The 54630-nt window shown below is 68.4% G+C and carries 61 protein-coding genes (2 of these 61 cut by a window edge); 38 read left to right on the forward strand and 23 right to left on the reverse strand.

The window, feature by feature from the left end; all coding sequences use genetic code 11:
* A protein-coding gene (gene upp / locus DWG18_RS07255; protein ID WP_115646583.1) for a uracil phosphoribosyltransferase crosses the window boundary here: on the reverse strand, positions 1–168 show its start. Its footprint begins 465 nt before the window's first position; the window shows 168 of its 633 coding nt (coding positions 1–168); its start codon is at positions 166–168; the stop codon falls past the left edge of the window.
* Positions 169–205: 37 nt separating this feature from the next.
* On the opposite strand from upp, the gene DWG18_RS07260 reads away from it, so the two are divergent.
* Positions 206–952 (forward strand): phospholipase, encoded by a 747-nt coding sequence (locus DWG18_RS07260; protein WP_115646584.1) that lies wholly within the window; start codon positions 206–208, stop codon positions 950–952.
* Positions 953–1216: 264 nt separating this feature from the next.
* Positions 1217–1780 (forward strand): peroxiredoxin, encoded by a 564-nt coding sequence (locus tag DWG18_RS07265; RefSeq protein WP_115646585.1) that lies wholly within the window; start codon positions 1217–1219, stop codon positions 1778–1780.
* Positions 1781–1783: 3 nt separating this feature from the next.
* Here the strand turns inward: DWG18_RS07265 and DWG18_RS07270 are convergent, their stop codons facing one another.
* Complete coding sequence (locus tag DWG18_RS07270) at positions 1784–2368, reverse strand: glutathione S-transferase family protein (protein WP_115646586.1); 585 nt, start codon at positions 2366–2368, stop codon at positions 1784–1786.
* Between the two features lie 25 nt (positions 2369–2393).
* Complete coding sequence (locus DWG18_RS15400) at positions 2394–3038, reverse strand: hypothetical protein (RefSeq protein WP_205289414.1); 645 nt, start codon at positions 3036–3038, stop codon at positions 2394–2396.
* 365 nt (positions 3039–3403) lie between these two features.
* Here DWG18_RS15400 and DWG18_RS07280 point away from each other — a divergent pair, with 365 nt between their 5' ends.
* Positions 3404–3718 carry a KGG domain-containing protein gene (locus DWG18_RS07280; protein ID WP_205289415.1) on the forward strand — a complete coding sequence of 105 codons (315 nt, stop codon included), beginning with the start codon at positions 3404–3406 and terminating at the stop codon, positions 3716–3718.
* An 88-nt stretch (positions 3719–3806) separates the two neighbouring features.
* Here DWG18_RS07280 and DWG18_RS07285 read toward each other — a convergent pair whose 3' ends face one another.
* Positions 3807–4232 (reverse strand): organic hydroperoxide resistance protein, encoded by a 426-nt coding sequence (locus DWG18_RS07285; protein ID WP_115646588.1) that lies wholly within the window; start codon positions 4230–4232, stop codon positions 3807–3809.
* Positions 4233–4494: 262 nt separating this feature from the next.
* Here DWG18_RS07285 and DWG18_RS07290 point away from each other — a divergent pair, with 262 nt between their 5' ends.
* Both DWG18_RS07290 and DWG18_RS07295 read left to right on the forward strand, forming a co-directional pair.
* A complete protein-coding gene (locus tag DWG18_RS07290; RefSeq protein ID WP_115646589.1) occupies positions 4495–5619 on the forward strand; it encodes an alkene reductase in 1125 nt (374 codons plus the stop codon).
* Positions 5620–5704: 85 nt separating this feature from the next.
* Positions 5705–6508: a class I SAM-dependent methyltransferase gene (locus DWG18_RS07295; protein ID WP_115646590.1), complete on the forward strand. Its 804-nt coding sequence runs from the start codon at positions 5705–5707 to the stop codon at positions 6506–6508.
* A 9-nt stretch (positions 6509–6517) separates the two neighbouring features.
* On the opposite strand, the gene DWG18_RS07300 is transcribed toward DWG18_RS07295, so the two are convergent.
* Entirely contained in the window at positions 6518–7021 is a 504-nt protein-coding gene (locus DWG18_RS07300; protein ID WP_115646591.1) for a GFA family protein, read from the reverse strand.
* A gap of 170 nt (positions 7022–7191) precedes the next feature.
* Here DWG18_RS07300 and DWG18_RS07305 point away from each other — a divergent pair, with 170 nt between their 5' ends.
* The 3 genes from DWG18_RS07305 (at position 7192) to DWG18_RS07315 (ending at position 9437) form a co-directional block, all read left to right on the forward strand.
* Positions 7192–7536, forward strand: a complete 345-nt coding sequence (locus DWG18_RS07305) for a hypothetical protein (RefSeq protein ID WP_115646592.1) — start codon at positions 7192–7194, stop codon at positions 7534–7536.
* 175 nt (positions 7537–7711) lie between these two features.
* Positions 7712–8236 (forward strand): RcnB family protein, encoded by a 525-nt coding sequence (locus tag DWG18_RS07310; protein ID WP_115646593.1) that lies wholly within the window; start codon positions 7712–7714, stop codon positions 8234–8236.
* 148 nt (positions 8237–8384) lie between these two features.
* Positions 8385–9437, forward strand: a complete 1053-nt coding sequence (locus tag DWG18_RS07315; protein WP_115646594.1) for an NAD(P)-dependent alcohol dehydrogenase — start codon at positions 8385–8387, stop codon at positions 9435–9437.
* A gap of 45 nt (positions 9438–9482) precedes the next feature.
* Here DWG18_RS07315 and DWG18_RS07320 read toward each other — a convergent pair whose 3' ends face one another.
* Positions 9483–10127, reverse strand: a complete 645-nt coding sequence (locus DWG18_RS07320) for a hypothetical protein (RefSeq protein ID WP_162823749.1) — start codon at positions 10125–10127, stop codon at positions 9483–9485.
* Between the two features lie 48 nt (positions 10128–10175).
* Positions 10176–10694 carry a type 1 glutamine amidotransferase domain-containing protein gene (locus tag DWG18_RS07325; protein WP_115648088.1) on the reverse strand — a complete coding sequence of 173 codons (519 nt, stop codon included), beginning with the start codon at positions 10692–10694 and terminating at the stop codon, positions 10176–10178.
* A 184-nt stretch (positions 10695–10878) separates the two neighbouring features.
* On the opposite strand from DWG18_RS07325, the gene DWG18_RS07330 reads away from it, so the two are divergent.
* The gene (locus DWG18_RS07330; protein WP_205289416.1) at positions 10879–13164 is read left to right on the forward strand and encodes an MASE4 domain-containing protein; all 2286 of its coding nucleotides are present in this window, start codon (positions 10879–10881) and stop codon (positions 13162–13164) included.
* A 230-nt stretch (positions 13165–13394) separates the two neighbouring features.
* On the forward strand, positions 13395–14183 hold the full coding sequence (locus tag DWG18_RS07335) for an OmpA family protein (RefSeq protein WP_162823750.1): 789 nt from the start codon (positions 13395–13397) through the stop codon (positions 14181–14183).
* Between the two features lie 72 nt (positions 14184–14255).
* Here DWG18_RS07335 and DWG18_RS07340 read toward each other — a convergent pair whose 3' ends face one another.
* Entirely contained in the window at positions 14256–15173 is a 918-nt protein-coding gene (locus DWG18_RS07340; RefSeq protein ID WP_115646598.1) for a M14 family metallocarboxypeptidase, read from the reverse strand.
* Between the two features lie 94 nt (positions 15174–15267).
* Between DWG18_RS07340 and DWG18_RS07345 the strand changes: the two genes are divergently transcribed.
* The 6 genes from DWG18_RS07345 (at position 15268) to DWG18_RS07370 (ending at position 20014) form a co-directional block, all read left to right on the forward strand.
* Positions 15268–16197 (forward strand): transporter, encoded by a 930-nt coding sequence (locus DWG18_RS07345; protein WP_205289417.1) that lies wholly within the window; start codon positions 15268–15270, stop codon positions 16195–16197.
* Positions 16198–16244: 47 nt separating this feature from the next.
* The gene (locus tag DWG18_RS07350; protein WP_115646599.1) at positions 16245–17045 is read left to right on the forward strand and encodes a hypothetical protein; all 801 of its coding nucleotides are present in this window, start codon (positions 16245–16247) and stop codon (positions 17043–17045) included.
* A 501-nt stretch (positions 17046–17546) separates the two neighbouring features.
* Positions 17547–17891, forward strand: a complete 345-nt coding sequence (locus DWG18_RS07355; RefSeq protein WP_162823751.1) for a DUF2185 domain-containing protein — start codon at positions 17547–17549, stop codon at positions 17889–17891.
* Between the two features lie 58 nt (positions 17892–17949).
* Entirely contained in the window at positions 17950–18792 is an 843-nt protein-coding gene (locus DWG18_RS07360) for an MnmC family methyltransferase (protein WP_115646601.1), read from the forward strand.
* 87 nt (positions 18793–18879) lie between these two features.
* Positions 18880–19365 carry a sigma-70 family RNA polymerase sigma factor gene (locus DWG18_RS07365; RefSeq protein WP_240318617.1) on the forward strand — a complete coding sequence of 162 codons (486 nt, stop codon included), beginning with the start codon at positions 18880–18882 and terminating at the stop codon, positions 19363–19365.
* Positions 19366–19375: 10 nt separating this feature from the next.
* Positions 19376–20014: a hypothetical protein gene (locus tag DWG18_RS07370; RefSeq protein ID WP_115646603.1), complete on the forward strand. Its 639-nt coding sequence runs from the start codon at positions 19376–19378 to the stop codon at positions 20012–20014.
* Positions 20015–20029: 15 nt separating this feature from the next.
* Here DWG18_RS07370 and DWG18_RS07375 read toward each other — a convergent pair whose 3' ends face one another.
* Positions 20030–20941: a VOC family protein gene (locus DWG18_RS07375; RefSeq protein ID WP_115646604.1), complete on the reverse strand. Its 912-nt coding sequence runs from the start codon at positions 20939–20941 to the stop codon at positions 20030–20032.
* Positions 20942–21088: 147 nt separating this feature from the next.
* Between DWG18_RS07375 and DWG18_RS07380 the strand changes: the two genes are divergently transcribed.
* The 5 genes from DWG18_RS07380 to DWG18_RS07400 all read left to right on the forward strand — a co-directional run bounded on the left by DWG18_RS07380 (position 21089) and on the right by DWG18_RS07400 (position 25525).
* Positions 21089–22192 carry an NAD(P)/FAD-dependent oxidoreductase gene (locus DWG18_RS07380; RefSeq protein WP_115646605.1) on the forward strand — a complete coding sequence of 368 codons (1104 nt, stop codon included), beginning with the start codon at positions 21089–21091 and terminating at the stop codon, positions 22190–22192.
* A 196-nt stretch (positions 22193–22388) separates the two neighbouring features.
* Entirely contained in the window at positions 22389–23195 is an 807-nt protein-coding gene (locus DWG18_RS07385) for a sensor domain-containing diguanylate cyclase (protein ID WP_255417421.1), read from the forward strand.
* A 145-nt stretch (positions 23196–23340) separates the two neighbouring features.
* Positions 23341–23775 (forward strand): DUF2231 domain-containing protein, encoded by a 435-nt coding sequence (locus DWG18_RS07390; RefSeq protein WP_115646606.1) that lies wholly within the window; start codon positions 23341–23343, stop codon positions 23773–23775.
* Positions 23772–25079, forward strand: a complete 1308-nt coding sequence (locus DWG18_RS07395) for a sorbosone dehydrogenase family protein (protein ID WP_240318619.1) — start codon at positions 23772–23774, stop codon at positions 25077–25079. The genes DWG18_RS07390 and DWG18_RS07395 overlap by 4 nt, the downstream gene beginning before the upstream one ends.
* A gap of 98 nt (positions 25080–25177) precedes the next feature.
* Complete coding sequence (locus DWG18_RS07400; RefSeq protein ID WP_115646608.1) at positions 25178–25525, forward strand: hypothetical protein; 348 nt, start codon at positions 25178–25180, stop codon at positions 25523–25525.
* Between the two features lie 48 nt (positions 25526–25573).
* On the opposite strand, the gene DWG18_RS07405 is transcribed toward DWG18_RS07400, so the two are convergent.
* The 7 genes from DWG18_RS07405 to DWG18_RS07435 all read right to left on the reverse strand — a co-directional run bounded on the left by DWG18_RS07405 (position 25574) and on the right by DWG18_RS07435 (position 29835).
* Positions 25574–26056: a DUF1801 domain-containing protein gene (locus DWG18_RS07405; protein ID WP_115646609.1), complete on the reverse strand. Its 483-nt coding sequence runs from the start codon at positions 26054–26056 to the stop codon at positions 25574–25576.
* 18 nt (positions 26057–26074) lie between these two features.
* Entirely contained in the window at positions 26075–26491 is a 417-nt protein-coding gene (locus DWG18_RS07410; RefSeq protein WP_115646610.1) for a VOC family protein, read from the reverse strand.
* The gene (locus tag DWG18_RS07415) at positions 26488–26916 is read right to left on the reverse strand and encodes a helix-turn-helix transcriptional regulator (protein ID WP_205289434.1); all 429 of its coding nucleotides are present in this window, start codon (positions 26914–26916) and stop codon (positions 26488–26490) included. Before DWG18_RS07415 ends, DWG18_RS07410 begins: the two co-directional genes overlap by 4 nt.
* Before the next feature lie 104 nt (positions 26917–27020).
* The gene (locus DWG18_RS07420; protein ID WP_115646612.1) at positions 27021–27395 is read right to left on the reverse strand and encodes a GFA family protein; all 375 of its coding nucleotides are present in this window, start codon (positions 27393–27395) and stop codon (positions 27021–27023) included.
* Positions 27392–28177, reverse strand: a complete 786-nt coding sequence (locus DWG18_RS07425; RefSeq protein ID WP_115648090.1) for a PhzF family phenazine biosynthesis protein — start codon at positions 28175–28177, stop codon at positions 27392–27394. Before DWG18_RS07425 ends, DWG18_RS07420 begins: the two co-directional genes overlap by 4 nt.
* 391 nt (positions 28178–28568) lie before the next feature.
* Positions 28569–29225 (reverse strand): glutathione S-transferase family protein, encoded by a 657-nt coding sequence (locus DWG18_RS07430; protein ID WP_115646613.1) that lies wholly within the window; start codon positions 29223–29225, stop codon positions 28569–28571.
* A gap of 52 nt (positions 29226–29277) precedes the next feature.
* Positions 29278–29835, reverse strand: coding sequence for a DUF3228 family protein (locus tag DWG18_RS07435; RefSeq protein ID WP_115646614.1), 558 nt, complete (start codon positions 29833–29835; stop codon positions 29278–29280).
* Positions 29836–29995: 160 nt separating this feature from the next.
* Between DWG18_RS07435 and DWG18_RS07440 the strand changes: the two genes are divergently transcribed.
* The 5 genes from DWG18_RS07440 (at position 29996) to DWG18_RS15405 (ending at position 32847) form a co-directional block, all read left to right on the forward strand.
* Positions 29996–30493, forward strand: coding sequence for a lipocalin family protein (locus tag DWG18_RS07440; RefSeq protein ID WP_115646615.1), 498 nt, complete (start codon positions 29996–29998; stop codon positions 30491–30493).
* Positions 30494–30604: 111 nt separating this feature from the next.
* On the forward strand, positions 30605–31609 hold the full coding sequence (locus DWG18_RS07445; protein WP_115646616.1) for a DUF2272 domain-containing protein: 1005 nt from the start codon (positions 30605–30607) through the stop codon (positions 31607–31609).
* Positions 31610–32085: 476 nt separating this feature from the next.
* Positions 32086–32463, forward strand: coding sequence for a YkgJ family cysteine cluster protein (locus tag DWG18_RS07450; protein ID WP_115646617.1), 378 nt, complete (start codon positions 32086–32088; stop codon positions 32461–32463).
* Positions 32460–32693: a hypothetical protein gene (locus DWG18_RS07455; RefSeq protein ID WP_115646618.1), complete on the forward strand. Its 234-nt coding sequence runs from the start codon at positions 32460–32462 to the stop codon at positions 32691–32693. Before DWG18_RS07450 ends, DWG18_RS07455 begins: the two co-directional genes overlap by 4 nt.
* 10 nt (positions 32694–32703) lie before the next feature.
* Positions 32704–32847 carry a hypothetical protein gene (locus tag DWG18_RS15405; RefSeq protein ID WP_205289418.1) on the forward strand — a complete coding sequence of 48 codons (144 nt, stop codon included), beginning with the start codon at positions 32704–32706 and terminating at the stop codon, positions 32845–32847.
* A gap of 9 nt (positions 32848–32856) precedes the next feature.
* On the opposite strand, the gene DWG18_RS07460 is transcribed toward DWG18_RS15405, so the two are convergent.
* Entirely contained in the window at positions 32857–33573 is a 717-nt protein-coding gene (locus DWG18_RS07460; protein ID WP_115646619.1) for a DUF4386 domain-containing protein, read from the reverse strand.
* A gap of 98 nt (positions 33574–33671) precedes the next feature.
* Positions 33672–35084: a PLP-dependent aminotransferase family protein gene (locus DWG18_RS07465; RefSeq protein WP_115646620.1), complete on the reverse strand. Its 1413-nt coding sequence runs from the start codon at positions 35082–35084 to the stop codon at positions 33672–33674.
* A gap of 133 nt (positions 35085–35217) precedes the next feature.
* Here DWG18_RS07465 and DWG18_RS07470 point away from each other — a divergent pair, with 133 nt between their 5' ends.
* Complete coding sequence (locus DWG18_RS07470) at positions 35218–35583, forward strand: hypothetical protein (protein WP_115646621.1); 366 nt, start codon at positions 35218–35220, stop codon at positions 35581–35583.
* A complete protein-coding gene (locus tag DWG18_RS07475) occupies positions 35580–35786 on the forward strand; it encodes a twin transmembrane helix small protein (protein ID WP_115646622.1) in 207 nt (68 codons plus the stop codon). Before DWG18_RS07470 ends, DWG18_RS07475 begins: the two co-directional genes overlap by 4 nt.
* A gap of 9 nt (positions 35787–35795) precedes the next feature.
* On the opposite strand, the gene DWG18_RS07480 is transcribed toward DWG18_RS07475, so the two are convergent.
* The 4 genes from DWG18_RS07480 to DWG18_RS07495 all read right to left on the reverse strand — a co-directional run bounded on the left by DWG18_RS07480 (position 35796) and on the right by DWG18_RS07495 (position 40267).
* Complete coding sequence (locus tag DWG18_RS07480; protein WP_162823752.1) at positions 35796–36572, reverse strand: DUF2189 domain-containing protein; 777 nt, start codon at positions 36570–36572, stop codon at positions 35796–35798.
* A gap of 111 nt (positions 36573–36683) precedes the next feature.
* The gene (locus DWG18_RS07485) at positions 36684–37163 is read right to left on the reverse strand and encodes a carboxymuconolactone decarboxylase family protein (protein WP_115646624.1); all 480 of its coding nucleotides are present in this window, start codon (positions 37161–37163) and stop codon (positions 36684–36686) included.
* Positions 37164–37206: 43 nt separating this feature from the next.
* Positions 37207–38103 (reverse strand): RNA polymerase sigma factor SigJ, encoded by an 897-nt coding sequence (gene sigJ / locus DWG18_RS07490; RefSeq protein ID WP_115646625.1) that lies wholly within the window; start codon positions 38101–38103, stop codon positions 37207–37209.
* 118 nt (positions 38104–38221) lie between these two features.
* Positions 38222–40267: a M13 family metallopeptidase gene (locus tag DWG18_RS07495; RefSeq protein WP_115646626.1), complete on the reverse strand. Its 2046-nt coding sequence runs from the start codon at positions 40265–40267 to the stop codon at positions 38222–38224.
* 243 nt (positions 40268–40510) lie between these two features.
* On the opposite strand from DWG18_RS07495, the gene DWG18_RS07500 reads away from it, so the two are divergent.
* The gene (locus DWG18_RS07500; protein ID WP_115646627.1) at positions 40511–41005 is read left to right on the forward strand and encodes a hypothetical protein; all 495 of its coding nucleotides are present in this window, start codon (positions 40511–40513) and stop codon (positions 41003–41005) included.
* A 26-nt stretch (positions 41006–41031) separates the two neighbouring features.
* On the opposite strand, the gene DWG18_RS07505 is transcribed toward DWG18_RS07500, so the two are convergent.
* Positions 41032–41391, reverse strand: coding sequence for a helix-turn-helix transcriptional regulator (locus tag DWG18_RS07505; protein ID WP_115646628.1), 360 nt, complete (start codon positions 41389–41391; stop codon positions 41032–41034).
* A 298-nt stretch (positions 41392–41689) separates the two neighbouring features.
* On the opposite strand from DWG18_RS07505, the gene DWG18_RS07510 reads away from it, so the two are divergent.
* From DWG18_RS07510 to DWG18_RS07550, 9 genes are all read left to right on the forward strand, one after another.
* Entirely contained in the window at positions 41690–42655 is a 966-nt protein-coding gene (locus DWG18_RS07510; protein ID WP_115648091.1) for a BTAD domain-containing putative transcriptional regulator, read from the forward strand.
* Positions 42656–42991: 336 nt separating this feature from the next.
* Positions 42992–43339 carry a hypothetical protein gene (locus tag DWG18_RS07515; protein ID WP_115646629.1) on the forward strand — a complete coding sequence of 116 codons (348 nt, stop codon included), beginning with the start codon at positions 42992–42994 and terminating at the stop codon, positions 43337–43339.
* The gene (locus DWG18_RS07520; protein WP_115646630.1) at positions 43336–48624 is read left to right on the forward strand and encodes an N-acetylmuramoyl-L-alanine amidase; all 5289 of its coding nucleotides are present in this window, start codon (positions 43336–43338) and stop codon (positions 48622–48624) included. The genes DWG18_RS07515 and DWG18_RS07520 overlap by 4 nt, the downstream gene beginning before the upstream one ends.
* Positions 48625–48633: 9 nt before the next feature.
* On the forward strand, positions 48634–49635 hold the full coding sequence (locus DWG18_RS07525; RefSeq protein ID WP_205289319.1) for a hypothetical protein: 1002 nt from the start codon (positions 48634–48636) through the stop codon (positions 49633–49635).
* Positions 49635–49904 (forward strand): hypothetical protein, encoded by a 270-nt coding sequence (locus tag DWG18_RS07530; RefSeq protein WP_115646632.1) that lies wholly within the window; start codon positions 49635–49637, stop codon positions 49902–49904. The genes DWG18_RS07525 and DWG18_RS07530 overlap by 1 nt, the downstream gene beginning before the upstream one ends.
* On the forward strand, positions 49901–50668 hold the full coding sequence (locus tag DWG18_RS07535; RefSeq protein WP_115646633.1) for a hypothetical protein: 768 nt from the start codon (positions 49901–49903) through the stop codon (positions 50666–50668). Before DWG18_RS07530 ends, DWG18_RS07535 begins: the two co-directional genes overlap by 4 nt.
* Complete coding sequence (locus tag DWG18_RS07540; protein ID WP_115646634.1) at positions 50665–52092, forward strand: S8 family serine peptidase; 1428 nt, start codon at positions 50665–50667, stop codon at positions 52090–52092. The genes DWG18_RS07535 and DWG18_RS07540 overlap by 4 nt, the downstream gene beginning before the upstream one ends.
* A 296-nt stretch (positions 52093–52388) precedes the next feature.
* Positions 52389–54149: a hypothetical protein gene (locus DWG18_RS07545; RefSeq protein WP_115646635.1), complete on the forward strand. Its 1761-nt coding sequence runs from the start codon at positions 52389–52391 to the stop codon at positions 54147–54149.
* Between the two features lie 32 nt (positions 54150–54181).
* Positions 54182–54630, forward strand: the 5' portion of a protein-coding gene (locus DWG18_RS07550; protein WP_115646636.1) for a hypothetical protein. The gene runs 613 nt beyond the window's last position; 449 of the gene's 1062 nt are visible here — the first part of the coding sequence; its start codon is at positions 54182–54184; its stop codon lies off the right edge, out of view.

The following is a 54630-nucleotide window of genomic DNA, read 5'->3' on the forward strand; positions in this document are numbered from 1 at the left end:
GCCGTCCTCCGTGACTGTTTCGGTCGGCAAGTCGGCGGTTGCTTCGTAGGTCAGCAGCGTGGCCACTTCCGACGCGAGGTCGCGGAATTCCTTGGTGCTCAGGTCCGTGCGTCGCATCAGGCCGAGCTTGTGCTGCACGAGCGGATGGCGGACTTCGATGACCTTCATGGCGGTTCCGTGGCCGGGCGACGCGACAGTGTGACCGATGCGCGAACGCCCGCGCGACCGCGGCGTTCACCGCACCTGCGGCAGGCTGGCCGCGATGCCGAACTCCGCACGCACTCCCGGCGACCTGATCGACGCTGCCGACTACGCGTTCTCGCATGCAGTGCTGGAGCCGCAACCCAAGGCACCCGGCGCCTTGCTCGTGCTGCTGCACGGCGTGGACGGCGACGAGCAGCAGCTCGTCGCGCTGGGCCAACGCATGTCGCGCGACGTGCAGGTCGTACTGCCCCGCGGGCCGCGCAGCATCAGCGGCGATCGAATCGGCTGGTACCGCGTCGGCCTCAGCGACGATGGCCTGCAGGTCGTGGAAGAGGAAGAACTCGACGCGCGTACGAAACTCGTCGACTTCATCGATCAACTGCAGTCGCGTTACGGCGTGACGCCGCGGCGCACGTGGATCGGCGGTTTCAGCCAGGGCGGCATCCTCGCTGCAAGCACTGCACTGTTCGCGCCCGATCGCATCGCCGGCTTCTTCATGATGGCCGGACATCTGCTGGCGGACGCGATGCCTTCCGATGCGGATGCGATGCGCGCACTCGACGCGCTGATCGTGCACGGTCGTGATGACGACACGCTGTCGGTGGACGATGCGCGCGACGCGCGTTCGCGTCTCGACGCGATGGGTGTCTCGACAACACTCGCAGTCTTCGATGCCGGACACACACTCGAACCGTCCATGATCGACGCGGCAGTCACCTGGCTCGAGGCGCAATTGCGCAGGCAATAAAAAGCCCCGGACCCGAGAGAAGTCCGGGGCTCAAGCCCTCATTGGAGAGACGCGACCTCGACCCAGTCGGTACGCGCTGCGGCCCATCCCGGGACGCACGATGAATACATCAGCGGCATCGTTTCGCCTTCGTGATGCCCGCGTATCGAATGCGTGGCGGTGCATGAAAGCCGATGAACGGACGTTACCGACAGGCGAGCGGCGGCGCGATGTCGCGCGCCCACGGCTGGCGTATAACGGTCGCCTCCGACATCGGGACACGCCATGAACGCCCTGCACCGCGCCACCCTCGCTGCCGTCGCCACCCTCATGTTCGCCGCGCCTGCCCTGGCCGCCCTCAAGGCCGGCGACAAGGCGCCCGACTTCAAGGCGCAGGCCTACCTGGCCGGGAAGCCCTTCACGTTCGAACTCGCGACGGCGCTGAAGAAGGGACCGGTCGTCGTCTACTTCTTCCCGGCCGCGCACACGCCGGGCTGCAACCTCGAAGCGCACCTGTTCTCCGAAGCCAGCGACAAGTTCAAAGCCGAAGGCGCGACGGTGATCGGCCTCAGTGCCGGCAACACCGAGCAGCTGTCGGACTTCTCGAAGGAGACCGAACACTGCGGCGGCAAGTTCGCGGTGGGGGCCGACCCGGGCGCGAAGATCGCGAAGACCTACGACGCGGTGCTGGAGAAGAAGCCGGAGTGGTCTAACCGCACGTCGTATGTGGTCGCGCCGAACGGGACGATCGCCGCGGTGTATTCGGATCTCAATCCGAACCAGCACGTGCAGGCCATGCTCGACGGCGTCAAGGCGGCGAAGGCCGGCAAGTCGGGCGCGACGAAGTAACGATTACGCCGGTCGCGACGCGCTCACCCACGCCAATGTGGTGAGCGCGTCGGCACGCGCGGCCAGTCGCGGACGATCGAGTGCCGCCAGGCCGTACAGCGCGAGGTGATCCCACAGCGCGACGAGGTGCAGGCCGAGATAGTTCGGTTCTTCCCCAAAAAGCGCGGCGCGCTGCTCCAGCCAGTCGAGCCCCGCGTCGATCGCGGATCGCATCTTGTCGAAGCGCGGATGCGCGATGTCGAGACCGGTGCGTGCGGCGAGCACCAGTTCGACTTCCGCCGCCATCATTCCATTCATCACCGCACGCGCATTGAGCACGTCCGGATCCTGCGTCAGCACGCCGAAACGGTCGGACGGGTCACGCGTGCGCACCAGCCACGCCGCGATGTGATCGGAGTCGAGCACGACGCGGTCGCCGTCGATCAGCGTCGGCACCTTCATCAGCGGATTCGGACCGAACAACGCCGGATCGGCGTCGGCGACGTTGCCGGCGTCCACGAGTTCGAGGGCGATGCCGAGGCCGTCCGCGAGCAGGCGGACCTTGCGGGAGAAGTGCGAGCGCGGAGTCATGACGAGGCGCGGCGTCATGCGATGCGCCTCGTTAGGACGGATGTCAGCCGACGACGGCGAGGTCCGACCACAGCCCCTGCAGATAGCGCGGCGGCACGCGGTAGAACACGCCCGGCTCGACGCTCATGCGCAGGCGCACGCTCCACTGCGCGGGGTCGATGCTCGCCAGCCCCACCCAAGTGAGTTCGGGCTCCTGCACCAGCCCACCCGCGTGCAGGCGCAGCAGGTAGTCGCCGTGTCCGGTGGCGTAGACATCGGCGAGCACCGGTGTGGAACGACGGCGCGTCGGCGCCGGTGCGACCCGCTCGATGACCGGCATCGGCTGCAGGAAGCGCAGCGCTTCTTCCGCACTAGCCGGCTTGGCCAGGCGCGGGCGGTCGCGGAACTCGCTCGGCAGCGTCCACGTTTCGTATGCCGTCCAGAACACGAACGGGATGCGACGCGCCTCGAGCGCGGCCGCGACCGGGAATACCGTCTCGCCACCGAGGTTGATGTCGAGGATGGCGCCGTCGATCTCGTTCTGATCATCAACCAGCGCGATCGCGCGGGCGACGCTACCGACCGGACCCAGCACGCTGGCGCCCAGCGCCTCGAGGTCGCGACGCATTTCGTCGGCGACGAAATACTCGTCCTCGACGACCAGCAGTCGTCCGGGGGCGCGGGAGCGTTGGAGAGTCGCGAGCGTCATTGTTCCAATCTAACCATACGGCACCGCGCTGTCGACCAGCAGCGTCCCATTTCCGTGCCGAACGTACGTCCACATCCATGACCCGTTCAAGTTGGAGCGGTGCAGCCCGATCGGCACGCGCTCCGACATGGCGAACCACGGCGCGTCCGGTCCTTCATACGCGCAATACGCCGTACACCCGCGTTTCGCCTCGTCCTAATGCGGCTGACGGGATTATTCACAGTGTTCCCCGGGCTGCGCCGCACAGATACGTGGTGGAAGGCGGACCCGAGCGGGGTCATCGCGCATCCCGGGGAACATCCCCAACCGACCGACACGTCGCGCCTGCGGGCTCGGCGGCGATCACCCTCAGCCCGGAGACTGCAATGACCTTAGATATCAACCCCGATCGACCGCGCGGTGGCTTCGGACGCATGAGTCCGGAGCGTCAGCGCGAAATCGCGTCGATGGGCGGACGCGCCGCGCATCGCAGCGGCAATGCCCACGAGTTCGACTCCAACGAAGCCCGCAATGCCGGACGCAAAGGCGGCGAAGCCGTCAGCCGCAACCGCGACCACATGGCCAGCATCGGTCGCAAAGGCGGCGAAGTCGTCAGCGGCGATCGCGATCACATGGCTGCGATCGGCCGTCGCGGCGGCGAAGCCAGTCGTCGCGTCGTGCGCGCTGCCGAACTGAACTGAAGCGAAGGCCGGCGCTCGACGCCACCGAACGGCAGATCGGCGTCGCGCACCGGCCCGAGGAGTGACCCATCGCGCCTCGTCGCGGAGTTCAGACGACCTGCAGGTCGACGTCGATGTTGTTGCGCGTGGCGTTGGAGTACGGGCACACCGCGTGCGCCTTCTGCACCAGCTCCTCGACCTGCTCACGCGGCAGCCCCGGCACGTGGACGCGCAGCGTCGCATTGATGCCGAAGCCGCCCGGAATCGGACCGATGCCGACGCTGCCATCGACGCGCGCATCGGCCGGCAGCGCGACTTTCTCCTGGCCCGCCACGAACTTCAGCGCCCCCAGGAAACAGGCGGAATAACCCGCCGCGAACAGCTGCTCCGGATTGGTGCCCGCACCCCCCGCGCCGCCGAGTTCGCGCGGCGTCGCCAGGCTCACGTCGAGCGCGTTGTCGGAGGAAACGGCGCGGCCGTCTCGACCGCCGGTGGCGCTGGCGTGCGCGGTGTACAGAACCTTGTCGAGCGACATATCGATATCCGTGCGTGTCGACGCAACGCGCGCCGATTCGGCTGCGAAGCCTGAGGCCGCGTACGCACGCTGTCACGGCATTTATTCGGATCACTGCGATAGAACGCGTCTATGCGCATCGTTTAGACCGCACCGCGGCAAGGCTTTCCGCATGCCACGCGGCATCCGCACCACGGATGCAACAAAGCGTGCCTGCGACGACGGCTGTCGCGCCGCCCCGGCACCCCCAGAGTTCGCTCCCCGACATCTCGCAGGCCCCCGCATGTCCTCCTCCGCTGCTTCCCCTGCCCCCGTCGCGACGCAGGCGCCGTCGCTGTTCGATCCCGTGCGCATCGGCGCGATCGACATGGCCAACCGCATCGTGATGGCGCCGCTGACGCGCAGCCGCGCGGAAGCGGGCCTGGTGCCCTCGCCGCTTGCGGTCGACTACTACGGTCAGCGCGCGAGCGCCGGCCTGATCATCACCGAGGCGACGCAGGTGAGCTGGCTCGCGCAGGGTTACATCAGCACGCCGGGCCTCTTCACCACTGAGCAGATCGAAGGCTGGAAGAAGGTGACGGACGAAGTGCATCGCCGCGGCGGCCGCATCGTCGTGCAGCTGTGGCACGTCGGCCGCATCTCCCATACCAGCCTGCTGCCACCGGGCGAAGTGCCGGTGGCGCCGAGCGCGATCCGCGCCGACACCAAGACGTTCACGCCGGAAGGTTTCGTCGACGTGTCCGAGCCGCGCGCACTCGGCATCGAGGAGATCCCGGGCATCGTCGAGGATTTCCGCAAAGCCGCTCGCAATGCCATCGACGCCGGCTTCGACGGCGTGGAAGTGCACGCGGCGAACGGTTACCTGATCGACCAGTTCCTACGCGACAAGACCAACCATCGCAGCGACGCGTACGGCGGCAGCATCGAGAATCGCACGCGCTTCCTGCACGAGGTGGTGCAGGCCGTCGTGCAGGAGATCGGCGCCGATCGCACCGGCGTGCGCATCGCGCCGGTCACGCCGTCGAACGACATCGCCGACTCCAATCCGCAGCCGCTGTTCGAGCGCGCGGTGGAGCGACTGGATGCGTTGAACATCGCCTACGTACACGTCGTCGAGGGCGCGACCGGGGGGCCGCGCGATGTGCAGCCGTTCGACTACGAGGCCCTGCGCTCCCGCTTCCGCGGCGCATGGATCGTCAACAACGGCTACGACCTCGAGATGGCACAGGCCGCGGTACGCGAAGGTCGCGCCGATGCGGTCGCGTTCGGACGTCTCTTCATCTCCAACCCCGATCTCGTGCGTCGCCTGCGCGAAGGCGCGCCGCTCGTGGAGCCCGATCGCGACACGTTCTACAGCGGCGGCGCGAAGGGTTACGTCGACTATCCGGCGCTCGCCGATACCGACTGACCGTCGATCGGAACGCCCGCATACCGCCGCGCTCCATCCGGGTGCGCGGCGTATCGTCGCGTCGACCCGGGCACGGAGCGACGCGATGAGGGGACAGGACGCGAACTTCGCGACCGGCATCGCCGACGTCTACGCGCGCCTGCTCGTGCCGATGCTGTTCGAGCCCTACGCGGCGGACCTGGCGACACGCATCGCCGCATTCAAGCCGCACGACGTGCTCGAAACGGCGGCGGGCACCGGTGCACTCACGCGCGAAATCGCGTCGCACCTGCCGGACGCGCACCTCGTCGCCACCGACCTCAACGCGCCGATGCTGGAAATGGCGCGGGCATATCTCCCTCCGAGCGTGAAGCGGCGTGTCGCGGATGCACAGTCCCTGCCCTTCGACGACGCGAGCTTCGACGTCGTCGCCTGCCAGTTCGGCGCGATGTTCTTTCCCGATCACGTGCTGGCCTATTCGGAGGCGCGGCGCGTGCTGCGTCCCAGCGGCAGGTTCGTGTTCAACGTCTGGGATTCACTGGCGGCCAATCCCGTCACCGCGGCGATCTCGGACGTCCTGATGCAGCGCTTTCCCGACGACCCGCCAGACTTCATGGCCCGTGTTCCCCACGGCTACCACGACGCGGATCGCGTCCGGCATGACCTCGCCGACGCCGGGTTCCATGACGTGCGCATCATGCATGTCGATGCGATCGCACCGATGGCGAGCGCGCACGATGCGGCGATCGCGTTCTGCAGCGGCACGCCCATGCGCCACGAAATCGACGAGCGCGATCCCGGCGGCATCGACGATGCGATCGTCGCGGTGACGTCGGCGCTTGAAGCGCGCTTCGGGCAAGGTCGCATCGATGCACCGATGCGCGCGCTGGTGATCGAAGCACGCGTCTGACGGGCTCGCTCAGTCGTTCTTTGCATCGCCGTGGTAGAGGCCGTGGCGACGGTGCCAGTCCTCCAGCGATTCCTCCGGGTATTCGTCGAAGTGCACGTCGTACTTGCCCGACGGCACATGCACCCAGTTCGCCTTCGAGCCCAGCATCATGTGTACGCGTTCCGGCGGAATGGGCAGCGGCGTGTCGATCGCCGATGCGTGCGGATGCACCAGGTCCGGCCACTCCGGATCGAACAACCACAGTGCACTGCCGCAGCCGGTGCAGAAGTGGCGCTGGCCGCTGCTGATACGGCAGTCGCCGTTCTTCCCATGGATGCGGGCGCGATAGACACCGAGGTGTTCGCGCCCTTCCACCTCGAGCGTGTCCGACCGCGCGCCGAGGTTGATCGCGCCGCCACTGCCGCCCGCAGTCTTGCGGCAGATCGAGCAGTAGCAGATCTGGTAGGGCACGGGCGACGGCGCGTCGCACGCGAACCGCACCTGGCCGCAATGGCAGGAACCTTCGATGCGCATGCCCGTCTCCCGATCGAAAGCCGCATGCTGCAGACGCGGCGTTCAACGGTGCGTGGACGATCGCCGCCACGGCGATCGTGTCGCCTTCGCCTGCTGCTAATGCCGCCGGCGCTAGCGTGGCGTCGGCGCCGGGATTCGCCCGACGGCCTGACGCATCCCGGAGGCTCCCCGTGCATCCGAACCGCCTGCTCCTGCCCGTACTGGTCGCCGCACTCACTGCGTGCGCGACCGCCCAGACCACGTCCGACCTGACGCCCACGTCCAACCCGATGACCGGCGCGAACGCGCGACCGAATCCCAGCCCGCTCGCCGTCGGCGCGTACAGCGCCATCGGTACGTCGGACGATGTGCGCGGGCGATCCGGTGCCGGCGGATCGTCGGTGCTCACCGGACGTGCCAACCTCGCCGGCGACGATGCTGGCACCCCGGCGAAGTCCGATACGTCGACGAGCGCGACGTCCGATGAAGACGATTCCACGTCGAACGGATCGAAGAAGAAGCCGACACCGCCGTAACCGTCGGCGCTCCGGTCGATCACCGAACGCGATGCACGGGCGTGGCATTCGTAAGCGCGCGTCATCGTCGGCGCCCACCGCCGCCTGAACCGGCTTTGCCGCACCCCGTCCTGTTCAGTCTCGATACGGTCGCTTGCGACAAAGCTGGATTCGCGACCCCGCACCGAGAGACACGATGAACACGATCAACGCTTTGGCCGCTTCGCTCGTTTTCGCGACCGCTTCCGCTTTCGCCCTTCCCGCTGCCGCCCGCGACGACCACCGCGACAACGACCGCCACGAATGGTCGCGTGATCGTGACGAACGCGGTGATCGCGACCGTCGCGACCACGACCGCGACGACGACCGTGACCACGACCGCCGCGACGATGATCGTCGCTACGGCGATGCCCGTCGCGACGACCGCTATGCGCCGCGCTATGTCGCACCGCGTTACATGCCGCCCCGCTACACCGCGCCACGCGCCTATCGCCCGGGTTATGTCTATGTCGCACCACGCGGTTACGCGGTGCAGCGCTGGCGCGTCGGCACGCGCATGCCGCCGCCGTTCTACGTGAGCCAGTACTACGTCGATCCGTACGCGTATCAGCTGCGCATCCCGCCGCGCGGCTATCACTGGGTGCGCGTCGACCGCGATGCGTACCTGGTGTCGATGGGCTCGGGCCTCGTGGCCGACGTGCTCTACGGCCTGTTCCGCTGATCCACCGCTCGATCCGAAGGGCCGGCCTGCCGGCCCTTCGTCGTCTCCGGCATCGGCATGGAATGCAGCGGCGCGGTGGCGTCGCCGCGGTGTAACGCCGGCCGGCGTAGGCTCGCGGCCTTCGCCCATCCTCGCCAGGAGCGTGTCCATGTCCGTGAAAGCCTTCGGCGCCCATGCCGCCGACCAGCCGCTCGTCGCCCTCGACATCCAGCGCCGCACGCCCGGGCCGCGTGATGTGCAGATCGAGATCGCCTACTGCGGCGTCTGCCATTCCGACCTGCACACGGTGAAGTCCGAATGGGCGGGCACGCGGTATCCGTGCGTGCCGGGGCACGAGATCGTCGGCACGGTCACGGCCGTGGGCAGCGACGTCAACGGCTTCGCGGTCGGCGACACCGTCGGCGTCGGCTGCATGGTCGACAGCTGCCGCCACTGCGCGGCGTGCGCGGAAGGCCTGGAGCAGTACTGCGAGAACGGCTTCGTCGGCACCTACAACGGACGCACCAACGATCCGCCGGGCCACACGCTGGGCGGCTATTCGCAGCGCATCATCGTCGACCAGCATTTCGTCCTGCGCATCAACCACCCGAAGGAGCAGCTCGCCGCCGTGGCGCCACTGCTGTGTGCGGGCATCACCACCTACTCGCCGCTCCGCCACTGGAACGTGGGCCCGGGCAAGAAGGTCGGCATCGTCGGCATCGGCGGGCTCGGGCACATGGGCATCAAGATCGCGCATGCGATGGGCGCGCACGTCGTCGCGTTCACCACGTCGGAAAGCAAGCGCAAGGACGCCCATGCGCTCGGTGCGGACGACGTCGTCGTCTCGCGCGATGCCGGCGCGATGGCCGCGCACGCCGGCAGCTTCGACTTCATCCTCGACACCGTGGCCGCCAGCCACAACCTCGATGCGTTCACCAGCCTGCTCAAGCGCGACGGCACGTTGTGTCTGGTCGGCGTGCCGGAAGATCCGCATCCCAGCCCGAACATCGGTGTGCTGATCTTCGGCCGACGCTCGCTCGCGGGCTCGCTCATCGGCGGCATTCCGGAGACGCAGGAGATGCTCGACTTCTGCGCGAAGCACGGCATCGTCGCGGACATCGAAATGATCCGCGCGCAGGAAATCAACGAGGCTTACGACCGCATGCTGCGCAGCGACGTGAAGTACCGCTTCGTCATCGACATCGCGTCGCTGGCGGCCTGAGGTGACGCGGTCGGCGGCTTCCACGTCCGCCGACCGCCCACGGCGTCACGCGCTCTCGGTCGGCCGCCGGCGATCGTGCCGCGCGCGACCCGACAGTTCGCGACGCAGCTCGTCGAGCCCCAGCGCGCCGCCCGACAGCTTGATCAACGCATAGCCTTCGAACGCCGAATCCATGACGTCGCTGCCGAGCGCGGCGACGGTGTCGTCGAGGCGCGCGGCCAGCTGCTGCACGCGCTCCAGCACAGGGCGTAGCCTTTCGACTGCACGCAGATCGGCCTGCGCGGCGGCGACGTCGAAGCCGGTCGGCACGATTTTGGGGTTGTGCTCCAGCACGCGCAGTGTCTGCCGCGCGAACGCCTCGGACTTGGCTTCCATCGGGGTGAGCAGCCGTCGCTCGGCGGGATCGAGCGTGACCAGCGCCGGCAACGCGGCTTCGAGCCGATCGAGCGCGGACCGCACGCTGTGCAGGTGATCGTCGCTCAGTTCCATCGCGATCGGGTTATGCGACACGTCCATCTCCTTATGCGTCCCTGTGTCCCTGCGCGGATCCGGCCCGCGCCGCCGAGCACCGTCGATCCGGACGGCGCTCCCGGAGTGTGGCAGAGACGGATGCGTGCGAGCCGTCCGGTTACCGGTCGATCGACGATTTTCCGGTCCATGGCGAGCGTCCCGCACGATGCGGGTGCGCATGTTTTCCGATGACAGCGCCCGACAGGCGCGCCGCCGCGGGTGCAGCCGCTAGTGCAGCCGCGCTTCGATCGCCTTTACGAACGCCGGGATGTCGTCAGGCTTGCGGCTGGTGATGAGCTGGCCGTCGACCACGACCTCGGCGTCCTTCCAGTGCGCGCCCGCGTTCACGAGGTCGGTGCGTACGGACGGCCACGAGGTCACGTCGCGATCCTTCGCGATGCCGGTTTCGACCAGCAGCCACGGCGCATGGCAGATCGCCGCGAGCGGCTTGCCGGCGCGGTCGAACGCGCGCACGAAGTCGAGCGCGGCGGCGTCCTGGCGCAGGACGTCGGGATTCATCTGCCCGCCGGGCAGCACCAGCGCGTCGTAGTCGTCCGGCGACGCCTTCGACAGTTCGACGTCGACCGGCACGGATTCGCCCCAGTCCGTGTGGCGCCACCCGCGGATCTCGCCGGCCTTCGGCGAAATCACGTCGACGTCGTGTCCGGCCGCCTTCAACCGCGCACGCGGCTCCATCAGCTCGGACTGCTCGAAACCATCGGTGGCGAGAATGGCGATGCGGGACATGTCGAGCTCCGTGTTGGGACAGCCCACCCTAGGCCGCACGGAATGAAGTACCGATCAGCAAGCGGCACTGGCTCGCGGCCATGCGCGCGCCATCCGTGACCCGTATCCAGCGACGTCGCGCGGCGGCTGCGCTAACGTCGCCCGGCGGCGACCGTCCGATCGCCGCTGCAGGACATCGATGCCGTTGCAGACTCCCCGCTCCATCCACGACGAACCCGGCGCGTTTCCGCTGCTCGGCACCCTGCGCGCCACGCGCAACGATATCCGGCGCGCGAGCCTGCTCGTCGGCGTCCTGGTCGTCGCCTTCTTCGCGACCGCGCCGTTCGCCGAGCGCCAGTGGCCGGTCGTTCCCGCGTTCATTCCCGTGTACGACGTCGCCATCGCGTTCCTGTCGCTGTTCACGGCGGTGCTGCTGCACGCGCACTATCGCGGCGAGCGGTCCGCCGCGTACCTCTGGCTGAGCTGCGGTTACGGGTTCTCGGCAATGGCGGCGCTCGTGCACGGGCTGAGCGTGGCCGACGCGTTCTCCCCCGGACGACTGTTCGGCGGACCACAGACCAGCGCCTGGCTCTGGATGAGCTGGCACGGCCTGTTCCCCCTGTTCGTGCTCGGCTTCTTCTGGGCGGTCACGCGACGGGGAATCCGATCGGCATGGCCCGCGGTGACCGCGACGCGCGCGTACGTCGCAGTGGCCGCGCTTGTGGTGGCGCTGGTCGTGACGTCGACGTACGCCGAGGACTCGCTGCCCGAACTCGTGAACGGCATGCACTTCGGGACCATGCGGCTACGAGTCTTGATCGTGGCGTGGTTCCTGCACGTGGTCGCGATCGCCTGCATGATCCGGCGTGCACGGGAACGGCGACTGATCGACCTCTGGATCACCGTCGCGCTCGTCGCCGATGCGATCGACCTCGCGCTGGGTGGCCTGCTCGTTACCGGGCGCTATCAGCTCGGCTTCTACGTCGGCCGCATGTACGGCCTGGTCACCGCGATGTCGGTGCTCGCCCTCCTGTTGCTGCAGATGTTCGAGCTGCAGCGTCGTTTCGTGCAGGCCCGCCTCGACCTGCGCATGCACGAGCGTCGCTATACCGACCTGTTCGGCAGCATGTCCGAGGCGTTCTACGTCGTGGAAGCGGTGCGCGACGGCGACCAAGTGACGGACCTGCGCGTGGTCGATCGCAATCCCGCCGCCGCGGCCGTCGTTCCCGCGGAGGCGATCGGCCAAAGCCTGCGCGACGTCGATCCCGAGTTCGACCCGCGCTGGCTCGACGTGGTGTCACGCGTGCTCGCGACCGGCGAGCCCGAAGACTTCGAGTGGACGCACGACGACCGCATCTTTGCGTATCGCGTGTTCCGCGCCGAGCACCTGCACGACCAGGTCGGCATCCTGTTCGACGACGTCACCGATGCGCGCCTGGCGGAAGCCGCGCTCGCCGACAGCGAGGCGCGCCAGCGCATCCTCGTGCAGGGCGTGCCGCAGCTGCTGTGGCGCACCGACGACCAGGGCCGCAGCACCTGGGTGAGCCCGCAGTGGTACACGTACACGGGCCAGAGCGTCGACACCGTCGTGGGTACGGGCGCGATGGAGGCGGTGCATCCCGATGACCGCGAGCGCACGCGCACGCTGTGGACGGCCGCGCAGCAGACCGGTCGCCTCGACGTCGAACATCGCCTGCGCGCGAGCGACGGCAGTTATCGCTGGCACCGCAGCCGGTCCGAACCGCATTACGACGCGGAGGGCCGCATCGAATCGTGGCTCGGCTCCAGTACCGACATCCATGATCTCAAGTCTTTGCAGGATCGCCAGTCGGTGCTCGTCGCCGAACTCCAGCACCGCACACGCAACATCCTTGCGGTGGTGCGTGCATTGGCCGACCGCACCGTACGCGACAGCCGTGACATGGACGAGTTCAAGCCGATCTTCCGCGACCGGGTCGACGCACTGGCGCGCGCACAATCGCTGCTGTCGCGGCTGGACAGCGCCGATCGCGTCACCTTCGAGGAGCTGCTGCAGACCGAGGTGTGTGCAATCTCGGGCGTGCGCGCCGCGCAGGACGACGGCCGCATCGTGCTCGAGGGCACGCGCGGCGTGCGGCTGCGCTCGAGTACGGTGCAAACGCTCGCGCTGGCACTGCACGAACTCACGGTCAACGCGCTGAAGTACGGCGCGCTATCCGCTGCGAACGGACACCTCGAGGTGCGCTGGTTCGTGGAACATGACGCCGACCGCACGCCGCAGCTGCACGTGGTGTGGAAAGAGAGCGGGCTGCGCGTCGACCCCGCCGCGCCCGTTCAGGGCGGCGGCTACGGGCGCGAACTCATCGAGCGCGCGCTTCCGTACCAGCTCGGTGCGAAAACTTCCTACGCGATCGAGCCCGACGGCGTGCGCTGCGAAATCGTCATGCCGGTGTCGGTGCAGACCGCAACGGGCGAGGCGATGGCGCCCGCCCGCGCGGCGGCGGCCCGCTGACACAGCGACCGCGCGCAGGCCGTGCCCGAAGGGGAAATAGGCGGTTCACCAAGTGTCAATGGCGGGTATTTCGGGGTTGCGCGAGGCTCCCGGCTGCGTCCCCGTCCGGCGTTCCGGGCCCGGCGCAGCGTCCCGGCATGCACGTCGGCGACGCAGTTCCGGTCGCGGCGCTCGCCTCCCGGCGACGTCGCGTGGACACATCTCCCCGAATCCGCCAGAAGGTCACCGCCATGACAACCGCAAAGCACTCGAAGCAGAAGACGATGTGGGTCGCCGCCCTCGTGGGCCTGCTGGCCACAGCGTCGGTGTATGCCGCCGACGGCGACAAGACGACCGTCAAGGGCATGATCACCGCCGTCAACGGCAACGTGATCACCGTTCGCGACATGGACAAGGTCGATCACACCATCACCCTCACGCCTGAAACGACCTACAAGCAGAAGAAGGGCCTGACCGGCGTCGTCTACGAAAAGGTGAAGGCGACGCGCCTGATGCCGGGCCTGCCGATCACGGCCGACCTGGTGGCTGCCGGCGGAAACCAGAACGCCACCGGCATCTCGTTCACGTCGGAAGACCTCAAGACGGCACAGCAGGTGCGCGCGGGCACCGGCAAGAGCATGGAAGCGATGAACAACCGGATGAACGACTTCGGCACGTACGAAGCGCTCGCCACCATCGACGTCCTGTTCGATTCGGGCAGCACCAAGCTGTCGCCGAAGGCGCAGTCCGACCTGCTGGCGTTCGCCGCGAAGGCGAAGGACACAAAGGGCTACCAGGTCGTGATGCAGGGCTTCACCGATTCGACCGGCAATGCGGCGCAGAACCAGCGCCTGAGCACCGCGCGCGGCCATGCGGTCGCGAACTTCCTGCAGCAGAAGGGCGGGCTGATGCCCGGCCGCGTACGCGCGCCGGACGGCATGGGCATCGCGACGGACGCGGGTGCGGGCAGCAACGCGGGTGCGCGCAAGGTCGTCGTCAAGCTCGTCGTCGACAAGGGCGTGCAGGGCGGCGACAAGTAACGCCACGCGCCGATGGACGTCGTCGGAAAGCCCCGCTCTGGTGGGGCTTTCCGCGTTCGGAGATCCGTACGCTCAGCGATGCGCGAGTGCGTAATCCAGCGCGGCGCGCACCGCGGCGACCTGCGCCTCGTTGCACTGTGCGGGCGTCGCACGCGGACTGTCGGGATAGACCTCGGTGGTGGTGACGTACGGCGCATCGGTGATGCCCGCACACAGCCCGAGCTGCTTCAACGGATAGTTGATGACGCCATGACCCACGACCGGCGAGCCGATGATCAGGCCGTCCGCATCGGCGGGCGCGATGTGCGTCACCTTCGCGACGGCCTCGATGATCGCGTTCTGGAAATCCGGTTGCGGGTTGGCCGTGTCGCCGACGACGTAGAAGCCGTCCGGCACGCCGTCGGGCTCGAACGGCTTGCCGTCGCGCGCGGCCAGCGCCGGGCGGAATTCGCTTTCGTCACTGTCGGTGGTCTCGTGCAGGTCGACATGCACCAGCACGCGATCGCGCAGCGGCGCGACCAGGCGCATCAGCGCCGCGGATTCGCCGGTCTGTCCGCCGTCGCGAAACGAACGGTTCGGGTCGACCGCATCCAGATTCCAGCGGTGGATGCGCTCATAGCCCCACGGGCTGACGCAGGGCGCGACCAGCACGTTGAAGCGTCCCGCGTAGTCCTCGCCATGCCGTTCCAGGAACAACAGCGCGCCGTGCACGCCACTCGTCTCGTAGCCGTGCACGCCACCGGTGACGAGCGCGACCGGCAGATCGTCGCGCCATCCGCGGCTGCGGATCGCGAGCAACGGGAACACTTCGCCCGCGTAGTCGAGCTCCCCGTAGGTCTCGACATCGAAGCGCGCGCGCAGGCCATCGATCACCCCCACCACGTCGTCCGCATAGCTGCGCTGGCGGCTCTGACGTGCGCGCCATGCCGCGAGTTCCGCCTCACCCCAGGGCTGGCCGGGCGTACCGATGGGATACGGCGTGGTGCTCATGTCGATGGAACTCCGATCGAACGGTGGACGCCGTCGACTCTAGCATCGCGTCCGGGCACCGGCCGCGTGCGCACGCACGGATCGCGATGACGCGATGGAAACACTGCGTGCCCTGCGATCGATCGGCTGCGTCGCGATGTTCGCACTCGCCGCGTTTTTCGCGCACACCGCCCGGGCGCAGGACATCGAACCGCGCGCGTATTCCAACGCGCCGGTCGGCGTGAACTTCGTCATCGTCGGCAACGTGCTGGCGCGCGGCGGCATGTCGTTCGACCCGTCCGTTCCGCTGGACGATGCGCACATCGAAACCAACAGCATCGTGCTGGCGTACGCGCGCGCGCTCGACCTATGGGGCCGCTCCGGAAAGTTCGATGCGATCGTCCCCTATTCGCGCATCGACGGCACCGCCTTGTTCGCGGGCCAGCCGGTGTCGCGCGACATCCACGGCTTCGCGCGTCCGGCATTTCGCGTGTCGATGAACCTGTACGGCGCGCCGGCGCTGCAGGCGCGCGAGTTCCGCGGCTGGAAGCAGGACCTGATCGTCGGGATGAGCCTGCAGGTCGCGCCTCCACTCGGACAGTACGACGCGACGCGGCTGGTGAACGTCAGCAGTCACAGGTGGTCGGTGAAGCCCGAGATCGGCGTATCGAAGGCGGTCGGCCGATGGACGATCGAGGTGCAGGCGGCCGCGACGCTCTACGGCGACAACGGCCACTTCTTCGGCAACACCACACGCTCGCAAGATCCGATCTACGCACTGCAAGGCCACCTGATCTACGGCTTCGTTTCCGGAAAATGGGTGTCGTTCGACGCCACCTGGTTCACCGGCGGCCGCACCCGGATCGACGGCGCGCTCAACAACGACCTGCAGCGCAATACGCGCGTCGGCATCGTGTTCGCGCTGCCGGTGAATCCGCGCAATTCGGTGAAGCTAACGGCGAGCAGCGGCGTGGTCACGCGCACCGGCAGCGATTTCGATGCGGTGGGAATCGCCTGGCAGTACCGCTGGGGCGGCGGTCTGTGAGCCGACGGCCTACCATGACGGCTTCGAACCGCCATTCCCCGTCGTCGATGCATCGCCGCACCGCCCTCGTCCTTGCGCTCGCCCTGCTCGCCTCCGCCTGCGGGCGGGATGCCGCGCCGGACGGGACCGCGCACGCAGCGCATGCCGTGACGCCGTCCCGCGCGAACGTCGCGAAACTGACCGATGGCCAGCGCCTCGCGCGAATCCTCGATGTCGACAACATCGGGCGTCGCCTCGACATCTTCGAGCGCATCGCCGGCGAACCCGACGACGCGACCGCGACGACGTCCACCTACACCGTCGCGGGCTGCACCATCGACGTGGAGACGGCCGATCGCGCGATCGTGTGGATCAACGTCGAACTCACGGGCAGCGCCTGCACGGTGGACCTGACGCCGGTGCTACGCCACCGGCGCGTGGTGCGTCCCGGCGAACCCCTCACGTACGGCGAGCTGGAGCGGCTCGTCGGCGATCGCGCGGAGTACAAGGTGCTGTGCCTCGGGTCCACCTGCGGCGACAACGGCCAGCCCGATTTCGAAGCCGTGTTTCCGGGCGGCGCCAGCTCCAACTACATCGCCGTAGCCGGTGCATCCGACCCGCTGAGCGCCGGCGCACAGCGACAGGTCAAGGAATGGGTACACGCGCTCACCGCGGCGAATGGCGACTTCCGCGTATTGACCGAGCTGCGCTGCACGCGCGCTTACGACCCGCTCGCGCGCAAGGCGCTGGCGAGCGCGGTGGTGCAGAAGATCGGTTTCGGCGAGAACGAGGACGCCGACTGCGATCCGGACGACGAGGAAGAGGATGTCGATCCGTCCGTCGAAAGCGCGGGCGTGATCCGCACCTGATCGAGCGCGCATCGCGTCGGTGCCAACTCGAAGTTCGATGCCGCTCGACGAGCACATCCGGTGAAGCCGGGGACGCTGGTCAGGCGATCGGACTACGCGGCGGAAGCTGACGTCAGCGGGAACGCTCCGCCGATGGAAGCCGACGGCTAGGCGTCTACGTCGCGCTCGACGGTTATGAGTCGGGGGCTGTGCCATGGCGGCGCCCAAACGCGTGGGCCGACCGTCGTCATTGACGCCGCGGAGCGCGATCTCCGTAGTCCTCCGACCATCGCATCCGGGCTCCGCGCCCAGCAGATCACCTCGCCTCCCCCGGCAATTCGACCGCCAAGTGACGTTCGCCGGCCGTAAGCAGCCGTTCGTCGCCCGCAGTTGCCCTTTGGTGCAAGACCGCACGCCGCCACGGCCGTTTGCGCCAGACTGCTTCGGGGCGACGCGTAGCGGCAACCTGCCGGCAACGCGGACGCGGCAGGCTGTGGACACCATGGAATCGGGGGACGGGCTGTGCTTCTGCCGGAAGGGCGACTTCTTCCGCATGTCACCGACCTCGGCGGCTGCATCGCCAGCCACCGGGTGACGCTCGACCGCGCACCGATCCGCTGGATGTACCGCTCCCACCCCGTCTGGCCCGGCGATTCCGGCTGGCGGTTCTTCGCCGGCGACGAGGACGACGACGCGATGGTCGACCCCGATCGCTTCGGCATCTACGCGATCGACGCCATCGCCGCGCTCGATCCGACCATCGTGCCGTGGCTGTTCCAGCCGATCGGCGCCACGCTCGAACGCAACGACGTCGCCGAAGGATTTGTCGAAGCCGTGGCCTGGCGATCGGCGCACCCGCGCCGGTAATCGCGATCGACGTCCGCGTTGCCGGTATCGTGTCGCTCCCTCGCGCCACGACCCGACCGTGCCCCACTACACCGGCCCGCTTCTCACTCGCCCCGATGCCGATGCGCTGCTGCGCGCACGCGTTTCGGGCGCCACGGAATGGACGGGCTCGCTGGATCTCGGCCGCTCGACCGGCACTGCGGTGCTCGGTGCGAACGAATGGCGATGGCGTGACATCGCCTATCCGTATCCGGACCGCGTGAAGGACCGCACGATCTACCACTGGGACGGCGACGAATTCGCGCCCGTATCGCGCTACGCGGACTCGCTGATCAAGCTGGTTCCCACCGACTGGGGCGTGCCGACGTTCGAGATCGACGGCATCAAGATGCTGCCGACGTCGAAGGCCTCGCCGCTCGACGACGCGCGCCGCAAGGTTACGCTGGTCGAACCGCGCGGCAAGGTCGTGCTCGATACGTGTGGCGGACTGGGCTACTTCGCCGCGTGCTGTCTGGACGCCGGCGTCGCGCGGATCCGCTCGTTCGAGAAGAACGAGGATGTGCTGTGGCTGCGCACGCTCAATCCTTGGTCGCCCGATCCGGACTCGCCCGAAGCGGGCGGCCGACTCGAACTCACGCACGGCGACGTGTCGAAGGCGATCGTCGACATTGCCGATGCATCCGTCGACGCCCTGCTGCACGACCCGCCGCGCTTCGGCATCGCCGGCGAACTGTATTCCCAGGCGTTCTATGACCAGCTCGCCCGCGTCGTCCGTCGCGGCGGCCGCCTGTTCCACTACACCGGCACGCCCAACGCGCTGACCAGCGGCCGCGACGTGCCGAAGGAAGTCGCCAAACGCCTGCAGACGGCCGGTTTCCGTGCCGAGCCGGCACTCGACGGCGTGCTGGCGGTCCGCCGCTGATCCAGCCCGTGTGACAAATCCTTCCCGTCGAGCGAATCACATGGACATCGCAGACGCACGGGAACGGAGATGGACGGAGGAATTGCGGTGACGCGGGCCGACGCCGGCGAGGAATTCGCCGCGTTGCTGCACGCGCACCGGAACATCGTGTTCAAGGTCGCCGCCGCGCATGCCTGGCAAGCGGACGACCGCGCGGATCTCGCGCAGGAGATCGCCGCGCAACTGTGGAGCGCATGGCCGCAGTACGACCCATCGCGACCCTTCACCACGTGGATGTACCGCGTCGCGCTCAACACGGCGATGAGCCATGCGCGTCGCCGCCACCTTGAACGTCGTCACTTCGAACCGCTCGACGACAGCGACGTCCGCGCACCGTGCGACGACGATGACGCGTTGCTGCTCGCACAAGTCATGGCCGGGCTCGATGCGCCATCGCGCGCACTGCTTCTGCTGCATCTCGAAGCGCGCAGCAGCGAGGAGATCGCCGAGATCCTCGGCCTCAGCGTCACCGCCGTCACCACCCGACTCAACCGCCTGCGGCAGCGCCTGCGCGACCGCTACGCCACGCCCTGAGGACACCGACATGACCACCGAATTCGATCGCCTGCAGGCTGCCTGGTCCGCGCTCGAGCAACGTGTCGACGCGCAGGACGCGCGGCTTCTGCAGGTCGAACGCGCCAGCCGGCTCGACGGCCTGCGCCGTCGCCTGCGTCCCGCCGTGACCGGGCAATGGCTGCAACTGGCGCTCGGCGTCGGCCTCGCGCTGCTCGGCGGCGCGGTATGGCCCGATGGACGCGGCCCGCTGGTGACCGCGTCCGCCATCGTCATCCAGCTTTACGGCATCGCCTGCATCGCATGGGGCGTCGTCGCACTCGTCGGACTCGCGCGCCTCGACTACACGGCGCCGGTCATCGCGTTGCAGGCACAGCTGCTGCGCCTGCAGCGGGTGCACCTCATCGGCAACATCGGACTCGGCCTGGTGTGGTGGATACTGTGGATCCCGTTCGCGATCACCGTGTTCGGCGCGGTCGGCGGTCGCTATCCCGGCGGCGTCGGCAGCGTGTTCATGACGATGGTCGGGGTCTGCATCGCCGGCTTCCTGATCAGCCTCGCGGGCATCGCCCTCGGCTGGCGGCACCCGCGAGTCCGGCGTGTTCTGCAGCGAACGTTCGTGGGCGAACGCTTGCATGAGATGGGCGAGGAACTCGCGGCGATGCACTGAGCAACGCCGCCACGCTCATCCTTTCGCCGCCGCCTCCAGCGTCGCGATGTCGATCTTCTTCATCGGCATGAAGGCGCGGACGACGCGGTCGATGACGCCCTGGTCACCGGATGTCATCAGGTCCTGCATCCGCGTCGAGCTGATCTGCCACGACAGGCCGAAGCGGTCCTTGCACCAGCCGCACTGCTCGGCCTGTGGCACGGCCGACAGGGCGAGCCAGTGACGATCGAGTTCGGCCTGGTCGCGACATTGAACGAGGAACGAGACGGCCTCGTTGAACTGGAAGCCGTGTGGATGCGCGCTGTCCATCGCCGCGAACCAGGTGGGGCCGACGCGGAAGTCCGAATACATGGTCGTGCCCTCGCGATCGGGCGCCATGCCGGCCGGATACGGCACGCGTCGACCATCGCGCGAGCCTTCGAACACGCTGCGATAGAACGCGCTGGCCTCCTTCGCGCGCCCGACGACGTCGCCGGTGAACAGGAGCGCGGGCACGATGGCCGGTCGCGCTTCGCCTTGAGGGTTCGACAGGATCAGCTGCCACGACAGGCCGTAGCGGTCCTCCACCCAGCCGTAGTGCGGACTGAAGGGATAGGCGTCGAGCGGCATCAGCGCCTTGCCGCCGTCGATGAGCTTCGACCACGCCGCATCGAGATGCTCACGCGCCTGCGGATCCTGCGACGGATCGAAATTGACGATGAACGACACGCTCGGATTGAACGTGAACAGCGGGCCCGCGCTGATCGCCATGAACGGCTGGCCGGCCAGCGTGAACGAGACGAGGTCGCAGTCGCCCGACGGCGTGTCGTGCAGCGTCGTGACGTGGTCGATGCGCGAGTTGGGAAAGACGGAGCAGTAGAACGACGCGGCTTCGCGGGCCTGCGTGTCGAACCACAGGTGCGGCGTGATGGGCGGGACGGTCGACATGCGGGCGGTCCGTCGTAGGGGTCGGCGAGGCATATCACAGGCCGGGTTCGCCCGCCGTGTGGCGACTTCAAGCTCGCTTCACACGGCGCCCATCGTGACCTTGCACCGGAGCGGCACGTTGAACGCACCGCCGCTCGCCGTGAACGCATGTCCCGATCCACCGACTTCGATTTCGATGCCGACGTCGTCATCGTCGGCGCGAGCTTCGCCGGCGCCGCCTGCGCGCTCGCGGCCGCGCAGCGCGGACTGCGCGTGGTCGTACTCGAACGCAAGCGCGACCCCGGCGAGAAGCTGCACACCACCGGCATCATCGTGAAGGAAGCCGCCGAGCAGACGCTGCTCAACCGCGTGCCGGCACCGATGACGCGACGCATCGAACAGGTGCGCCTGTACGCACCGAATCTCAGTCAGATCGCACTCGCCGCGCCCGGCTACTACTTCCTCACCACGGACACGCCGTCGGTGATGCGCTGGCTGGCCGACGAAATGCGCGTGCACGGCGCTGACTTGCGACTCGGTTGCGCCTTCACCGATGCCCGCGCGATCGATGGGGGTTGGGAGGTCGAAGGCGTCGGTCGCGCGCGCTATCTCGTCGGCGCCGATGGCGCGCGTTCGCGCGTCGCTCGCCGCTGCGGGCTCGGCGAAGTGCGGCAATTCCTGTACGGCGTCGAATACGAATTTCCCGGGGCGAAGCTGGCGCAGCCGAACGCGCTTCACTGCTTCATCAGCAAGCGTTACGCGCCGGGCTACATCGGCTGGATCGCGCAGAGCCCGATGGGCATCCAGACGGGGCTGGCGCTGCGCCACGATGCCGCCAATGCGCGCGTACCCGACATCGAAGGTTTCCTGCTGCGCGTCGGCGCTGCGGGCGGTCTGCCGCGACACCTCAAGCCGGGCGCGACCCGCGCCGGACTGATTCCGTGCAGCGGTCCGGTCATGGACATGGCGCGCGATCGCGCCATCCTGATCGGCGATGCGGCGGGCATCGTCTCGCCGGTCACCGCGGGCGGCATCCATTCCGCGTGGGAACACGGCTGGGCCGTGGGCCGCGCGATCGCCGCGCACCTGCGGGATGGCGGACCCGAAGCGGAGTCCATCGCCGTCGAGGCCGCACCGCGCTTTCGCACCAAGCGCGCCCTGCGCTGGGCCTACGATCGCCTGCAGTTCGACTGGCCGTTCGATCTGCTGCTGCACTCGCCGCCGCTGCGCTGGGCAGCCGAGCAGGTCTATTTCCACAAGCGTCGCGGCTGAGCTGCAGCACATCGTTGCCCGGTCGATACTGGAGACAGGCGTACGCATCGTCCGGCTGTCGCATACTGGGCCGAACGGCGCAGGACGCGACCGCCCGCTCCGGAAGAAGGTCCTGACCGCCACCCTGCCGCCGCTCGCCGAAATCCTCGACCTCTTGCCCGACGCGGTCTGCGTCGTCGATGCCGAAGGTCGATAAATCGATGTAAGCGCGGCGTACGAGCGCATCTTCGGCTACACCTGCGCAGAAGTGCTGGGGCGGCGGATGATCGATCTCGTGCATCCCGACGATCGCGAAGCCACGCTCGCCGCGGCGCAGCGCGTCATGGGCGGCACGATGCAGCGGCATTTCCGCAACCGCTACGTGCGCAAGGACGGACGCAGCGTCGACGTGCAGTGGTCCGCCCGCTGGCTGCCGGACTACGGTGTCCGCGTGGCGATCGGTCGCGAGGTCACCGACCTGCGCCGCGCGGAAGTCGAGCTCGAACATCTCGCGCGCCACGATCCGCTCACCGGGCTGCCCAACCGCTACCACCTGCAACGCGAGCTGCGCCTGGCGCTCGAGCGCGCGGCCGAAACCGGGACCGGACTGGCGGTGCTCTACATCGACCTCGACGGCTTCAAGGCGGCGAACGATCGCGCCGGACACGCGGCGGGCGACCTCGTGCTGCGGGACGTCGCGCAACGCCTGCAACAGGCGTTGCGACAGGGCGACCTGCTGGCGCGTGTCGGCGGTGACGAATTCGTCGCGATGCTGCCGGGCTGTCGCGATTCGGTCGCCGCAGGGCTCGTCGCCGACACCTTGCGTGCGCGCCTGCAGACGCCGTTCGAATTGACCGAGGGCCAGATCGATCTTGATGCCAGCATCGGCATCGCCTGCTTCCCCGGCAACGGCGCCACCGTCGAGGCGCTGCTCGCGTCCGCCGACAGCGCGATGTATGCGATCAAGCGCACACGGCCGCACCATGCGGCGGAATATCGAAGCGGCGTCCCGCTGCCGGGCTGATTGCACTCACACCGCGTGGACACCGCTGTCGCCGTGCACTGACATGCTCTGGACACTGCGCTGGCTAGTTTCGAAGCGACCGGTCGCCGACGTAGTCATTGCGTCCACACGCACCGGATGACTTCCGCGCCCCGAGGCCCCGTCCATGCGCCCTTCCCCGCTGTCCCGCTCGCCCGTCGCCGATGCGCTGTACGGGCTGCTCAATCCGATCCCGTTCGGCTGTTTCGTCGCCGCGCTGATCTTCGACGTCACCTACGCACGCAGCGCGCAGATCATGTGGACCAAGGCGGCGGCCTGGCTGATCGTGATCGGGCTGTTCGCCGCGATCGTTCCGCGGCTGGTGAACCTCGCGCAGGTGTGGTTCACCTCGCGCCGTAGCTTCTCCCGCGCGCATCGCGTCGACTTCTGGCTCAACCTCGTCGCGATCATTGCGGCGGTCGTGAATGCCTTCGTGCATAGCCGCGATGCCTACGCGGTCGTGCCGACCGGCGAATGGCTGTCCGCGCTCACGGTGGTGCTGATGGCGGTGGGTGCGATCGTCGTCGCCGTGCACCGCCCGGTGATGGAGGTGCTGCCGTGACCCGCGTCCGCAACGTTCTCGCGCTTGCGCTCACGTCGCTGCTGGCGACCGCGTGCAGCGAGCATGCGTCGCTCGACCCGTCGCAGCAGTCCGGCGCCAACCCGCCCCTGCCCGACGCGCGCAACTTCCTGCTTCCGCCCATGCAGGTGCCGAAAGGCGTCGGCTGGGCGAAGGGGCAGACGCCCCAGGTCGCGGCGGGCCTGCACATCGACAAGGTCGCGGGTGATCTCAAGCATCCGCGCCAGTTGCTCGAACTGTCGAACGGCGACGTGCTCGTCGTCGAATCCAATGGCCCGGGCACGGAGGCGACGACGACGCCCAAGCAGTGGATCGCCGGCAAGATCAAGGCGAGCTCCGGCAAGGGCGCGAAGGGCGGCGACCGCATCACGTTGTTGCGGCCGACCGCATCGGGCCCGTGGGAACAGCACGTGCTCGTCGAGCATCTGCACTCGCCATTCGGCGCGCAGGTGATCGGCGACGCGCTGTACGTCGCCAACACCGACGCGATCGTGCGCTTTCCGTTCCACGTCGGCGACACGCAGATCACCGCGCCGGGCACGTTCTTCACCGACCTGCCCGACACCATCAACCACCACTGGACGAAGGCGCTGCTCGCAAATGCGGATGGCTCGAAGCTGTACGTCGGCGTCGGTTCGAACAGCAACGTCGGCGAGAACGGGCTGGAGGTCGAGTACCGTCGCGCGGCGGTGCTCGAAGTCGATGTCGCTACCGCGAGCAGTCGCATCTATGCCTCGGGCATCCGCAATCCGACCGGGCTCGGCTGGAATCCGTGGACGCAGCAACTCTGGGCGATCGCGAACGAACGCGACGAAATCGGTGCGGACCTGGTGCCCGACTACCTGACGTCGGTGAAGCCCGGCGGGTTCTACGGGTGGCCCTACAGCTATTACGGCCAGCACGAGGACCGTCGGGTGGTGCCGCAGCGGCCGGACCTCGTGAAGAAGGCCATCCGTCCCGATTACGCGCTGGGTTCGCACGTTGCCGCGCTCGGCATGCTGTTCTCGCAGTCCAATGCATTGCCCGCGGCCTACCAGACCGGCGCCTTCGTGAGCGAGCACGGCAGCTGGGACCGTTCGCCACTGAGTGGCTACGCCGTGGTGTTCGTGCCGTTCAAGGACGGGCATCCGAATGGGCTCCCGCAAACGCTCGTGAGCGGCTTTTACTCAAAAGACGAGAAGCAGCTCTACGGCGCGCCCGTCGGCCTCGCACAGGACCGCGACGGCGCGTTGCTGGTTGCGGACGACGTCGGCAATGCCGTGTGGCGGGTGACAGCTTCACCTTGAGCGCGGCGTCGCGTCACTGCGTCCCCACGCCGCGGGTTCACCGCGCATCGACCGCGTGACGCGACGATGCGTGGAGCCACTATCGATCGAGGCCCACCATGCTGCAGACCGCTGCGATCCTGTTCCTCATCGCTGCCCTCGGCGGCCTCGTCATGGCAGGCATCCGCTTCGCCGCGAAGCGCAATCCGCCCGCATGGCTGGCAATGCTGCACGGCCTGCTCGCGGCGTCAGGCCTGACGCTGCTGGTCTATGCGGTCTGCACGGGCGCGGCGCCGCCGCTCGCAACGCTCGCCGTCGCGCTGTTCCTGTTCGCCGCCGCGGGCGGCGCGGTGATGAGCCTCGTCTACAAGTGGCACGACCGCCTGCTTCCCGCGTGGCTGGTCATGGCGCACGCGACGCTCGCGGTGCTCGGCTTCCTCTGCGTACTGGCCGCAGCGTTCGGCTGACGCAGGCGTCCGGCGGCTCCCGACCGGGCCGCCGGGCATTCACGTCGCTCAGCGCGTCGCCTTCGTGGCCTTCTTCGCGACAGCTTTCCTGACCGCAGCCTTCTTCGTCGCGGCACCCACCTTCTTCGCCGTTACCTTTTCGGAGTTGAGCACGATGGCCGCACGCACCAGCGCCTTCAGCGCCTTCTCGTCGAGCCGTTCATCCTTGCGGATATCGATCGCACGGCGCGTGTTGCCGTCGAGACTCGAATTGAAGAGCTTCGATGGATCGGGAAGCGATGCGCCCTTCGCAAAGGTCAGCTTGACGACGTCCTTGTAGGTCTCGCCGGTGCAGACGATGCCGGCATGCGACCACACCGGCACCCCGCGCCACTTCCATTCTTCGACGATGTCGGGATCGACGTCGTGGATGAGGCCACGCACGCGCGCCAGCATCGCGCCGCGCCAGTCACCGAGTTCCTCGATGCGGGCATCGATCAGGCGTGACGCGGTGTCGCTCGCCGACGTTTCCGAAAACGTTTTCGCGTGCATGGCGGTTCTCTCCGGAAATCAGGCGTTGGTGCGGTGCGACTGGATCATCTTCCATCCGTTGCCGGACGGATCGCGGAAACCGGCGTCGATGGTGCCGTAGCGTTCGATCGGCTCCTGCGTGAACTCGACGCCTTGCGACCGCATGCGTTCGTGCGCGCCCTTGCAATCGTCGACGACCAGCACCAGCGGCGGCATCGCGCCCTTGGCGACGATCTCGCGCACGGTCTGCGCCGTGCTTTCGTCGAGCGTCGGCGGCTGCGGCGCGAACAGGCCGAGCTGGAACGACGGCTGCTCCGGATGCTGCACTGTCAGCCAGCGGTAGTCGCCGTTGCGGGCATCGGTGTGGACGCGGAAGCCGAGCTTCTCGACATAGAACTGCAGCGCTTCGTCCTGGTCGCGGACGTAGAGGCCGACGACGGCAACTCCCTGGCTCATTTCGATTCCTCGTGGTGGGTGGCGCCATTAGACGCCTGCGCTTCGCGGCGGCGCTTCTCCGAAACTGCGATGGTGAGGCCGGGCCGTTCCGCGGCGCTGAGATAGCAACCCGGGACGAACTCGCGTTGCTGAGGCATGGCCTGCTGGCGCTCACGCACCGCGGTGGGACTTTCACCGGTGATGTCGCGGAACGTGCGGCCGAAGGTGCCCAGGCTGCTCCAGCCCGTCTCCAGCGCGATATCGAGGATCGGACGATCGCTGTCGCGAAGCAGCGCCGTCGCGCGCTCGATGCGGCGGGTCAGCAGGTAGCGATGCGGCGGCAGGCCGAACGCGTCCTTGAACGATCGCGCGAAGTGCGCCTCGGACACGCCGCTCACCTTCGCCAGCCGCGTGATCGGCCAGGCCTCGTGCGACGCCGCGTCCATGCGGTCCTTCGCGCGAAGCAGTCGGCGCAACAGGCGCGGGTCAGGTGTCGAAGTGGCGGGCGCATTGCCGGGCGTTGCAGGGGCGTCCGTCGTGCACTTGCGTGTCATGCACATTCCTCGCGCGGACCCACCACGCTCATCGACGCCCCATCCGTCGCCCGCATCGGATACGCCGCGACGTCGAAATCGCGCAGGCAGCGCACGTTGACGCCGAAGTGGTCCGGTGCGGCGCGCTTGCGATGGAACACGTAGACGCCGCAGGCAGCGCAGAAGAAGTGGCGGGCGACGCGTGTGTTCCACTGATACAGAACGAGATGATCGCGACCGCGAAGCACGCGCAGCGCACGCTCGGGCACTTTCGTCATCAGCGCGCCGCGCATGGCGCAGAGCGTGCAGTCGCAGGTGGTCAGCTCATCGATCGGGCCGTCGATGGCGAACTCGATCGCGCCGCAATGACAGCTGCCGGTCCAGCCGGTCACAGTTCGATCTCGCCGCGCAGGTAGAACACGCAACGACCGGCGAGCTCGACGCGATCGCCGCGCAGCGTGCAGGTCATTTCGCCGCCACGTGTCGACGCCTGCCAGCAGCGTAGCGTGCTGCGACCGAGGCGCGGCGCCCAGTATGGCAACAGGCCGCAGTGCGCGCCGCCGGTGACCGGATCCTCGGGCACGCCCTTTCCCGGTGCGAAGTAGCGGCTGGTGATGTCGTAGGGCGCATCGCCGGCCGCGGTCACCACCACGCCACCGCGCGGGAGGCGCGCGATGGCCGCCATGTCGGGCTGCAGGCGACGCACGGTGTCGGCGTCGTCGAACACCGCGATGAAGTTGAAGCGATCATCGACGACTTCGCGTGGCGTGGCGCCGAGGGCTTCCGCAAGACCGGCCGGAGCGTCGATCACCCGCCCGGGCCGCGTCGGGAAATCCATGCGATAGGCATCGCCATCGCGCGTGACGGTCAAGGCGCCGCTCGCCGTGTCGAATGCGACCTCGCCACGCCCCGGTTCCAGCACCTCCATCACCACCGCGGCGGTCGCGAGCGTCGCGTGCCCGCACAACGGCACTTCAAGCACCGGCGTGAACCAGCGCAGGCGATAGCGACCGTCGGCGATGACCAGAAACGCGGTCTCGGCGAGGTTGTTCTCCGCGGCGATCGCGCGCAGCGTCGCGTCGTCGGCAAACTCCGGCATGACGACCACCGCCGCCGGGTTGCCCGTGAAGAGGCGCGAGGCGAACGCGTCGACCTGGAACAAGGGAAGGCGCATGGTGGGCGACGATATCGCGTCCGGCCGCCCGCCGCGCGTCCGGTATGGCGCGGCGGTCATCGATGCCGCGCGGATCGGAAACATTCAACGACGAGGCTCCAGCGATCGCCATCCGACGTCGCACGTGCGGCCGGTCCGCGCCGGGGGCACGCGCATCGGCGATCGGATGCGGCACACGCGCCGTCGACAACGACAACGACTTCATGCCGACGGCGACCGATGCGCGCACCCGACCGGCGCGTCGCAGCCGAACATGTTCTTCGTGTTCGTGTTCGACGGCAGCGCCCGGCCTGGCCATACGGCCGCACGCGGCGTGCGCCGAGCGAGACCGCTTCGCGCGCCGTCACCGCCGGTGCGCCTCACGCCCACTGTCATCGGGCCACCGCCGAGGTCAATCGCGATCAGGTGCGCCCAGCGGGAACAGCGATCGATACGGACGGGCTTCGTCGACGGCGCGAGCGAACGACGGTCGCTGCAGCAAGCGAGCGCGATAGGCGCGCAGCGTCGGATACACACCGCTGATCGGGTGCACCCAGTCGGCGTAGAACAACGAAGGCGCGGCGGCGCAGTCGGCCAGGCTGAAGGTATCGCCGGCGGCCCAGGTGCGGCCCTGCAGGCGCGCTTCGAGCCAGGCATAGGCGATGTCGAGCGCGGCGGCCGTGCGCTCGCGCGCATCGTCGACGCGACCGTCGGGGCGCAGCGCTTCCGACACCGGCTGCTGCATCGGCGTCATCACGTAGTGGTCGAACACACGATCCATGAAGCGCACTTCGAGCGCGGCGACGGGATCGTCGGGCAACAACGCAACCGGGTCGCGGTGATGCAGATGCAGGTGCTCGATGATGATCGTGGTTTCCGCGACGGTGCGTCCGTTGTCGACCAGCACCGGCATGCGCTTCATCGGCCACAACGCGGACCACTGCAGGGCGACGTCGGGATGCTCCGGCGAAATGACGCGGTAGTCGAACGGCAATGCATTTTCGTACAGCGCGATGAGCACCTTCTGGCAGTACGACGAGAACGGGTGTCCATAAAACACGAGTGACATGGCATTTCCTCGTTGCATCGCGGCGCTGCCGCAGTGGGGTGCGCGGGTGACGTCAGCCGCGCCAGTTCGCGTGCGTGCGCCAGAACTCGACGCTGCGTAGGTAGGCGTCGTGGTCCAGCGCCACGCCGGAGCCGCCCTCCTCCACGCCCAGCGCGTTGCGCATCATCGTGATCGGCGCCATCGGCGTTTCCTCCGGCTCCGCGGTGTACATGCAGCCGACGATGCCCCAGTCCGCGTCGATCACCGTGCCTTCCCTCGCCAGCTGTTCGCGGCTGTAGAGGATGGGGATGATGTACTCCGCCACCGGCGGTTCCAAGCCATCGAACCAGCGCACCAGCACCGGCAGTTCCTCGCGGTTGCGCGCCTCGTAATCCGAGCGCAGCAGATGGCGGTTGTCGTCGGTGATCGGCACCGCGAGGCAGCGCGTCGACGTCCAGTTGCGATGCACGTGCAGCTTGCAGAACGGTGCATAGCCGTCGAGCACCTTCATCGGCGCGACCTCGTTGAGGTGGCGCACGAATTCGTCCGGCGTGCAGTCCTGGATGGTGTTGCGGCGCGGCTCGCGCGGGAACAGCCGAGGGCGCGCGAACTCGGTGAGGACGATGGACATGCGGGATCACGTCGACGGCGGAAGCGCGATTATCGCGGCCCGCGACGTCGGCCGTCGCGCGTCGCGCGTCGCCGGAAGGGTCGGCGCCGCACACGTGCGACCTTGCCGACCCATTCACTCGGAGCGTCCTATACCGGGCCGCCCCGACCCGGAGCCGCCCATGTCCCGTCCCGCGCCGCCGACCGTGACCAGGTTCGATCTGTCCCGCTATCTCGGCACGTGGTACGAGATCGCGCGCCTGCCGATGCGCTACGAGCCGCCGGACTACACCGACGTCAGCGCGACCTACAGCCTCGAGGCCGATGGCAGCGTGCGCGTCCAGAACCGGGCGTACGACGGCAAGGGCGAGCTGCAGGAGTCGATCGGCCAAGCCAGGCCGCTCGACGCCAGCGACGACAGCCGGCTCGAAGTCACGTTCCTCCCCGAGGGCCTTCGCTGGATTCCGTTCACCAAGGGCGATTACTGGGTGCTGCGCGTGGATACCGACTACCGCACCGCGCTGGTCGGCAGTCCCGACTACACCTTCCTGTGGCTGCTGCATCGCGAGGCCACGCTCGATGCGACGACGCGCGACGCGTTCCTCGCCACGGCGCGGGGACTCGGTTACGACCTCTCGAAACTGATCCAGACGCCGCATACGGGACGCCGCACGGCCTAGGGGTCGCTGCACCACAGGGCACCCGTCGTCCGACATACGGTCGGCGGCCTCGACCGCTCGCAAACATTCCGTGTGCGAGCGTCGGCCGTTTCTACGTTGCCGCCAGATCGCATGACACGTCCGCAAACGATGCGCTTCGCGCTCGCCGTCATCGCCGCCACGCTTGCGCCTCGCGCGCACGCCGCGGACGTGTGCGCGGACGCGGCGGCATCGACGTCCGGCAACACCGCGTCCCGCATCGCAGCGATCGCCTGCGCCGAGCACGATCTCTGGTACGCGCCCTTCATCGACGAGAACGGACGCCTCGCCAACATGCGCATCTCGGAAGCCGAGGGCTCACGCCTGCGCGATGGTGCGACCCCCGCATGGCAGCGCGTCGCGATGTACTGGCGCGGCAGCGGTGTGCAGTGGCCGAGCCCGTCATTGCCCGCAGGCGCGGATTGCAACGGCACCGGCGGCGAAGTCGCGTCCGCGCTGTGCCGGACGTTCCTGATCGACACCCCGTGGTCGGCGGTGTTCGTGTCGTACGTGATGACGCGTGCCGGCGTGCCGGGCTTCCAACCCTCCGCACGCCACGTGGACTACGTGCGCGACGCGTTCCGCGGCGGCGACACCGCCCCGTATCGGCTCGCGGATCCCGATGCCGAAGCGCCCGCGACCGGCGACCTGATCTGCTTTTCCCGCGTGTCGCAGGTGTTCGGCGTGCAGGGCTTCCGCGACTGGCTGGCGCGCTCGTCCTCCGCACCTCTGGCGATGCATTGCGACATCGTGGTGTCGACCGCCAACAACCGTGCACGACTGGTCGGGGGCAACGTGCTGCAGGGCGTGACCATGCGTGTGTTGCCGCTCAACCGCCTTGGCAAGTTCTGGGCCTTGCCACACCGGTCCATCGGCGAACCCGAATGCGATCCCGGCACGCCGTCCGCGTGCAATTTCAATCGTCAGGATTGGGTGGCGCTACTCAAGCTCAACCCCTCGGCGAACGTGCCCGCCACCGGACCGCTCATGCCCGGCCCGCCGACCAAGTGCTGCGTGGTATGCATGCTGCCGATGGCACCCGACATGAAACGCTGCCCGGCGCCCGCGACCGAGCCGACGACGTCGCCAGTTCGCTGAGCGAATCGAGTCGGTCGATGTCGGTGCCGTGCCGGATTGCCGGCGAGGCCTTCAACCGACGACGCGCGCCGACCGCTGCCGGCCTGCGCCGTTCCCGCTCCGGCGCGCGACGGCAGGCTTCGAGACATTCGGGCGTCGCTGCAGTGCGGCTATCGCCCCCGGATTCCGCGCCGGGAATGCCAGACCTCGCCACCTCGTCGAATCCGACCCGGACAGCGAAACCGCGACCCCGCCCCGCGCGAATCGCCCGGACTCCCCAGCGCGACGGCTCGTTCAGGCGCTGCGTGGAGCGCACGGAGACATCCTCGGCTCAGGGGCTACGCGGTGCCGCGCCGTGGCGTTGCGCTACCGCTCACACGCGAAAGCGTAAGATTGGGGCTTCCAGCTACACTCGCGCGCTTCGCCCGGCCCAGGCCGACCGTTTCGCTCCTTCCTGCGACACCACGTCACGTGGGCGCCCCCTCGGGAGCAACGGCATGCGGTTCGACCCCCTCCCCATTCATCCTGATTCGCTGTCGTCCCTGACACGCGAAGACGAGTCCGCCGCTCCGCCGACCGCGGACTGCGACCATTGCGACGCGGTCTGTTGCCGTCTCACCGTCGTGGTGCAGCCGGAGGACGGCATTGCCGAGCACCTCACCACCCGCCTCGGCGGCCTGCGGGTGATGGCCCGTGACGCCGACGGCTGGTGCGTCGCGGTCGACAGCGCACGGATGTGCTGCTCCATCTACGAGGCACGCCCCGAAGTCTGCCGCCGCTTCGAGATGGGCGGCCCCTACTGCGAGGCCGTGCGCGAGGACTACACGCGCAGCCATCGCACCATCCCGTTGCACCTGACAGGAACCCCGTCATGACGTCGAAGATGTCGCAAATGCCTTCCGCAAGCTCATCCACCCGCCGCAGCGATGTGTCGCGCGACCTCACCCGCGAACACATCAGCGAGCACCTGGCTGCATTCCGCGCAGCGGGCGGGGTGGTGGAGGTTCTGGGTAATACTCCGATCCACCGCTCGACGCCGCCGTCGGGCAAGTCCGCATCGAAGAGCGCACCGCGCGCGACCACCAGCCCACCCGCCTCCACCTGAGGACTCCATCTTGCCCAAGCCCAACTATTCGTTCGAGAAGCGCCAGCGCGAAATCGCCAAGAAGAAGCAGAAGGACGAGAAGGAAGCGCGCAAGCGCGAAGCACGTGCCGCGGCGAAAGACACCGGCACCGACACCGCGACTCGGCCGGAATAGGCGTCGCCGTCAGGGGCGGGTGGCATCCATTCGTCGTTGCCATCCACCGGCATCGACGCCCCGGATCAGCAGCCAGAGCGCGAACGACGTTTCGGCAACGAAGACCGGCAGCATCACCCACGGGAACAGCACGCCTTGCAGCGACGGCGCGAGCAACTGCGCGAGGCTGTTGACGAGATAGCAGACGCCCGCGACCTGCATGAGCATGCCGATCGTGCGCGGCAGGAACCCCGAGCGCCGGATCAGGTGCCCTTCCAGCACGCATACCACGCCGAAGAAGATCAGCCCGATCCCGAAGCCGTGTTCGTGCAGGCGTATCGCCACGTATGACCACGCCTGCAACTGCGTGGCCGGAACGCCATGCAGGTATGGCGCGTCGCCCAGCAGCATCAGCGGTACCAGCAGGAACAGCTTGTTGGCGACCAGCACCGCCGTCTGCACGAGATTGAACAGCAGCACCAGCAGCGCGAGACGCCGGTTCACGACGCGGAACAGCGCGTACAGGCTCCACATCACGAACACGTCGCAGACGTGCATGAGCAGGTCGATCGCGATGCCCAGACGCCAGCGATCGGGCGACGCTGCGATGCGTGCGGCCGTCAGCGCGGCGTCGCCACTTGCCACCATCGACCCGCGCACGGCCAACTCGCCGAATATGCCGGCAGCGATGATCACGAGATAAAGCAACCCGGCGAGACGGGCGTAGGGCTGCGGTGACGTCGTCATGAGTCGTGTGCGCTGAATGCCTGCCGCACGATTCCACGCGAAGCGCGGCCGCGAGCGTGCCGGTGGTCACGCGCACCCTTGGCGCCGCGAGCGGCGCGTCAGCGCTGGCGCGCGAGCCGCCCCACCTGCCGGATCGCCGCCAGCGCGCGCGTGCTCAGCGGGTGACCGAAGTTCACGCGCAGGAAGTTCCGGAAATCACCGGACGCCGAGAACATCGGACCGGGCGCAAGGCTGATGCCGGCCGTCGTCGCATGTTGGCGCAGCTGCAGTGCGTCGACATCCGCGGGTAGCTCGACCCAGAGGAAATATCCGCCATAGGGGCGGCTGACGCGTGTCCCCGCCGGAAAACTTTCGGCAATCGCCGCGATGTACTCGTCGCGTTGCGCTTCGAGCGTCGTGCGCAGCTGACGCAGGTAACGCGCGTAGCTGCCGCGTTCGAGATAACGGGCGAGTCCCAACTGCACCGGAATCGACGTCGCCAGCGACGCGGTGAGCTTGTTCTGCGCGACGGGCGCTACGAAGCGTCCGGGCGCCACCCAGCCGACGCGATAGCCCGGTGCCAACGTCTTGGAGAATGAGCTGCAGTGCAGCACCCAGCCCTCGGTGTCGAACGACTTGGTGAGCGCGGGGCGTCGGCTGCCGAAATAGAGTTCGTTGTAGACGTCGTCCTCGATCAGTGGCACCTGGTGACGCGTGATCAGCTCGACCAGCGCGCGCTTCTTGTCGTCGGGCATCGCGCTGCCGAGCGGGTTCTGGAAGTTCGTCATCACCCAGCACGCCTTGGGCCGGTGCCGGACGAGTGCGGTTTCGAGCGCTGCGAGGTCGATGCCTTCGCGTGGATCGGTCGCGACTTCGATCGCATGCAGGCCCAGCCGCTCCAGCGCCTGCAGGCAGACGTAGAAGCAGGGCGACTCCACCACGACGGCATCGCCCGGCCTGCACACCGCGGACAGGCAGAGGTTCAGCGCTTCCATCGCGCCGTTGGTGACGATGATGTCGTCCGGGCTCACCTGCACGCCGTCGAGCAGGTAGCGCAGCGCGATCTGCCGTCGCAGCTGCAGGCTGCCGGGCGTGAGTTCGTCGACGGTGCTCCACGGGTCCATGTGCGTTGCCGAATTTGCGAGCACGCGGCCCAGCTTTTCGAGCGGGAAAAGCAGCGGGCTCGGGAACGCCGACCCCAGCGGCACGACATCGCGCGACATCGCCGAACGCAGGATCTCGAACACCATCGCGCTGATCTCGACGGGCCGCGCCTGGCTGTCGGGCGTCGACGCCGCCTCCGGTTCGAGCGGGAGTTGCCGTCCCTTCGCGGCGACGTAGTAGCCCGAGCGCGGCCGTGACTGGATCAGCCCCTGCGCTTCGAGCAGGTAATAGGCCTCGAACACCGTGGCCGGGCTCACCTGCCGGGTCGCGCTGGCCTGCCGCACGGACGGCAACCGGTCCCCCGGCTTCAGCAGGCCGTTCTGGATGGACGCGGCGATGTCGGCGGCGAGGGCTTCGTAGCGCTTCATGACGGGCCCGATGAGGTGCGCAGGCGGGACCGGAGCGATCTGATCCGGTTTTTTCAACCGAATCTGCTTCTGAAAAAACTGATCCGGTCGGCCTAGGCTAGCACCCGTCGAAAACGCTTTGCCGAGCGCCACCATGAATGCCGACGTCCAACTCAATCTCGCCCTGATCCTGTTCCTGCCCTGGTACGCGATCCTCGTGGGCCTGTACTGGTTCTTCCCGCGGCAGCCGCGCTCGCTCGTGCGCTGGACGTTCGACGTGGTCGCACTGGTCGTCACCACACTGCTGTCGATCATGGCGATGCAGTGGGGCTACCTCAACGCCGATCCGCACGCCGGCGCGATCTGGAAGCAGGTGCTGGCGACGTCCGTCTGCTACGGCGTCTTCCTGGCGTCCATGACATCCGCATTCTTCCTGCGTCGCTCGCTCATCGTGCGACCGCATGCACGGCGCGCGTCCGAGACGACGCCCGTGACGCACTTTCCCGAGGTGGCTTCATGAAGACCCTGTTCGTCCTCGGCTTCCTCGCGCTCATCACCTACAACCTGGGCGCCGGCCTCTACTACATGCTCGCGGACAAAGGCACGAGCAAGCGCACCGTCGATGCACTGACCAAGCGCATCGTGCTTTCGGTAGTACTGATCCTCCTGATCTGCGCCGGCATCGGTACGGGTTACATCCAGCCGCACGGCGTCGGCGCGTAAGCCGCGCGCTCAATCGAGCAGCGGCCAGTCGCGCGGATCGAGGATGGCCCGATAACCGTGCCAGGCCGCGTAGGCGAGCCACGGCATCACCAGCGCGAGGCCGACGAACGCGGTCGCAAAGCCGAGCGCCGTCAATGCAACGATCAGCGCCGCCCACGTCGCGCAGGCCGGCTTGTTGCGCAGCACGGCGTTCACGCTCGACACCAGGGCGGTGATCATGTCGACGTCGCGATCGGCCACCATCGGCAGTGAGAACGCGCTCGCGGCGAACGTGATCGCTGCGAACACCGAGCCGATGACCGAGTCGATCGCGATGAATTCGAGCAGCGAATGCAGGCTGCCGTCCTCGACCGTCACGAACGCGTTGATCATCATGCCGGCCCGTGACCACAGCAGCAGCACGACCATCTGCACGATCGCGAATACCGCCGCCTGTCCGACGATGCGCCGCGCCCGTGCGATGCAGGCGGTCGTCCGCGGCATGCCACCGCGTTCGAGCGTGCGGCTGACGTCGTAGAGCGCGGCCCCGAGCAGCGGCGCGACGAACACGAAGCCCGACAGCAGCGCCGCGAGCAGGGCGAATCGTCCCAGCCACCACGCGAGCGCCGCGATGCCGGCACTGATCACGACGAGCACCAGGCCGAAGCCGAACGTCAGCGCCGGTGCACGGCGCAGGTCTCGCCATCCGGCCGCCAGCCAGTCGAACGGCGCTGTCCACGGCAGCGTTCGACAGGGCACGACGAAGGGCTTGTCGGATGCGGCATCGCGGCGTTCCGGTTCCTGCATCCGCCCTCCCGCTCTCATCGGTCCGGCTGCACGCTGCGCCGGGTGTCGGATCGCGTCAAGCGCCTCGACAAGCGAACAGACGGCCGCGCGTCCGATCTGCACGGAGCGCCGCTAGGCCGTCGCCGTCTCCGCCTTGCGCGCCACTGGCTTGTAGTTGCCGCCGATCGTGCGCGCCGCGATGTTGATGCGGTTCCAGCTGTTGATCGCGACGACCAGCAGGGTGAGGTCGACCAGCGCGTCTTCGTCGAAGTGCTCGCGCGCCTTTGCGTACAGAGCGTCCGAAACGGACTCGTGCGACGGCAGCTCGGTGAGTTCCTCGGCCCAGGCGAAGGCGATGCGCTCGCGCTCGCTGTAGAGCGTGGTCTCACGCCAAGCTGGCAGCAGGTACAGGCGCTGCTCGGTCTCGCCGGCGGCGCGTGCGTCCTTGCTGTGCATGTCCAGGCAGAACGCGCAGCCGTTGATCTGGGACACGCGCATCAGCACGAGCTCGATCAATGCAGATTCGAGGCGGCCGGCCTCGTGGATACGCTGACCGAGCGTCACCAGCGGCTGCATGGCGGGGTAATGGCGCTGGATGGAAAAACGGTTCACGACGGACTCCTTGCGGTGAGGCGACCGGAGTGGCCGCCCTTCCCTACAAGGACGCTGCAGACGGCGGATTCGTGACAGGCGCGAGGCGCGCGAGCTTGTGCGGATGCCGCAGCGCATGGATCGCGGTGATGCGCTCGCCGTCGGACTCGATCCACATGGCCGTCGCCAGGCCGCCGTCTTCGTGCATGAGCAGCGCCGGCTCGCCGTTGAGCGTCGTGAGCTCGTAGCGCACTTTCGCCTGCAGCAGGTGGCGCCCGAGCTGAAGATATAGCCGCGCGAGACGCTCTGCGCCGTGCAGCGGATGCAGCGTCGCTTGGGCAAGGCCGCCGCCGTCGCTGATGTGAATGGCGTCCTCGGCGAACAGCGCACGCAGCGTGTCGAACGTCGGCTGCGCCATCGCGGCGACGAAGCGTTCGAGCAGACGGCGCTGGGCGGCGGCATCGACGTTGAACCGCGGGCGCCCCTCGCGCAGGCGCGTCCTCGCGCGATGCACGCGCTGCCGGCAGGCGTCATCCGCGATGTCCAAGATGCGCGCAGCCTCGGCGTGGCTGTAGTCGAACACCTCGTGCAGCAGGAACGCCGCGCGTTCCTCCGGGCTCAGGCGTTCGAGCAGCAGCAGGAAGGAGAGCGTGAGCGTCTCGCTGCGTTCGTGCTCGGCCTCGGGCTGATCCGTCTCCGGCGCCAGCGGTTCGGGCAGCCACGGCCCGGTGTAGTGCTCGCGGTCGGACTTCGCGCGACGCAGGCGATCCAGCGCGAGGCGCGTGATCACGGTGACCAGCCACGCCTCCGGATCGTCGAGCGACTCGACGCCCTGCGCATGCAGCCGCAGCCACGCGTCGTGCAGCACGTCCTCGGCGTCAGCGGGCGTGCCGAGCATGCGATAGGCCAGGCCGAACAGGCGGGGCCGATGGTGCTGGAAAAGCTGTGTCGCGCGGTCCATGGCGATCTCCTCGAATCCCTCCAGGACGTTCCAGACCGCCCGAACGTGACCGCGTTCCGACCGCCTGCCCGTGTCGGGACGGCGCTCCGTCCCGACACCGGCCGTCAAACGACAGCGATCACCAGATCCGCACGCGATCCGCCGGTTCACGCCACATCGGCTGGCCCGGCTTCACGTGGAAGGCGTCGTAGAACTCGGGGATGTTCGACATCGGGCCCAGCACGCGCCACTTGGCCGGCGCATGCACGTCGGACAGGAGGCGCTGACGCAACTTCTCCTCGCGCTGCTGGCTCATCCAGCCCAGCGCATAGCCCAGGAAGTAGCGCTGCGTCGGCGTCAGTCCGCCCATGCTCTTGCCTTCCTTGTACTGCGCGGTCTTCTGGAAGGCTTCAAGGCCCAGCAGTACGCCGCCGTAGTCGGCGATGTTCTCGCCCAGGCTCGCCTTGCCGTTGATGTGCAGGCCGGGCAGCGGTTCGTAGGCGTTGAACTGGTCGACCATCTTCTGCGCGGCGGTGGTGAAGCGCGCGGCGTCCTCGGCGGTCCACCAGCCCGACAGGTTGCCCTTGGCGTCGAACTGGCGACCTTCGTCGTCGAAACCGTGGGTGATCTCGTGCCCGATCGTGCTCGCGGCAACGTAGCCGTACGCGACGGCATCATCGACCTCGGCATCGGGCACGCCCGGCACCATGAAGATCGCAGCCGGCAGCACGATCTCGTTGTTGGACGGGTTGTAGTACGCGTTGTACGTCTGCGGGGTCATGTCCCACTCGGTGCGGTCGACCGGCTTGCCGAATTTCGACAGGTTGTCCTGGAACTGCCAGCGCTGCGCATTCATCACGTTCGCCGCATACGACTCGCGACCGACGACCAGCGCGGAGTAGTCCTTCCAGTGATCGGGATAGCCGACCTTCGGCGTGATCGATGCGAGCTTTGCCAGCGCCTTGGTCTTGGTGTCCGCGCCCATCCAGTCGAGACGCTCGATGCGCGCGCGGTACGTGTCGCGGATCGCTTCGACCATCGCGGCGTAACGCTGCTTCGACGTCGCCGGAAAGTATTCACCGACGAAGATGCGGCCGAGCACCATGCCCATCGCATCGTTCTCTTCGTCGAGCACGCGCTTCCAGCGCGGACGCTGTTCCTGCTGGCCCGACATCGCGCGGCCGTGGAAATCGAAGTATTCGGTGTCGAACGCGGTCGACAGGTACTCCGCGTACGAATCGACCAGGTGGTAGCGCAGGTAGTCCTGCAGCACCGGCACCGGCGTTGCGCGCAGCAGCTTCTCTTCCGCAGCGAAGAACTCAGGCTGGCCGACGATCACGTACGAGGGTTTCAGGTTCCACGCGGCCAGGCGCGCGGTCCAGTCGATCGACGGCGTGTATTTGGCCGTCAACTCCGCCGGAGACATCTTGTTGTAGTTCTTCTCGGGGTCGCGCAGATCCTCGAGCTTGCGCGAAGCCTTTGCGAGCGCCGTTTCGAACGCCATCACCTTTTCGGCAGCCGCCTTCGCATCGTTGGGCTTGCGGCCGAGCAGTTCGAAGCTGCGTGCGATGTGCGCGACGTAGGCAGTGCGCAACTTTGCGACGCCGGCTTCGGGATTGAAATAGAAGTCGCGCTCCGGCAGGCCGAGGCCGCCCTGGCTGACGCGCACCGCCATTGTCGCGCTGTCCTTGTCGTCCTGGCTGATGCCCACGCGGAACAGGCTGCTCACGCCGATCGGCTTGAACGCGAACACGGTGTCGAGCACGTCCTTCGACGAGCGGATCGCGTCGATGCGTGCGAGTTCGGTGTCCAGCGGGCGGACGCCCAGCTGGTCGGCCTTCGCCGTATCCATCGCCGTCGCCCAGAAGTCGCCGATCTTCTGCGTGTCGCTGCCGGCGTCGCCACCGGTCTTCGCCGCGGACTCGCTGATCGTGCGCAGGCGCGCATACAGTTCGTCGTCGACCTCGTTGCCAATGCCCCAGCTCGACTCGGACTTCGGGATCGGATGCGCCTTCAGCCAGCCGCCGTTCGCGTATTGGAAGAAGTCCACGCCCGGATCGACCGACGTATCGAGGTGCGCGGCGAGGAAGTCCTGCGACGTGCCCGCGGCGACGGCGCCACCGGTGGAGAGCACGAGGCCGGCGGAAACGAGCGCAAGGCGCAGGGAGGACGCGAGGCGGCCCATGGACACTCCGGGGGGGAAAGAGGAAAGCGGAAACTTTGGCGGCGGGCGCGGCGGACGCCAAGCCCCCAAAGGTCACGATCGCGAGGCCTCGATGGCTGGCGGGTTCCCGACGAAATGCGGGCCGGGAAGATGGCGAGGAGGGGTGTGTGAACGTTCGCACCATTGCCGGCGACGGCTGAACACGGCATGCACCGGGGTGTCGCGGCTCGAGAGTTCGCGCGCGGATGCCGCCACAATGCCCGCATGGTCGACGCTGACTTTACTGCGCGCCGCGAACGCATCGTCCGCGACGTCCTCGCCTATCAACCTCTTCCCACCGCGCTCGTGCGCCGCCGTCGCTGGATTCGATGCGGCGCGCAGGTGCTGGCGCTGGGCGGTGTGTGCGGTGCCCTCGTGGCGGTGTGCCTTGCGCATCCGGACCACGTGGCCGACGTGACCATCGGCGTCCTCATCGCGATCTTCATGCTCGGCACGGCCGCGTTGGCCGGCGCCACGCGGACGCGACTGGAGCGCGACCTCGCGCGGATTCCACCGATCCAGTTCGACGAAGTGATGCGCCTGTGTCGCGCGCACGCGCCCATCGGCGCCGCCGTTCGCGGATGGCGCGAAGCACTGGGCGAACTGCGCAACATCGAGGGCCGCATGCTGTGCGCGGCGAGCGATGAGCTGACGTTGCTCGGGGTCGAGCGCGAGCTAGCGGGTGGCAGCAGCGACGTGCACGCCTATCGCACGCGCTGAACCGCGCAGCGACGCCGCGACCGCACTCAGCGACCGATCGTCTCCAGGATCGCCACCGCCATGCGCTTCTTCGCTGGCGGCATGCGGCGCAGATGGCCTAGCGCCTGCGCCTCGAACTCGTCGCCGGCGTAGTCGTCGACCAATAACGCCGGCGTCGCGTCGAGCGCGTCGAGTTCGCTGGGTCCGCGGCCGGTCGCGAGCCATTCGAAACCGGTGCCGGTTTCGATCGCGATGCGGATCAGGTGTTCGACGCTGGGATGCGTGCCCTGCGGATGCTCCCACTGGGTGACCGCGCTGCGCTTGATGCCGATGCGCGCGGCCAACGTGCTCTGGGAGAGGCCGGCAGCCGTGCGGGCACGGCGGATGCGCTGGGGCAACGAGGTCATGGCGGGGCTCGCGGGACGACTCGTGGGAACGACGGCGGGACGTGCACCGCCGTCGCGAAGGCGTCGGGCGCGTGCAACTGTCCTGCCAGCGATTCTGTCGCGACGCGGTCCAGCCCCGCTGTCCACTCGTCGGTGCACGCGGTCATGGTCGCGACCGGTCGCCCTCGTCAGGACGACTTGCCCGCACGGCCGGTTGCTTCGCTGCGGGCGGAGTGCGTTGATCGCGTCCTACGACAGCGGCGCACCCGGGGGCGCCGACCGCCCCGGCAGGATGCCGGTGATGGCAGAGGGCACGCCGATGCTGCGTATTTCCCTGTTCGGGTCCATGGCGCTGGCCACGGGACCGGAGAGCGCACCCGAAGTGGCGGTGGCCGGCCGGAGCGCCAGCCTGCTCGCCTACCTTGCGCTGGGCCACGGCCGAAGCTTCAGTCGGTCGGAACTGCTCGCCAGCCTCTGGCCTGATCCCGGCGCCAGCGCGACCGCCGGCTCGTTCAACACCGCGCTGTGGCGGCTGCGCCGCCTGCTGGAGGCACCCCCGCTGGCGCAGCCCGGGCTCATCACCACCGACCGCCGCGGCGGCATCGCGCTGTGTCCGCAGGCGGACGTGTGGCTGGACGTCGCCGAGTTCGACGACCTGGTGGAACCGCGCCTCGCGCGGCCCGTCGAGCGATTGACCGACGAGGACGTCGACGCGCTCGAACGCGGCGTGCGGCTGTACAAGGCCGACCTGCTGATCGAACTCTCCGACGACTGGGCGCTGCGTGCGCGCGAGCGCTATCGGCGCAACTTCCTCAACGCGCTGTACCGGCTGATGCAGATCGCGACGATCCGTCGCCAGTATCTGGACGGCATCGGCCATGCGCAGCGCATCCTCGACCACGACCCGCTACGCGAAGACGTGCATCGCGACCTCATGCAACTGTTCGTCGCCAGCGGGCAGCGCGCGCTCGCGCTGCGCCAGTTCGAGCATTGTCGCGAACTGCTGCGCCGCGAACTCGCGATCCAGCCCATGCGCGAAACGCAGGCGTTGTATCGGCGCATTGCCGACAGCGCGGTCGGCCTGCACGCGGGCGGGGATGCGCCGGCCTCCGGCGAGCGTCGGCGCGCGACCGACATCGCGCTGCCGCCAATGACGAAGCCTTTCGCGATCGATCCGACATCGCGCGACGCCGGCATGGAGCCGCTCGACCTGCTCCACGGCGCGCGCGCGCACCTGGCCGCCGCGGACGCCCAGCTGCAGTTGAGCCTGCGGCTGCTGAACTGACCGGCCAGACCGCGCGGCCACAGTGCCGCGTAGTGACCGACTCCCACACAGCGCCAGCGGCGTCGACCTTCGGGCCGATGCCTCGCTTTGCGCGCGCTCGATGGCGATTCGGCGCAACGGCAGGCTGACGCCGCTTCCGGCCGGCTGACTCCGCAGCGATCTGCCTGCAACGCGCTGCGTCGCACTTCATCGCGCCACCGGCGCAAGCGATGCTTGCCGACATTACGGCCGCATCACACGCATCGCCCATCCGCGTGATCCACGCGTGATCCAGCCGTGATCCATCGGTGATGCCCGCGGCGCAGCGTCGGCTCGACACGCTGGCGGAGTTCCGCGATGGCCCTCCTCGAAGACCGCACTGCCGTTTTCATCGTCCGCGTGTGGTGCGAACGCGGCGACGGTGACGCCACGCTTACCGAATGGCGCGGCTCGGTGGAGCACATCCAGAGCGGGCAGCGCGCCTTCTTCCGCAATCTCGATGCGGTGCTCGAGTTCGTCCGCCCACATCTGGAAGGCATCGGCATCGACGCGCAGCAGCGCTTCTGGGAGCGCATCTCCTCCGCGCTCGACGACCCGCCGCAGGCCGCACCGGTCGCCATTCCCATTCCGTCCGCCGACGGCGCAGTGACCCACGACGCGCCCGCGCCCTCCCCTGTCGCCCTGCAAGCCAGGAGTTCGTCATGACCCGCATCCGTGCCAACCGCGAATCGATCGACGATCGCTTCAGCGTGCTCGGGTTCACCGTGAACGTCGACCAGCCGCTCTACGAGATCGGCCTGGCGACCGACCCGGAACTCTTCAAGCCCGAGAACCGCACGCGCCGTACGGCGGGCAACTTCTTCGCCAGCCCGCTGCAGGGCGCGCGTCCACGCAGCGACGCCACCTACCTCGTCCCGCCGGCCGTGGTGGCGCGCTTCGTCGGTCAGCCACGGCTGTACTTCGGTGTTGCCGCGTATGCCGGCAACGATCGCAACAAGCCGATCGTGGTGCGCCGCCCGGACAGCGGCCACATGTACGTGAGCCTGCGCGGCCTCACCGAGCGCGGCCTGCGTCGTGGCCTGCGCAACGGTAACGGCGGTAACGCTTCCGGCTACGGGGCGCCTTCACCGACGCCGACATGGGGTGGCGATGCGCTTCCGGATGCGCCGACGGTCTCGCCTCCGCAGAGCGGAAGCCCCGCGGCGACCGCGTCGCCGGCGCCGTACAACGACGGCTATTCGGACGAGCTGTGGAAGCAGAACGCTTCCGCGGCCACGACGCCCGGCGCGCCCGCGCCTGCTGCGCCGGCGTCCACTACTGCGCCTCTCCCGCCTGCTGCCAGCGCTGCCCCGACGCCGGGCACCGCGCCCTCCAACACGCCAGCGCCGGCCGCCACCACGCAAGGTCTGCGCGCGAACGGCGCGGGACAAACGTATTCGCGCAGCCCGCCCGCTCAGCTCCGCGCGGCGCCGCATCGCGCCGGCTACGACGACGGCTTCGGGCCGATGCCGGCGACGCACCGTGCATCGCCCGCACCATCGGCACCGCCGGTGCGCGCGATGCGCGTGGTCTCGAGCTACTACAACCCCAGCGACTGGCTGGACGCCCTGCGCACGCAGATCGGTTTCTTCGCCGCGAGCGTGCAGTGGTGGGCCGGCGTCGACAACACGACGGTGATGCCGCACAGCGCGATCTGCCAGGCACGTCGCGTCACCGGCGACGGCGGCGACACGCAGCACGGCACCGCGTTCTTCATCGCACCGAACCTGCTGCTCACCGCCGCGCATGTCGTCGACGGCCAGAGCGAGCTGATCATCGTGCCGGGCAAGAACGGCGCGGGCAGCGGCACTGCGAACGAACCGTTTGGACGCTTCCGTGTGACCGCCGCGGACATGGTCAAGCACCCGTCGTACGTGTCGAGCAGCCGCGACTTCGACATGGCACTCGTTCGCGTGCCATCGGCAAATGCATCACCCAATTATTTCGAACTGGTCGAAGAGCTGACGCAATCGCGCCCGGAAGGCGTGGTCGTTTCCGGCTATGCCGCGTACTCCGACCCGCAGGGCATCATCGACAGCGTCGTCAACGCAACGATCGACTCCGACAAGCAGCACCTGCACGGCGGCTACATCCGCTCGCTGCCGAGCGACGAGACGTTCGACTACGACCTGCAGTCGCTCGGCGGCACCAGCGGCTCGCCGGTGTACTACATCGAGAACGGCGACACGCCGCGCACGCACATGGTCGGCGTGCACGTCGCCGGCCAGAGCGACACCACAAACCTGGGCTGCCGCATCACGCCGGCCAAGCTTGCGTGGATCCGGCAGCAGGCCGCCGCGTGGAGCCAGTCGCTCACGTTCTCGCTTGGTGCGCGCGCGTTCTCCGACGACAGTGCCGGCGACGACGCTTCGTACGACGAAGCCGACCGCTACAGCCTGGTCGGCGAGCCGGTCGAACCGGAATTCGCCGAATCGCAGGGCGTGCGTGCGCGTACGCGCACCATGAGCGTTCCCGCGCCCGACTATCCCGGCGCGAGCCGCTTCGTACCGGCGCATTCGCGCAACTTCCGCGTCGGGCGTCGCCCCGGTGCGGTGATCGACCGCATCGTCATCCACATCACCGCGGGCGGGCCGAACATCAACGGCACGATCAGCTGGTTCCAGGATGGCGAACGCCGCGATCCGACCACCGGCAAGCAGGCTGGCCCGAGCAGCGCGCACTACATCGTCGGCCGCGACGGCGAAGTCGTGCAGATGGTTCGCAATGCCGACACCGCGTACCACGCATCGAGCGCGAACAGCCGCAGCATCGGCATCGAGCACAACGCCAACAAGCCGTACCGGCTGAACCGTCGCGACCTGCCGCCGACCATGGAGCAGTACCAGGCGTCGGCACATCTCGTTGCATGGCTCGCGTCGCAGTACGGCATCCCACTCGACCGCGAACACATCGTCGGCCACAGCGAGGCGACGCCGTCCGACCAGCACGACTGCCCGTCGTCGTACTGGGACTGGGACACCTACATGCAGTGCGTGCAACTCGCCGCGCAGGCGCTCGCGCAGAACAGCTCGACGGGCGCGGTGCCGGCGACGTCGCAGGGGCTGCGCAGCCGCGCCCCGGTTCGCGCGGCCAGCGCGAATCCCGCGCAGTTCACGTGGCCGTCGGGCCTCAGCGATCCCGGCCAGTACGTGCAGCTGTTCACGAGCGAATACAACCAGCGCCTGGCCGACGGTGCCTCCGGCGCACCCGCGCCGGATCCGACGCAATACGCCCCCGCCGAGGACGCGGACGCACGTGCGCGCGCCCGCACGCGCCACGACATCCTCGATCGCCTCGGTCGCGACCTGCAGGATTCGACCGACCGCATGCTGCTGCAGCGCGACCTGCTGTCGCTCGCGACCGCCGTCGCGATGCAGGTGCTCGACCTCGTCGCCGACCGCATGCCACCGGCGCCGTACGCCACGCTGATCCTCGACCCGAGCCAGGCGCCTGCGCCGACACGCGAGTTCACCGTGCCGACCGCGCTGCCGGCGATCAGCCGTCGCATCGGCATGTTCCTGGCGTGGATCGACGCGGCCACGCAACTGGCACACGCGGATGTCGCGGAGCGCATCGCGGCGCATCGCCGGCAGTGGGACAACATGAACTCCATGATCGGCATGGGCGGCACGTTCGCCAGCCTCATCCCGGGCCTCGGCGATGCGGTGACGATCGTCCAGCTGATCGTCCAGGGTGTCGTGCAGGCCGCGACGCCCGACTTCGACCGCCCGCAGAGCGATCTGTCCGCAGCAATGACGTCGATCCGCCGCGCGTACCGCGACCTCGCCTCGTCGCTGCTCCGCGGCCTGATCCTGGCGAAGTACGGCCAGACGATGGTCGTCAACATGCCGCTGCAGCCGTCGCTCGAGACGCTGATCGAAGAGCACGCTGCACACACGCTGCGCGGCTGGCAGGACGAGCTGCGCTTTCTCGGCGTCGGCGTCGACACCATCGCGGCGTCGCTCGGTGCACGCACCGCGCCGCCACGTGCGCGCACCGCGTCGTACTCACCGGTGCGCGCGCAGGAACTGCTGACGCCGTACTACGACCCGTCGAACCCCGGGTCCGCCCTGCAGTGCACCAGCGACGCATTCAGCCAGCAGCGCGAGGAGTGGTACGTCGGCGTCGAAGACACGTCCGCGTTCCCGCATTCCGCGATCTGCTACCTGCGCATGACGGCGCCGGACGGCACGGCCTACACCGGCACCGGCTTCTATATCGGTCGCAACAGGATCCTGACCTGTGCGCACAACCTGCACGGCATGAGCACGGTGCAGATCGTGCCGGGCCGCAACGGCGCAGGAACCGCACCGTTCGGCGAAGCGACGATCGATTCATCGCAATGGCGCGTGGCTCCGCGGTACACGGGCGACGGTAACTGGGACAACGACCTCGCAGTCATCGACAACGCACCGATCGCGGCGCCCAACGGCGCGTTCTTCCAGTTCCTCAACGCGACGCCGTCGAGCGCGATGCCGCTCGCGGTCTGCGGTTACTCGTCGAGCTCCAACCTGCACCGCGACCTGGGCCCTGTGGCCGATCGCAACAAGCAGCACCTGCACGGCGGTCACGCGCAGGGCCAGGCCACACCCGACACCATCGACTACGACATCCTCGCGGTCGCAGGTGCCAGCGGCTCGCCCGTCTACACCGTGCGCGATGTGGGCAACGGGCTCGAAGCCTTCGTCTGCGGCGTGCACGTCACGCGCGGGCCGATCGACCCGGGCACGGGTGGCACCAGCGTCAACCGCGCCTGCTTCGTGACCCCGGTGAAGATGGACTGGATCGAGGGTCGCGCCACCACGTTCGCGTATCGCGGCGCGCAGGCGCTGTCGGGCGACGGCGTCGAACACCGTGTCGCGCTGGTGCCGCAGCCCGACAAGAACGCCTGCTGGGCCGCCTCGATGGCGATGCTGAAGTCGTTCCGCAGCGATGCGTCGTTCGATCCGGAAGCCTTCGTACGCGAAGCCGGCGGTTCGCTGTCGACGTCGTATGCCTGGGACCAGCTCGAACGCGTGCGCGACCACTACGGCTTCCGCGTCATCGACCAACCCTCGAACGCGAGCCTGTACCACACCCCCATGCAGTGGGCGCAGTGGCTGCGCGACTTCGGCCCGTTGTGGGTGGTGATCGTCGGCGCACCGCATGCGGTGGTCGTCTCCGGCATCCGCGGCGATCTCAACGATGCCGCAGCGACCGAGCTGTACGTCCTCAATCCCTGGGACACGACGACCGCGTTCGACAACGATCCCGTCGCGTTCAACCCGCCGAATCGCGGCCACGAAGGCTGGATGTCGTTCGACGCGTTCGCCGCCGACTTCGGCAACATGGCCGAGCCCGACTACGGCAACTGGCGCATCCTGCATCTGCCGGCGACCGCCGCGCAGGCGCAGTCGCTGGGCGTCCGCAAGGCGACGTACCGCCTGGCCGCGGCACCGCTGGGGCGCTCGCTCTCCGACGATGGCCCGCAACCGATCGAACCGACGCGCGTGCCCGGCACGCGCATGAGCACCGTGCGCGGAAGCGCAGGTGCGAGCCGCTGGGCTTTGGACCAGCTTGAAGGTCGCAAGGCGCCGCAGACGCCCGCGCCGTCCGTGTCCTCATTGCAGGCGACCGACGTGGTGATCGACCTCGGCGAATGGCCCGCACTCGAAGGCCAGGCCGCGCCGCTCCCGCTGGTCGTGCGCTACCGCAGCGAAGCCGACGGCTCCATCGGCAACGTGTCGATCACGGCCGGCACGCCGACGCAACTCGGTTACGGCGTCGACGTCGTCGCCCGCATCGACGACGCGCCCGATGCGGACGGCGTCGCCGCGCTGAAGGTCGGCATCGACGTGCGCTTCAGCGGACTCGCCCAGGGCGCGCCGTGTGCACGCATCGACCTGCGCCTGCTCGGCAACGGGCGATACGAGCGCAGCAACCGCTGGACCGACACCAGCCTCGCCGCCTGAGACGCGACCATGTCCGCGCGCGCGCCCCTCAACGGAACGCCAGCCCGCGGCGGGATCTTCCCGCCCGGCATGGCGCGCGATGCGCAGGGTCGCAGCGCGCCGTCGTATGCGATGGCCAATGGCGATGCGTCCGCATCCACGCCGACTACGACGCCGAAGCCGCAGGCCACCGAGACCATCGCGCGCCGCGCCGGCGCGATGGTCGACGAGATCGACTTCCCCGGCTTCGTCGCGCAGCTCGTGCACGGCACGTTCGACGCGATCGTCGACGCGTCGATCCGGCAAATGGAGAGTTATTCGGAACTCGTCAGCGCCTGCGCGAAGACGGTCGAAGAGTTCACCGAAGCCAACGTCACGCCGAACCAGGCGCGCGACTGGCTGGCCACGCGCTATCCCGGCGACGTCACGCTGCTGCTGCCCGACGGCGCCGACCGCACCGAACCGCAGGTCGCACCGCGCGCCGAAGGCGTCGCACCGGCGTGGCTGTCCGACTACGGCATCGAAGGCGAAGAGCTCACCACCGAGCTTCTCGAGGAACGCGTCGTACCGCAGGTGCGCCGCAACATTGGTTCCGAACGCCATCAGCTGCTGTCCACCATGGTGCTGATGGGCCTGAACCGCGTCGCCGTGCGCGACGGAAGCATCAGCGCCAAGGTCATGTTCCGCGCCGCCGCCCGCGATGCGGCGGGCGTTCAGTACGCGACGTCGAGCGATCCCAAGTCGGTGAACAACTGGGGCGAACGCGGCGCGGCGAGTTACTCCGGCCAGAGCTCCACCATGGTGTCGACCCTCGCCGTCAACGCGCAGAACGAATCGAGCGTGCGCGCCGATCTGTTCGGCGAGGTGAAGCTCAACTTCGTCAGCGAAACCATGCCGCTCGACAAGCTCGTCGAGCCGGCGAAAGCCGCCGCGGTCCAGCGCCATGCCCCCGCACTTCGCGCTGCCGTTGCACCCGCACCGCAGGCCGCCGCGCCCGCGACGCCCGCACCGCCGAGCGGAGGCGCCGCCTGATGCTGCGCGAACTCCACCAGCTGCTGGATGAGCTGCACGACGGCCTGACCTCGATCGAGCTCCAGGGCGGCGTGCGTCTGTCGAAGGTCGACATGACGCTGCCACTCGAGCTGCGACCGGTATTCCGCAACGGCGGCTGCGTGCTGCTCGCCGACGTGCCGCGCGCCCGCGCCGTGGATGCGTGGTTCGCGACGCCGTCGAAGCTGGTGATCGGCTGGAGCGCGGACGGCGCGACGGCGGTGGCGTCGCACATGGAGCCGTCGCCATGAGCGCGCAGATGCCGCAACTGATCCAGGACTCCGGCGTGCCGTTCGACCTGTTCATCCAGGCGCTCACCGAGCAGCTGGACAAGGCGCAGGCGTCGATGGCGATCAAGGCGCGCGTCGGCCGCATGCCGCTGACGTTCGCGGTGAAGGACGTCTCGATCGACCTTCGCGCGTTCGTGCACATGGTCGACGACGACGTCTACCTGCGCCCCGCCGGTCCGGGTGAAGCCGAAGCCAGCACGATCAAACTCGCGCTCACCACGATCACCAAGGCGATGGTCGAGGAGAACGCGGTCGACTTCAAAGCCGAGGATCCGAAGTTCAACCTCAAGGAAGCACTCGGCGACCAGATCAGCGACGACGAACAGCGTCGCCTCGAACGCATCGGCGTCCGCACGATCACGCAGCTCAACGAACTCAAGGCGACCGCCGGCACGGATGTCATCGCGCGCCTGTCGCGCATGCCGGTCAACCGCCTGCAGCAGGCGATGATGAGCGCCGCCGCGCCGCGCGTCACGCGGGTGGAACGCAACGACCAGGGCGATCGCGTGCATCTCACCGCGCCGGGCCTGCGTGCCGGTCGTCTGCCGCTGGTGCGTGCGAACGGGATGTCCGTCCCGGTCGTCGCCGCGCATGACGGCGAGATCGTGCTCGCACCGATGGCGATGCAACTCGGCTGCGAGGCCGAAGTCGACTTCGGCGACGGTGAATTCGCGCGTGTGCACCTGGCCGACGGCCAGCTGGGCCGGTGGGAGGCGTCGCCATGAACGCAACCCTGGTCCCGCGCCGCCTGCTGCTCACACTGAAGCTTGGCGAAGTGCCGGAGCACGTGCCGGGCCTGCGCGCGGTGCACGGCTACGGCACGCCACTGGCGGACCACGTCGATGGCGGCGTCATCGACCGCATCCTGCGCCACCACGGCGGGGCGATCCGCGTCGCGCGTCTGCACAGCGCGCGCGTGCGCCGCGCCGAGCGCAACGTCGTCGGCGCACGTCGCTTCGACGACGCCGAACAACTCAGCGGCGTCGCGCGCGTACTGCGCGTCGAAGTGCGCGACGACGACCGCATGCCGGCACTGCTGGCCGCCCTCGCCGAACTGCCGATGGTCGAGCGTGTCAGCCCCGATCATCTCTGCCACGCGCCGTTCGACGCACCGACGGCCGACACGGACACACGCCGTGTCGGCGAAACGGGCTGGGCGCAGGATGCGATCCGCCTTGCGCAGGCGCTGCGCCTGGAACCGGGTGACCCGGCGGTGGTCGTGGGTCTCGCCGACACCGGTGTCGCCATGCATCACGCCGAACTCGACGCACGCGTACGCGCCGGCTTCGACAGCGTCGACCTTGATCCTGAGTCCGTCGGTGGCCTCACGCTCGTGGGCGACTTTCGCAATCGCGGCCAGCGGCCCGACGACGACGTCGGCCACGGCTCGGGGTGCGCCGGCATCCTGTCCGCACGCGGCGCCAGCATGCCGTCCGGCGGAGCAGGCCTGTGCGGCCTGACGCCCGTACGCGTGCTCGGTGCGGCCGTCGGTGCGGACGGCAAGCGCTTCGGGGTGGGCGCGCTCGACAACATCGACGCGGGCATGAAGCGCCTGATCGATCTCGGCGTGAAGGTCATCAACATGAGCTTCGGTACGCCGGACTCGCTGCTCACCGGCGACGCGCCACGTCCGCACGAGGAAGTGATCCGCTACGCGATGGCGCGCGGCGTGATCCTCGTCGCCGCCAGTGGCAATTCGGGCCTCGACGAGCGTTTCCATCCGGCCGCGCACGAGGGCGTGATCGCGGTCGGTGCGGTCGATCCGGCGCTCAAGCCGACATCGTTCAGCACGCGCGGTGACCATGTCGCGCTGTGCGCGCCGGGCCGCGACATCGTGACCTGCGGCCTCGCGGGCTACCAGCACGCCACCGGCACCAGTTTCGCCGCGCCGTTCGTGGCCGCCGTCTGCGCACTGATGTCCTCGCGTGCCCAACGTCGTGCCTGGCCGTTGAACGGCGACGACTGCAAACGCCTGCTGATCGCAAGTGCGCGCCCGTTCGCGCGCGCCGGCGTCACGGGCTGCGGTCACGGCGTGCTCGACGCGGCGGCAGCGCTGCGCGCGCTCGACGACGACATCGATCTGCAACTACGCGACGCCGATGCCAGCGACGCGTCGTACGAGTCCACCCCCGCGCCTGCCGCGGCCTGACGACCGAGGAGATTGCAATGGCGACGAAACGAAGTGCGAAGAAGGCGGCGGGCGGCAGAAAACGCGGCCTGAAAGCGCCGAGCAAGAGCGCCGCAGGCACCCGACGCGGCATCAGCGCGTCCGATGCACTCGGCACGGGCTCGCGACGCGCGCCGTCCGGCTCGGGCGGCAGCCCGCGCACCGCGGGCGCATCCAGCGGACCGCGTTCGGGCGGTCCGACGTCTCCACCCGCCGCGGCGGCCACCGCCTCAGGCACCTCCGGCAGCACCCACCCACACCACGAAGAGAGAACCGCCATGAACCGCATCCTGCTGGTCGATCTCGGCGAGCGCGAGCACAAGACCCGTGAGGAATTGCGCGGACGCAAGCTGAAACTCGAATCCATTCTCGCCAACAAGACGTTGGACGGCCTCAATCCCTCGCAACAGCGCGATTACGAGGCGATCAAGAAAGCGCTCGCCAGCGACGTCACCGCCGATCCGTTCTACCAGGTGCTCGCCGAAACGGTCACACAGATTCCGTGGCGGCAGCTGTCGGACGGCAACGACTTCGTGCACGAGTACGGCCTGCTCGGCAGCCAGCGCGTGCCGACCAACCTGCTCAAGCCGCTGAAGGAAGGCGAACGCGAACTCGCGGGCATCGCCGGCATCCTGCAGCTGGACAACCACGTCGAAGCGACGCGCGGCAAGGCGGACCTGGTCCGCGCGGTCAGCACCGCCCAGGGCGAATACCGCGCCAACCGCGCACTGTTCGATGCCGCGTTCGCGCAGTTGTCGGACCAGTACAAGGTCACGCTGCAGTCGCAGATCGATGCCGGCCTGATCGATGCCGACATCATCGGCTGCGAGCGCCCGGGCGGCGATCCGAACGAACGTCGCGACGTCGCCAGCACCGACACGCCGTTCCGTCCGAGCGGTGCGGAGATCGTGTGCGCGCTGTCGGCCCGCAACGTCGCCGCACTGGTGCGTCGACTCGCCTCCACGGGCATCACGGCAAACGATCCGTGGCTGACCAGCCGCATCCAGAACGGCTACGACATGCAGGCCGGTGCGATCGAAGGCGCCCCGCTGTCGTCGGCCGAGATCTCACTGCCCGAATTCGACGACACCACCGACGAAGTCGCGGTACGCGAGAACCTGCTGGGCGCGCAGGCCGTCGTGTTCGCCTCGCACTGCGAGGACATGAACATGTTCCAGGTCGTCGAGAAGTGCGTCGACCTGTTCCGCACGGGGCTGCTGCCGATCAGCCGCGGCAAGGCCGGCGACTACCTCTACGGCTACCTGAAGAAGGCGTCGGAGCGCATGACGCAGAACGAACGTCAGGACCTCTATCGCCAGGTGCTCGGTCGCAACGAAGGTGATCCGTCGCTGCCGGGCAATCCGGAGTTCAAGGAACTGTGGCTGCGCTTCATCGCCGCAGTGTCCAACTTCGGACGCCAGCTTTCCGTCGACCGCCTGCTGCGCACGAACGTGCCGGTCGCGGTCTCGCAGGAGCAGGTGCGCAAGGCCGGTCGCGACCTCGCCGCCAACCTGTCGGTGCACAGCTTCGGCATCGTGCGCTTCGCCGCCGCCGAGCTGCAGCAGACCATCCTCGAGTTCCGCGACGTGCTGTCCGACCCGGAGCTGCGCGCCTGCGTCGGCGCTCGCGACATGTGGCAATTCATCGACCAGGTCAACGCGAACTACCTCGGCGGGCTGCGCAATACGCACCAGCACCGCACGCAGGCGCGGTCGAGCGCGGTGGTCATCCGCTGGCTCGCGAACCACAGCGATCGCCTCGCCGGTCGCTACGGCGAAGTCATCAGCGTCAACGCGCTGACTAATCCGCAGATGAGCGGCAGCGACCAGCCGATGCTCAACCCGAACGACTGGGACCTGGTGCAGGCCTGCGAGCAGTGGCTGGCCGTCAGCGGCGTGCAGGAAGCGAGCATCGAGCAGTACTCGCAGTCGGTGGAGTCGCCCGTCATCCCGAGTCGGCCGATCGGCAACGGCAACGGCCTGCCGCCGGAGGCCCGCGCCATCCTCGAACAGGCCGGCATGAGCCTGCCCGCGCTGTGACCTCGTGACCTGACCGACCTCGGAGTTCCGCCATGAACGTCTCCACCTTTCCCGAACAGGCCGGCCCGCGGCCGGTCAAGCACCTGGTCCAGCGTTCCCTGCAATCAGCCGCGCGTGCGCTCGGCACGCGCGACCCCCTGCCCTACCTCGACAACCTCATCGAGCGCACGTTCTACCTGCCGGACGACGACTACTCGTACGCGCAGAACTCGCTGGCCCCCGGCGCCGTGCCGTACGAGCCGTCGTTCTCGGAGACCGAGCCGGGCAAGCTGCGTTTCACCATCGAACCGCTGGGGCCGAACGCGTCGCCGGTCGCACGTCGCGACGAAGCCACGCGCGAGATGCGTCGGCTGGTCTCACCGATCTTCGGCCGCGACGCACTCAAGTGGTTCGACTCGCGGAGCGAGGAATGGCGCGGCTTCGGCGGTCTGTCGTGGATGAACTACGGCGCATGGTTCGGCAGCGCGTTCGACGAGGATGG

Origin of the sequence: Lysobacter sp. TY2-98 (assembly GCF_003367355.1) — a bacterium.
Lineage (GTDB): Bacteria > Pseudomonadota > Gammaproteobacteria > Xanthomonadales > Xanthomonadaceae > Cognatilysobacter.

Excerpts from the sequence above, each read along its gene's own strand:
- DWG18_RS07260 (WP_115646584.1), top strand. The coding sequence starts at position 206 with ATGCGCGAACGCCCGCGCGACCGCGGCGTTCACCGCACCTGCGGCAGG.
- DWG18_RS07265 (WP_115646585.1), top strand. The coding sequence starts at position 1,217 with ATGAACGCCCTGCACCGCGCCACCCTCGCTGCCGTCGCCACCCTCATG.
- DWG18_RS07270 (WP_115646586.1), bottom strand. The coding sequence starts at position 2,368 with ATGACGCCGCGCCTCGTCATGACTCCGCGCTCGCACTTCTCCCGCAAG.
- DWG18_RS15400 (WP_205289414.1), bottom strand. The coding sequence starts at position 3,038 with ATGACGCTCGCGACTCTCCAACGCTCCCGCGCCCCCGGACGACTGCTG.
- DWG18_RS07280 (WP_205289415.1), top strand. The coding sequence starts at position 3,404 with ATGACCTTAGATATCAACCCCGATCGACCGCGCGGTGGCTTCGGACGC.
- DWG18_RS07285 (WP_115646588.1), bottom strand. The coding sequence starts at position 4,232 with ATGTCGCTCGACAAGGTTCTGTACACCGCGCACGCCAGCGCCACCGGC.
- DWG18_RS07290 (WP_115646589.1), top strand. The coding sequence starts at position 4,495 with ATGTCCTCCTCCGCTGCTTCCCCTGCCCCCGTCGCGACGCAGGCGCCG.
- DWG18_RS07295 (WP_115646590.1), top strand. The coding sequence starts at position 5,705 with ATGAGGGGACAGGACGCGAACTTCGCGACCGGCATCGCCGACGTCTAC.
- DWG18_RS07300 (WP_115646591.1), bottom strand. The coding sequence starts at position 7,021 with ATGCGCATCGAAGGTTCCTGCCATTGCGGCCAGGTGCGGTTCGCGTGC.
- DWG18_RS07310 (WP_115646593.1), top strand. The coding sequence starts at position 7,712 with ATGAACACGATCAACGCTTTGGCCGCTTCGCTCGTTTTCGCGACCGCT.
- DWG18_RS07315 (WP_115646594.1), top strand. The coding sequence starts at position 8,385 with ATGTCCGTGAAAGCCTTCGGCGCCCATGCCGCCGACCAGCCGCTCGTC.
- DWG18_RS07320 (WP_162823749.1), bottom strand. The coding sequence starts at position 10,127 with ATGCGCACCCGCATCGTGCGGGACGCTCGCCATGGACCGGAAAATCGT.
- DWG18_RS07325 (WP_115648088.1), bottom strand. The coding sequence starts at position 10,694 with ATGTCCCGCATCGCCATTCTCGCCACCGATGGTTTCGAGCAGTCCGAG.
- DWG18_RS07335 (WP_162823750.1), top strand. The coding sequence starts at position 13,395 with ATGACAACCGCAAAGCACTCGAAGCAGAAGACGATGTGGGTCGCCGCC.
- DWG18_RS07340 (WP_115646598.1), bottom strand. The coding sequence starts at position 15,173 with ATGAGCACCACGCCGTATCCCATCGGTACGCCCGGCCAGCCCTGGGGT.
- DWG18_RS07345 (WP_205289417.1), top strand. The coding sequence starts at position 15,268 with ATGGAAACACTGCGTGCCCTGCGATCGATCGGCTGCGTCGCGATGTTC.
- DWG18_RS07350 (WP_115646599.1), top strand. The coding sequence starts at position 16,245 with ATGCATCGCCGCACCGCCCTCGTCCTTGCGCTCGCCCTGCTCGCCTCC.
- DWG18_RS07370 (WP_115646603.1), top strand. The coding sequence starts at position 19,376 with ATGACCACCGAATTCGATCGCCTGCAGGCTGCCTGGTCCGCGCTCGAG.
- DWG18_RS07375 (WP_115646604.1), bottom strand. The coding sequence starts at position 20,941 with ATGTCGACCGTCCCGCCCATCACGCCGCACCTGTGGTTCGACACGCAG.
- DWG18_RS07380 (WP_115646605.1), top strand. The coding sequence starts at position 21,089 with ATGTCCCGATCCACCGACTTCGATTTCGATGCCGACGTCGTCATCGTC.
- DWG18_RS07390 (WP_115646606.1), top strand. The coding sequence starts at position 23,341 with ATGCGCCCTTCCCCGCTGTCCCGCTCGCCCGTCGCCGATGCGCTGTAC.
- DWG18_RS07400 (WP_115646608.1), top strand. The coding sequence starts at position 25,178 with ATGCTGCAGACCGCTGCGATCCTGTTCCTCATCGCTGCCCTCGGCGGC.
- DWG18_RS07405 (WP_115646609.1), bottom strand. The coding sequence starts at position 26,056 with ATGCACGCGAAAACGTTTTCGGAAACGTCGGCGAGCGACACCGCGTCA.
- DWG18_RS07410 (WP_115646610.1), bottom strand. The coding sequence starts at position 26,491 with ATGAGCCAGGGAGTTGCCGTCGTCGGCCTCTACGTCCGCGACCAGGAC.
- DWG18_RS07415 (WP_205289434.1), bottom strand. The coding sequence starts at position 26,916 with ATGGACGCGGCGTCGCACGAGGCCTGGCCGATCACGCGGCTGGCGAAG.
- DWG18_RS07425 (WP_115648090.1), bottom strand. The coding sequence starts at position 28,177 with ATGCGCCTTCCCTTGTTCCAGGTCGACGCGTTCGCCTCGCGCCTCTTC.
- DWG18_RS07430 (WP_115646613.1), bottom strand. The coding sequence starts at position 29,225 with ATGTCACTCGTGTTTTATGGACACCCGTTCTCGTCGTACTGCCAGAAG.
- DWG18_RS07435 (WP_115646614.1), bottom strand. The coding sequence starts at position 29,835 with ATGTCCATCGTCCTCACCGAGTTCGCGCGCCCTCGGCTGTTCCCGCGC.
- DWG18_RS07440 (WP_115646615.1), top strand. The coding sequence starts at position 29,996 with ATGTCCCGTCCCGCGCCGCCGACCGTGACCAGGTTCGATCTGTCCCGC.
- DWG18_RS07445 (WP_115646616.1), top strand. The coding sequence starts at position 30,605 with ATGACACGTCCGCAAACGATGCGCTTCGCGCTCGCCGTCATCGCCGCC.
- DWG18_RS07450 (WP_115646617.1), top strand. The coding sequence starts at position 32,086 with ATGCGGTTCGACCCCCTCCCCATTCATCCTGATTCGCTGTCGTCCCTG.
- DWG18_RS07455 (WP_115646618.1), top strand. The coding sequence starts at position 32,460 with ATGACGTCGAAGATGTCGCAAATGCCTTCCGCAAGCTCATCCACCCGC.
- DWG18_RS07460 (WP_115646619.1), bottom strand. The coding sequence starts at position 33,573 with ATGACGACGTCACCGCAGCCCTACGCCCGTCTCGCCGGGTTGCTTTAT.
- DWG18_RS07465 (WP_115646620.1), bottom strand. The coding sequence starts at position 35,084 with ATGAAGCGCTACGAAGCCCTCGCCGCCGACATCGCCGCGTCCATCCAG.
- DWG18_RS07470 (WP_115646621.1), top strand. The coding sequence starts at position 35,218 with ATGAATGCCGACGTCCAACTCAATCTCGCCCTGATCCTGTTCCTGCCC.
- DWG18_RS07475 (WP_115646622.1), top strand. The coding sequence starts at position 35,580 with ATGAAGACCCTGTTCGTCCTCGGCTTCCTCGCGCTCATCACCTACAAC.
- DWG18_RS07480 (WP_162823752.1), bottom strand. The coding sequence starts at position 36,572 with ATGCAGGAACCGGAACGCCGCGATGCCGCATCCGACAAGCCCTTCGTC.
- sigJ (WP_115646625.1), bottom strand. The coding sequence starts at position 38,103 with ATGGACCGCGCGACACAGCTTTTCCAGCACCATCGGCCCCGCCTGTTC.
- DWG18_RS07495 (WP_115646626.1), bottom strand. The coding sequence starts at position 40,267 with ATGGGCCGCCTCGCGTCCTCCCTGCGCCTTGCGCTCGTTTCCGCCGGC.
- DWG18_RS07500 (WP_115646627.1), top strand. The coding sequence starts at position 40,511 with ATGGTCGACGCTGACTTTACTGCGCGCCGCGAACGCATCGTCCGCGAC.
- DWG18_RS07505 (WP_115646628.1), bottom strand. The coding sequence starts at position 41,391 with ATGACCTCGTTGCCCCAGCGCATCCGCCGTGCCCGCACGGCTGCCGGC.
- DWG18_RS07510 (WP_115648091.1), top strand. The coding sequence starts at position 41,690 with ATGCTGCGTATTTCCCTGTTCGGGTCCATGGCGCTGGCCACGGGACCG.
- DWG18_RS07515 (WP_115646629.1), top strand. The coding sequence starts at position 42,992 with ATGGCCCTCCTCGAAGACCGCACTGCCGTTTTCATCGTCCGCGTGTGG.
- DWG18_RS07520 (WP_115646630.1), top strand. The coding sequence starts at position 43,336 with ATGACCCGCATCCGTGCCAACCGCGAATCGATCGACGATCGCTTCAGC.
- DWG18_RS07525 (WP_205289319.1), top strand. The coding sequence starts at position 48,634 with ATGTCCGCGCGCGCGCCCCTCAACGGAACGCCAGCCCGCGGCGGGATC.
- DWG18_RS07530 (WP_115646632.1), top strand. The coding sequence starts at position 49,635 with ATGCTGCGCGAACTCCACCAGCTGCTGGATGAGCTGCACGACGGCCTG.
- DWG18_RS07535 (WP_115646633.1), top strand. The coding sequence starts at position 49,901 with ATGAGCGCGCAGATGCCGCAACTGATCCAGGACTCCGGCGTGCCGTTC.
- DWG18_RS07540 (WP_115646634.1), top strand. The coding sequence starts at position 50,665 with ATGAACGCAACCCTGGTCCCGCGCCGCCTGCTGCTCACACTGAAGCTT.
- DWG18_RS07545 (WP_115646635.1), top strand. The coding sequence starts at position 52,389 with ATGAACCGCATCCTGCTGGTCGATCTCGGCGAGCGCGAGCACAAGACC.